Raw genomic sequence first — 56,284 nt, 5'->3', positions numbered from 1 at the left:
TCCTGCCGGCGGACGCTGTCCAGCTCGTACATCATCACCTGGGCCAGCTGGAGGTCGGCCACGAACGCGTCCACGAGCGACACGCCGGGCTGGTACGCCCCGTCGACGCCCCCGTTGACCACGACCGGGTCGAGCCGCAGGTCGGCTCGTGCGCGCAGGCGGGCGAGGTCGACCTGGACGTCGGTGATGCGGTGGGTTCGGGTGGCCAGGCCGGCGCCGTAGTAGCGGGTGTCGGCCGGGCCGAGCGCGTCGTCGAGCGAGTCGAACCGCGAACCGCGGTGGGCACCGGTCCCGGCCGGGTGCTGGAGCTCGCAGCGGGCCCGCATCGCGCCGACGGCGCAGTCGTAGGTGGTGACGGACTCGGTGTCGGACACCGCCCGCGTCCCGCGCGGCATCGCGGTGCCGCCCAATCCGGTGAGGTCCTCCTGCGGGGTGGTGCCCGCCCGCAGCGTCACCGTGCGCACCCAGCTCCGGGCGCGCTGCGCGGGGCTGAGCCCCAGGCCGTGAGCCAGGTGGGCCTCGCTCAGCTGCACGCCCAGCACCAGCATGTCCACGGTGCTCAGGTGTGGCCGCAGGTCGGCCTCGTCGCCCTTGCGCGACCAGTTCGCGGGGTAGTGGACGTCCACAGTGGAACGCGTGCCGGAGTCGGCTCCCACCACGACCTCGCCGACCTCGTGCCTGGCCCGCCGGTACCCGGAGCCGAAGAACCGGCCCTCGGCGGGCCCGAGGTAGTCGTCGATCGACTCGCACCTCAGCTCGGTCACGGTCGGTCCCCTTCCGGCATCGCGGCGTTCTCGTACGCGGCGACCAGGTCGCCCACCGAGCGCAGGTCCGAGATCGCCCCGCTCCCGTCGGTGAACGGGTCCACCCCGACCGCCGCCTCGAGCTGGATGACCAGCCGGGCGAGCGAGAGCGAGTTGAGCGCCAGCTCCGACATGGACTCCCGCCCGCTCAGCGACACGGGCTCCTCGCCCTCCTCGAGCAGCAGGCCCTCGATCTCCTCGAACACGATGGACCGGATCTCCGTACTGGTCAGCATGTGATTCCTCCGTCGACGACGACTGTCTGGCCGGTGATGAACGACGCGGACGGCGAGCACAGGAACAGCGTCGCGTCCGCGACCTCGTTGATGTCCGCGAGCCGACCGAGCGGCGTGCGGCGTTGGATGCGTTCCCGGTTCTCCTCGGTGACCCCGTCGGTCATGTCGGTGGCGAAGAACCCGGGCACGACCGAGTTGACGCGGATGTTGAGCGTGCCGAGCTCGCGGGCGAGGCTGCGGCTGAAGCCGTCCAGGCCCGCCTTCGCCGCCGAGTACACCGACACGCCGCGGTGCCCGCGCAGCGCGTTGATCGACGAGACGTTGACGATCGTGCCGCCGCCGCCGTGGCGGCTCATGGCCCTGGCGCAGGCCTGGGCGAGCGTGATCGGCGCGACAAGGTTCGCCGACACCAGGGAGTCGATCCGCTCGGCCGAGGTCGTCAGCAGCAGCTCGGTGTGCAGGACGCCGGCGTTGTTGACGAGCAGGTCGACCCGCCCGAACCGGCGGGTGACCGCGGTGACGAACGCGCGCAGGCTCCGCGGCTCGCACAGGTCGGCCGCCTGCCACAGGAAGGCGTCCCCGGCACGGGCCGCGACCCGCTCCAGGAACGAGTTCGAGGTGCGGCTGAACGTCGCGACCCGCCAGCCGTCGGCGAGCAGGCGTTCCACCAGCACCCGGCCGAGGCCGCGGCTGCCCCCGCTCACGACCGCGACCCGCTCGACGTTCTCGACGACGCTGGTCGCGGTCATGCCGCGCCCCGGATCTTCTTGAACCGGTCGGAGTGCTGGTCCGCGGCCGACACCTCGACCAGCGCGGGGATCTTGAACGCCTCCAGCCGCCGCCGGCAGTGCGCGCGGACGCGTCGGGAGACCGCCCGACCGTCCTCCGGCTCCACCAGCCGCAGCGTCGCCATGACCACCATCCCGGTCACCGGGCTCCGCCGGCCGGACACCGTCGCCTCGGCCACGTTCGGGATCTCCAGCAGGACGTTCTCGACCTCCGCGGGGTAGACCTTCTCACCGCCGACGTTGATGATCTCGCTGCGCCGCCCGAGGATCCGCACGTACTCACCGTCGGTCTCCACGACGTCCTGGGTGTTGAAGAACCCGTCCTCGTCGAACGGCGCCGGCGCGTTGAGGTAGCCGAGCATCGCCATGTCCGAGCGGATCCAGAGCACGTTGTCCACGATCTTGTGCTCGAACCCGGCGCCGCCCAGCTTGACCCACAGCTCGCCGTCGCTGCGCGACCGGGTTGGCAGGATGCCCAGTTCGGACAGCCCGTAGGTCTGCTTGAACCGGACGCCGGGCAGGACCGCGACCAGCCGCTGGAGAGTCAGCGGCGGCATGGGCTCGGTGCCGTAGGTGACCAGCCGCAGCGAGTCGGTCGCGTGCCGGTCGAGCGCGCCGGAGATCAACACCATGTTGAGGAACGTCGGCGTGGTGGGCAGCACCTCGACCCGGTGCTCGGCGACCGCGGCGAGCACCCCGTCGGGCGTGCGGCTGTCCACGGTGACCACCGCACCGCCCTGGCTGAGCGTGTGAAGAAGGGTGTTGATCCCGCCGATGTGGTCGAGGTTGAGAAAGGACAGGATGCGCTGCGGCCGCGTGGGCGGTCCGTATCTGGCGAGAACCCTGGCGAAGTCGAGCACGGCGGCCTTGCTCCGCCCCGAGGTTCCCGAGCTGAACAGGACCAGGCCCGGCCGGCCGGCCTCCCGCAGCGAGCGGTACAGCTCGTGCCCGGCGCGGCGTCCGGTGTGCTCGAACCGCCGGTTCCCGTGCCCGTCGACCGTGACGACGACCTCGACCTCGGCGACCTCGTGGAACTCGGCGCGTTTGGCCGGTGGCAGGTCGGTCAGCGGCACGACGATCGCCCCGAGGTCGACCAGCGCGAGTAGCCCCGCGCAGGTGTACGGCGACGACGGTCCCGCGAGCACGACCACCCGACCCGGTCGCACGCCGTTGGCGGCGAAGTGGTGCCGCCAGACGTCGACCTCGACGAGGAGCTCGGCATAGCTGTGCGACAGTCCGTTGAACACGACGGCCTCCGCATCACCGAAGCCGCGCAGACGGTCCAAAAACACATGACTCACGAGAAACATCCCCCTGGTTGATTTCGGGCAGTCGGAATCGTCCCCGCCCCCGGGACAGAAACGTAGGCCCCCGGACAAGGGCGGACAATGCCCTTTCAGGGTGCCGTTCCTGGTATAGCCGTCCGGCCACTCCGTCTGTCTACAGTGGATTACAAGGGAAGCACGTCCAGGCCCCACGCCGGCGGGCGTGGGGCCTGTTCTCGTGCGGCGCTCAGCCGTTGAGGAGGGCCATCATGGGTGGCGGGTAGCGCTCGCCCTGCGCCGCCCCGGGCGGGAACGCCTCATCGAGGCCGCGGAGGTCGTCCTCGGTGAGCTCGATCTCCAACGCGGCCACGTTCTCCGCGACCCGCTCCGGCTTGGTCGTTCCCGGGATCGCCACCGCACCGGGGACCGACGCCGCGACCCAGGCGAGCGCCACCTGTGCCGCGGTGATGCCCCGGCTCGCCGCGACGAGCTTGACCCGCTCCACCAGCGCGGCGTTGCGGGCGAAGTTCTCCTGGGCGAACCGAGGTGCGACGCGCCGGAAGTCCTGCGGCGCGAGGTCCTCGGGCGAGGCGATGGCTCCGGTCAGGAACCCGCGCCCGAGCGGGCTGTAGGGCACGAACCCGATGCCCAGCTCGGCCAGGACCGGGAGCACCTCGGCCTCGACGTCCCGGCTCCAGAGCGAGTACTCGCTCTGCACGGCGGAGATGGGGTGGACCGCGTTGGCCCGGCGGATCGTCCTCGCCGACGCCTCGCTGAGCCCGAGGTACCGGACCTTGCCCGCCGTCACCAGCTCGGCCATCGCGCCCACGGTGTCCTCGATCGGCACCTGCGGGTCGACCCGGTGCTGGTAGTACAGGTCGACGTGGTCGACGCCGAGCCGCCAGAGCGAGGCGTCGATCGCCCGCCGAACGTGTTCTGGCCGCCCGTCGGGCACCCGTGGCGGCGCGTCGGGGGAGTAGGAGCCGAACTTCGTGGCCAGCTGGACCTCGTCGCGCCGGCCGGCCAGTGCCCGGCCAAGCAGCTCCTCGTTCGTCCTTGGTCCATAGTGGTCGGAGGTGTCGAGGAAGGTGACGCCGAGCTCCAGCGCGCGGTCGATCGTCGCCACCGCCTGTCGTTCGTCGACCTTCCCGTACCCGAACGACATCCCCATGCAGCCCAGGCCCATCGACGAGACCATCAGCCCCTGCCTGCCCAGGGGGCGTCGCCCCGGTGTCGGTCGTGGCATCGGTACTCCTCAGATCGTGACGGTGGTGCCGTCGAACCGGGTCAGGGTGAAGCCGCCGTCCTCGAGAAAGGTCGGCTTCTGCTGGCGCAGCATCCGGATCGCGATGGTCTCGCCGAGCTCGTAGGCCTCGGTGTTGTCGGTCCGGTAGTGCACGCCGGCCGTGGCGCGACCGGCGCCGATGTTCGCGGCCAGCTTGTTCAGCTCGCCGCCGACGGTCATCCGGTCGGCGTCCGAGCCGGTGTAGGGGACGAGCCTGGTGCCGTCGGCGCTCGGCACGACCGGGTCGAGGATCGCCGCCCGCTCGTCGAACCAGGCCTTGAGCACGGTGACGCAGGCGCCGGCGACAGTGGAGTGTCCACTCTGGTACGCCGGGCTCATCGGGGAACCCTCGGGAAAGCCCTGGGGCAGCAGCGCCGTGCCGTAGCGGGTCCTGGTCCGGTCCACCGCCTCCGACTCGAGGATGTCGCGGTGGATGATCTCGTCATAGCGGTGCGGATCCCGGGCAAGCTGGACCTCGACGCGACCGCCGAACGCCTCCGGGCGCAGCCTGCGGTGCACGAAGAACTGCTGGAACTCGGTGTGCTTGATCGCCCGCAGCGACACCTCCGCCAGCGCGGTGATCAGGTGCGGCGTGCCGAAGGTGGGGAAGCCGACCTGGTTGGCCGACCGGAGGTAGGGATTGCCGGGGTCCTGCACGCCCACCGGGTGGTCGGGCCTGCCGAGCAGGATGAGCGCGGCGTACAGGTACGGCTGGTACAGCACGTCGAAGTGGGTGTAGTGGCCGAGGTCGCGCGGGGTCTGAATGTACCTGGTGTTGACGAAGTCCCGCCGCGTCTGGCGGGGGGCGCCGCGCTGGATGGCCAGCCACTCGTCGAAGGTTGTCCCGTAGTCCACGCCCGGCTCGACGGTGTCGATCCGCTGCTCGATCCTCGAGCACCCGTACTGCACGGGCTGTAGCAGGAACTGGGAGACGAACGGGCCGACCCGGTCAGCGGGGGTGTCCCCGCGGAACAGGGTGCGCGGGGTGACCGTCCCGCCCTCCTTCGGCCCCTGGTAGCCGGAGTAGGTGGACAGGTCGGCGGCGGCCGCGGCGGCCAGCGGCGAGGTCTCGAACTCGGTGAACCTCACCTCGCGGAGTAACGCCATCCAGTACAGCTCGGCCATCTCGGCCGCCGCTTGGGGGCCGTCCATGCGTGGCGCCGGCGGCACGACCAACGTGTGCGAGTCCGGGCCCATGAGGTCGAGGGCGAGGCCGCCCTGCGGGCCGAGCAGCTTGCGCGCGTCCGGACGCGCGAGCGGGATCTCCTCGAAGTCGCGCGGTCGGCCGGTGCGCACGGCACGCAGCAGCGCGTGGTAGGCGGCGCGGTCGACCTCGCCGAGGTCGTTGTGCGGCAGGCCCTTGGAGTAGCTCGCCAGGTACGGGTAGTCCCGCTCCTCGCCGTTGGTCGGGTGGGCGGGCGGGGTCTCCGGGTAGTCCCGGTGGGCCGCCTCGCGCCGCACCGCCCGTCCCGCGCGCATCCGCCGGTCGACGTCCTGCTCGGTGGGCCGGACGCTCGTTGCCAGGTCCGTCATCGTTGTCCCCCTTGGTGTGCTGTGTGTGAACCCTTGCTGTCGCGGGCGAACCAGGTGAGCGCGGCGAGCGCCGGCAGGGCGAAGCCGAGGACGCCGACCCCCGTCCAGCCGAACACCGGGTAGACCACGGCCGACAGTCCACTGCCGACCGAGCCCGCGACGAAGTACGAGGTCATGTACGCCGTGTTGATCCGGCTGCGGGCCTGCGGTCGCAGCGCGTAGACGACGTTCTGGTTGCTGATGTGCACGGCCTGGCTGGCCAGGTCCATGACCACGACGCCGACGACCAGCGCGGCGAGCCAGTGCTGCCCGAGCGCGATCAGGCCGAAGGACAACGCGGTGGCCAGCAGGAAGACCGGCATGGCCCGGGACGCGTGGCCCCGGTCCACCAGGCGCCCGGCGAGGCGTGCGCCGAGCGCTCCGGCCACGCCGACCAGGGCGAAGAGCCCGATCGCGGTGGTGGTCCACCGGTAGGGCGCGCCGGCCAGCATGAACGCCGACGCGGTCCAGAACGCGTTGAAGGAGGCGAAGCACAGGCCGCCGTAGAGCATCCGGCGCCGCAGGACCGGTTCCTCCCGCACCAGCGCGAGGACCGAGCCGAGCAGGGCGGGGTAGCGCATGCGCACGCGGGGCTGCACGACCGGCAGGCGCCACCACAGCAGAACGGTCACCAGGGCGGTCAGCGCCGCGGCGAACCAGAACACCGCCCGCCAGCCGGCCGCACCGGAGACCAGCCCGGCCACGGTGCGGGAGAGCAGCACGCCGACGAGCAACCCGCTCATCACCGTCCCGATGACGCGGCCCCGCCGCTCCGGCGGCGCCAGCTCGGCCGCGAACGGCACCATGACCTGGACCGCGACGGCGGTCACGCCGACCAGGGCCGCGGCGACGACGAACACGGCGTACCCGGTCGCGGTGGCCATCGCGACCAGCCCGGCGACGTTGACCGCCAGCATCGGCACCATCAACCGACGCCGTTCGAGCAGGTCCCCGAGCGGGACCAGGGTGGCCAGGCCGACGGCGTAGCCGACGAGGATGAGCGTCATGGCGAGGCCGAGGGCGCGGTCGGAGACCTCGAACGCGCGGGCGAGCGTGTGCTCGAGCGGTTGGGCGTAGTAGAGGTTCGCGATCACCGAGCCGACCGCCGCGGCGAGGAGGACGACGGTGGTCCTGGGCAGCGTCGGCGTTGCCGTGGGCGTGGCGGCGGAGGTCGTGTGGGTCATCCGTGGGCTTCCTGTCCTGGTCGAGGGCTCGGCTCCCACCGCGGTCCCGCGCCACCGGGCCGTCCCCGCCACGAGCGGGGCGAGGCGTAGGGCACGGCCCGGGTCGTCCAGCCTGGGCGCGGGGCGGGCTCGGGTGCCCGAGCGGTCGGGGTGAGCGCGAGCAGGGCGATGAGCAGAGCGGCGAGATCGTGGTCGTCGGGTGCTCCCCGCACGATGCGGATGTCCATCAGAACGGCGGGTTCCCGTGTTTGCGGTGCTCGGCCGGCACGTGCTTGTCCCGCAGCACGTCGAGGGCCTCGACCAGGACCCGGCGGGTGTCCCGCGGGTCGATGACGTCGTCGACGAGGCCCCGTTCGGCCGCGTGGTACGGGCTCATCAACGTGTCCCGGTACTCGGCGACCCGCGCGCGGAACACCGCGTCGGGGTCGTCCGCCGCGGCGATCTCCTTGCGGAAGATGACGTTCGCCGCGCCCTCGGCGCCCATCACGGCGATCTCGTTGCTGGGCCAGGCGAAGGACAGGTCGGCGCCGATGGACCGGGAGTCCATGACGATGTAGGCCCCGCCGTAGGCCTTGCGCAGGATCACCTGCACCCTCGGCACGGTCGCCGCGCAGTAGGCGTAGAGCAACTTCGCCCCGTGCCGGATGATGCCGCCGTGCTCCTGCGCGGTACCCGGCAGGAACCCGGGCACGTCGACCAGCGTGACCAGCGGGATGTTGAACGCGTCGCAGGTGTGCACGAACCGCGCCGCCTTCTGCGAGGCGTCGACGTCCAGCACGCCGGCGAGCACCATGGGGTTGTTCGCCACCAGCCCGACGACCTGACCGCCCAGTCGGGCGAAGGCACAGACCACGTTGGTCGCCCAGTGCTGGTGGTAGTCGAACAGGTCGCCGTCGTCGACCAGCTCGGCCAACACCGCGCGCATGTCGTAGGGCCGGGACTGCTCGGCCGGGACCAGGTCGAGCAGGACGGGGCAGGGCCGGTCGGCCGGGTCCGCGGTGGGTAGCCGCGGCGGCAGCTCCCGGTTGTTGGCCGGCAGCAGGGAGAGCAGGTGGCGCACCTCCCGTAGGCAGGTGACCTCGTCGTCGTAGGCGAAGGCGGCGACACCCGACTGTCGCGCGTGGACGTCGGCGCCGCCGAGGCTCTCGTGGGTGACGTCCTCGGCTGTGACCGCCTTGACCACGTCCGGCCCGGTCACGAACATCTGCCCGGTCCGGCGGACGATGAACACGAAGTCGCCGAGCGCCGGCGAGTAGGCGGCGCCCCCCGCGCAGGGGCCGAGGATCACGCTGATCTGCGGGATGACGCCGGAGGAGCGCACGATGCGCCGGAAGATGCCGCCGAAGCCGGCGAGACCGGTGACGCCCTCCTGGATGCGTGCGCCGGCGCCGTCGTTCAGCCCGACCAGCGGCACGCCGGCCGCCTCGGCGAGGTCCATCACCCGGTGGATCTTCTGGGCGTGCGCCTCCCCGAGGGAGCCGCCGAACACCCGGAAGTCGTGGGCGTAGACGAAGACCTTCCGACCGTCCACAGTGCCCCAACCGGTGACGACGCCGTCGCCGGGCGGTCGGCGGTGCTCGATGCCGAACCCCGTCGCCCGGTGCCGGCGCAGGCCCTCCAGCTCCACGAACGAGCCGGGGTCGAGCAGCTCGTCGAGTCGCTCCCAGACCGTGAGCTTGCCGCGGGCGTGCTGCGCCTCGGTCGCCGCCCGGCTCGGGCCCGACCTGACCCGCTCCCGCAGCGCCGCGAGCTCGCCGGTGCGGCCGCGCATGTCGTCGGTGACCAGGAACGGGTCGTCGGGCAGGTCGGTGTCGCCGTCGCCTGCCAGCGCTCCGCGCGCGGGTGATCCGCCGTTGCCAACCATCTGCTTCCCCCCGTTGTGCCTGTTCGGCTAGTGCTGCTTGTGGTGCAGCCCCTCGCGCAGAGCCCTGGCCACGGCAAGCGTCCGGTTGCCGCAGTCGAGCTTGGCGAGGATGTTGGCGACGAGCCGCTTGGCCCCGTGCTCGGAGATACCGAGCCGACGCGCCATCTGCTTGTTGCTCAGCCCTTCCACCATGAGGGCGAGGGCCTCGGTCTCGCGCGGGGTCAGCCGGGGCCGCGGCGGCGCGGCTTCCCGTCGCCCGGCCAGCGAGAGCAGGCCGCTGGCCAGCTCGCCCGGGATGGCCACCTCGTCCTGCTCCATCCGTGCGACGGTGTCGAGGAGCGCGTGCTCGTCGAGGTTGTCGATCGCCAGGAAGCCGGTGCCCGGCGTGCCCAGCCGCCCGACCCGGGAGAGCTCGGCGACGTCGCCGTCCCCGGAGAGCAGGAACAACACCTTCGCTCCAGCCTCCTGCGCGGCGCGTACCCGCACCGCCCGGTCCTCGTCGACCTCACTCAGCAGGACGATGAGCACCCGGTCCCGGTCGTCCCCTCGACCGGGGTCGGTCAGACAGCGGATTCTCGGGATGATTCCCATTCCCCCGAGAATCCGCTCGATCCCGCTGCGCAGCAGAGCATTCTTGATCTCGACTCCCACCGTCGGCGAGCGATGTCGCCCCGTGGCGAAGTCGGCACCAGTGACCATGAGGACGTTTCCCCCCTGTCCGCCCCAACACTGAACAGAGCGGCGACCAGCACGGCCACGTACCGAATCGCCCGGGAAATGTGTGTGATCTGAATCACGATGCATTCACGGCCCGTGGTCGGCGCGGCGTTTGGGGGAGCCTGCCCGGGCAGGCCTGCATTCGGGCGCTGGTGTGCCCGAGCATGACGTCGACCTGCTCCGAGCAGTCCACGGGCCGAACCGAGGTGCCGCGCGGTGCCTCCTAAGAGGACTGTCGGCGTCGATCGGGCTCGTGCTGGTCGCACCGTCGTAGTGTTCCGCGAGCGGTCGGGATCAGGTGTAGCGGAGGAGGGCGCCGACGCCGCCGGCCAGGTCGAGACGCGGCTCGTCCCCGGTCGCCGCGACCACCCGCGCGCCCACCGCGAGCGCGGCCGCGGGCAGCGCCTCGTCGGCGCGGGCGGCGATCCGCTCGGAGACACCGACCCGGTGCAGGTCCTCGCGGTCGACGGCGACCATGTTCGGTTCGCTTCCCACCAGCACTGTCGCGTCGCCGATCGTGCGGGCGTCGACCAGCAGGACGTCCACCTTGCCCTCGCGCAGTGCCGCGGTGGTGTCCCGCAGCCCCTGCACGGCGAGCCCGTGCCCGCCGGCCTCGCCGAACCGATCGAGGACCTCGTCGCGCTCGGCGCGCCGACGCTGCGCGATCAGGTTCGCCACGTCCTGGTCCACGGTGTCGTGGTCGGGGTCGCTGGTCCGGTTGTGCTCGATCTCGGCGACGGTGACGGTACGCCGGAGCTTGTCCGGCAGCGCCTCGCGCAGCTGGCTGCGCGACTCGGGGTCGCCGACCAGCACGAGCAGCTCGGCTTCGATGCGCTGGACGAGGCGGGTGGCCTCCTCGGCCGCCTCGACGATGTTCCGTCGAGCGTTCTCCTCGGCGTTGCTCTGGATGTTGTGGTGTGCCATCCCGCCGCCCCTGACCTTGTGGACCGGGAACTCCTGGCCGGCGACGTCCTCGGCGTGCTCGGTCCCGTCGCGGTCCACGGCCAGCAGGTCGGCGCCGGTCCGGTCCGCGGAGACCACGACATGCGGCACGCCGCGGTGGCCCCAGTCGGCGAGCGGCAGCAGGTAGGGAAGCTCGGAGACGCGCACCATCGGCGTCGGCGGCGGGCTGGGCAGGTACTCGTCGACCAGGACCGTGTCGCCGGCAGCGACGAGCAGGCGTCCGGCCCGGCCAACCGGTGGCGGCCGGTCGAGAGCACCCTCGAGGGCGCCGAGCGTCGACTCCGGGGTGTGCCGCCCGGCGAGCTCCTCGCGAACGGCCCGCCAGCGCAGCTCGGCCTGCTTGGCGGCGTCCTCGGTGTCGTGGCTCGCGTCCAGGTGGACCGACGCGAACGGTCCCTGGTGGTCGAGCGTCTCCCGCAGTGCGGTCAGGTTCACGGTTTCCTCCTCGGGTCAGTGCCGCGGCCGGGCCGTGGCCGGTGCGGCTCAGCGCCGCTTCTCCTCGGCGATCGGGTGCGGCGGCACGTCCCGCTCCGCCTCGGCGAGGCCCGGTGGGACGTTGGCGCGCTGGCGCGCGGCCCGTTCGGCCGGGGACTGGTCGCCCTCGAACGTGACGGACTGCGTGACCTCGGCGAGGTTCGCGTAGGACACCGGCGGGATCGCGCGAATGGCGCGGATCGTGTCCTCGTCGGCGCCGGCCTGCTCGGCGTACCGCACGAGCGTGTCCTTGTCGGCCGGGAAGTCGGCCGAGGACAGGGCTTCCCGGAGTAGTTCGGGCCGGGTGGCGACCATCTGTCTCACCTCCGCGGCAGGCGACCGCGCTCAGCGGCCGAAGGTGCCGACCAGGGTGCCGGTGGCGAGGGTGTGCCCCTCGAGCGCGGCACGCACCTGTTCGGCCGTGGGCTGGTCACCGACGGACACCGGCTGGTCCACGGCATGCAGCCGGAAGAAGTACCGGTGCGGTTCGTCGCCGACCGGTGGGCGGGGGCCGCCCCAGCCGGGCTTGCCGAACCCGTTGCGGGCCGCGCTGGCGCCGGCCGGGAGTGAGCCTTCCTCGGCGCCGGTCGTGTCCGGCCGGATGCCGGTGACCACCCAGTGCACGAACGTGCCGGTGGGGGCGTCCCGGTCCTCGCAGAGCAGGACGAGCTCGGCCGTGCCGTCCGGCGGTTCGCTCCACTCCAGCGGCGGCGAGACGTTCTCGCCCTCGTAGGAGTACCGGTCCGGGATCAGCGTGTGGTCGCTGAACGCGGCGCTGCGCACGATGAGCTCGCTCCCGGCCGGCTCGTCGGTCGGAATGTCGTCGCGGCTCGTGGCCCTGGTGCCCAGCGGGCCGGCGGCGCGGTCCGGGTCGGGTTGGGGCATGGCGTCCTCCTGTGGTGCTCGGATTCCTCCTCCGACACCGCCTACCCGGTCCGGTTCCGGCTAACCCGCGGCGGGGTAGATCTCCGCCCGTCGGGGGACGGTCGAGGCCCCGCGCGGGTAGCGTCGGGGACACGTCGGTCGGCGATGGGGGTTGTCGGTGGATACCGGATATGTGCGTATTGGCCGTCGGGTGCGGGAGGTTCGTACCTGGCGGGGGATGAGCGTGACCGCGACCGCCGGGTTGGCTGGCGTGTCGGTGTCGTACCTGTCGATGATCGAACGCGGGGAACGGGCGGTGACGAAGCGTTCGGTGCTGGAGTCGCTCGCCCGGGCGTTGCGCGTTCATCCGGCGGAGTTGATTGGTCGGCCCTATGACCCGTTCGACGAGATCTTCGCCGGGTCGCGGGACGCGGTGGTCACTCTTTCGGATGTGTTGAGCGGCTGGTGGATTGGTGAGGTTCCGGACGCGCCCGTGCGTCCGTGGGCCGAGGTGCTCGACGACGTGCGTACGTTGACGGCTCTTCGTGCGGTGTCCGACTTCGCGGCGCAGGTCGATTTGCTGCCGGGGTTGATCCGCGAGCTGCTGGTGGCGGCCGCGGATCCCCGCACGGAGCGGGAAGCGCTGGTGCCCTTGATCAGTGCCTACTTCGGCGCGGGGAACATCGCCACCCGATTGGGTTTCCCCGGCCTCCCGGCGTTGGCGGCCGATCGGATCCGGCGCGTGGCCGAGCGGTTGGACGATCCGGTGTGGACCGCGGTCGCGGCATGGGGCCGGGCGAAACTTCTCTCCGACACCAGCCGCTCGCGTCAGTACGAGTTGGCTGTGGCGGCTGCCGAGCAGGCGCCCCTCGAGCGCCCCGAGACTCGCGGCATGTGCCATCTGACGGCGGCGCTCGCGTCGGCGGCCCAGGGAGATGCCGATCTGGCTCAGACTCACCTCGGCGAGGCGGAGGCGATGGCGGACCAGCTCAGCGTCATGACCTCGCTCTGGCCGGCGGGGTTGATGAACTTCGGGCGGACGAACGTCGGGATCTGGCGGGTGTGCATCGGCGTCGAACTCGGGTGGGGGGCGCAGGTGGCGGAGGTGGCGGAGCAGGTGCGTCCCGAGACGATCACTCCGTCCCGGCAGGCGGCATTCTGGATGGACTACGGCCGTGGCCTGCTGACCGAACGCCGTACGCGGGACGAGGGTGTGCGTGCGTTGTTGCGTGCCGAGGAGCTGGCGCCGCAACAGGTTCGGTGCAACGTCTGGGTGCGGGAGGCGGTCGTGGACCTGCTCACCTCCGGCCGCACCGCCGGCGGAGACCTCCGGCGGTTCGCGCTGCGGTTGGGAATCGCCCCGAACGGGTGATTTGGCCGCTGCTGTACCGGCTGTGAAAGTGCGGCCCCCACCCGCGTCCATGATCCAGCGCCGTGAGCACCGAAGCCGTCCTCGTCATCGTCCTGGGTGTGACGGTCGGGGGAACTGTCGGCCCGGTGCTGGGCTACTGGACGGTGCGCTGGCAGGACGCGGTGGACGGACACCGCACCTACTGCGTGTTCTGCCGCGCCCGGGAGACCCGACGGGAAGCCCGCCGCCAGGCACGTCGTGCCTGCTCGTGTGGAGGAAGGGGAGCAGCACGTGGTCAGAACGCTCGCGGAGGCGCACGCCATGCTCGAAGCGCGCCGCCCGGGAAGCGACGAGGGGATACTGGCGTGGGTGGCCCACCACCGGTGGTGCGCCCGCGTCTACGCCGCCGTCGCCGACACCGACCCGGACTGTAACGCCCAGGCCGCGGCCTGGGCCCGGATCGAACGGCGCGAGGCCCGGACCCTCGAGGACAACCTCATCGACCTCGTCCAGGCCTACCTGTGCTGAACACCTCGCCAACGCCTCAGAACCCGGTCGTCGCGGGAGCGGGCTCGATGACCACGTCCTCGCCGTCGAAGCGGTAGCCGACGCCGCGGACCGTGGCGATCCAGGTTCCGCCGACGCCCAGCTTGTCGCGCAGCCGTTTGACGTGGACGTCCACCGTCCTGCTGTTGACCGGCTGGTCGAAGCCCCACACGTCGGCCAGCAGGGTGTCCCGCGGGAGCACCTGCGCGGGGCGCTCGCTCAGGTACAGCAGCAGATCGAACTCCAGGCGGGTCAACGGAACCGCCAGCCCTCGGTGCAGCACCGTGCGCGAGTGCGGCACGATCCGCAGCCCGTCCTCCGCCGGCTCGGCGACCGCGGGCCGGTCGACCTCGACGCCGGGCAGCTCGGCGAGCGAGTGCAGCAGGTCGGACAGGGCGGCGAAGATGGCGGGATCCCTCGGGATCTCGATCTTCAGCTGGACGACGACGGACGGTGTCGGCGACACGGGCGCACCTCGATGGGATCGGCGACGGGCTGGCGGGACGAACCGGCACAGCTCTGGGCGGCCACGAGGGCGAAATCCACGTGTCGGCGCCGGATGAGTGCGACCTGGGGCACGCCTCCATCCGACCGGTCTGACCACGCTCTGTCAACGTGTCCGCCCGCGCTCCCAGGATCTGGGCGGCACGCTGTGCGCGTTGCAGCGTCCTCCTCACTCGATCGGTGAGGACTTCAGCGAGCTGGCGCGGCACGAACGGATCGACCCGTCCGAACACCCGCAAGCGACTGAGTTTCGCCTGGAAAGGACGGGGTAGCCCATTACTTGCCCAGTTTGGAGGCCCGATGAGCTCCCGCTCAGACAACCATTCCAACTCCGCGGCCCTCGCGGCCGGCGGGCGCGGGAGAGACGTCATCGTGGTGGGTGCCTCCGCGGGTGGGGTGGAAGCCCTGCAGGGGTTCGTCGCGGGGCTGCCCCACGAGCTCGCGGCGAGCGTGCTGGTCGTGCTGCACCTCCCGCCCGGGGGGTCCAGTGCGCTGCCGGCAATCCTCCAGCGTGCGGGGGAGTTGCCCGTCGCGGCGGCCAGGCACGGCGAGGCCCTCGTCCACGGCCGGGTTTACGTGGCGCCGCCCAACCACCACCTGCTGCTGCTGGACGGCACCGTGGCGTTGTCGCACGGCCCCACCGAGAACGGCCGGCGTCCGGCGATCAACGCGTTGTTCCGCTCCGCGGCGATCGCCGCCGGCCCGGCGACCACCGGCGTCCTGCTCTCCGGGGTTCTGGACGACGGGGTCGCCGGACTGCTCTCGATCGTGAGCCGAGGCGGGACCGTCGTCGTACAGGACCCGGAGGAGGCGCTCTTCCCGACCATGCCGCGGCACGCGCTCGCCAGCCTGCGCGTCGACCACGTCCTTCCGGTCCGCGCGATTGGTTCGCTCCTGGACAAGCTCAGCCGGGAGGAAGTGGAGATCGGCAGCGCGCCGGCGCCTTCCAGGCTCATGCGATTGGAGAACGACATCGCCACCACCGACTCTCCGGCCCACGCCCGTCACGACCCGGCCCAGCTCGGTCCCGTGTCGGGCTTCACCTGCCCCGACTGCGACGGGGCGCTGGTCGAGATGTCGCCGGCCACCCGCTACCGCTGCCGAGTCGGACACGCGTGGACCGCCGAGGCCCTGCTGAACGCCCTGGGCGGATCCTGGGAACGTGCACTGTCGATCGCGATCCGCACCCTGGACGAGAAGGCGGCATTGAGCAAGCGCATGGCTGACCAGGCTCGTGAGCGCGGCAGCACCGAACTCGCCGGTCGCTACAATCACAACGCGGCCGAGGCCATGGACGCGGCCGCGCTGCTCCGCGGTCCGCTGGAAGTGGCCGCGCGGCAGGGCGGGGAGACGAGGTGAGATGGACCGGTCGCCGCTGTACGTGGAGTTCGAGGAGCACCAGGGTGCCCTCGTGCTGGTGCCGCGGGGCGTCCTGGACTCCCTCACCTACGGGGACCTGCGGTCGCTGGTGCTGAAGGCCGCCGTCGACGAGCCGCGAGCGGTCATCGTGGACGTCGACCGGCTGGTCGTACCCGACCCGTCCGCGTACTCGCTGTTCTCGTCGTTGTGCACCCAGCTCGCCCAGTGGCCCGGGGTGCCGCTGCTGGTCGCCGCAGGCGACGAGCGGCGGCGCGCCGGGATCACCGACTACCGCCTGGCCCGCTACCTTCCGGTCCACGAGTCGGTGGAGACGGCCCTGGCCTCCGCGCACCGCCCGCCGGTACGCCGGCTGGCCCGCCGTGTGCTGCCGAACTCGATGGTCAGCGCATCGTTGTCCCGCCAGTACGTACGGGACCTCTGTCTGGACTGGGAGGTCGTCTCGTGCGTCGAGTCGGCGGTCCTGATCACGAACGAGTTGGTGGAGAACACCCTCCTGCACACCTACTGCGCCCCGTCGCTGCGCCTCGAGCTGCGCCGGGGGCTGCTCACCGTCGCGGTCTACGACGACGACCCGGCGCTGGCCGAGCCGGTCCGGCCCGACACCGGTCACGCCGGTCGGGGTGGCCTCGCGCTGGTCGCCGACCTGTCCGTCACGTGGGGCTGCTCGCGCACCCTGGCCGGTGGCAAGGTCGTCTGGGCGGTGCTGCGGGCGTGACGGGCGGTAACGTGCCAGCGTGACCTCTTCCACCGACGCTCCCGGCGACTTCGAGGCGTTGTTGTCCTACCTCAAGGAGGCCCGCGGCTTCGACTTCACCGGCTACAAGCGCACCAGTCTTTCCCGGCGGGTGAGGCGGCGGATGAGCCAGGTGACCCTCGAGGGCTACGGCGATTACATCGACCTGCTGCAGGTCGACGCCGAGGAGTTCAACGCGCTGTTCAACACGATCCTGATCAATGTCACGGGCTTCTTCCGCGACCCCGAGGCGTGGGAGTACCTGCGTACCGACGTGGTGCCGACCATGCTCGCCGAGCGGTCGCCGGAGGATCCGGTGCGGATCTGGAGCGCGGGCTGCGCGTCCGGGGAGGAGGCGTACTCGCTGGCGATGCTGTTCGCCGAGGCGTTGGGCGTGGAGCGGTTCCGCCAGCGGGTGAAGATCTACGCCACCGACGTCGACGAGGAGGCGCTCGCCCAGGCTCGGCAGGCCACCTATCCCACGGCCGCGGTGGAGCACCTGCCACCGGACCTGGTGGAAAAGTACTTCGATCGGGCGGCCAACCAGCACGTATTCCGCAAGGACGTGCGCCGCTCGGTCATCTTCGGCCGCAACGACCTCGTCCAGGACGCTCCGATCTCCCGCATCGACCTGCTCGTCTGCCGGAACACGTTGATGTACTTCAACGCCGAGACCCAGGCGAGGATCCTGTCCCGGCTGCACTTCGCGCTCGCACCGCGGGGACTCCTGTTCCTCGGCAAGGCCGAGATGCTGCTGTCCCACGCCCGCATCTTCGATCCCGTCGACCTCAAGCGGCGGGTGTTCCGCAAGACCGCCACGACGCCCGCCGGCCTGGGCCAGTTCCCCGCCCAGGGGCTGACCTACGAGCGCCACGGCGAGATCGGGAGCCTCGACCAGCTGCGGGAGTACGCGTTCTCGGCGAGCCCGGTGGCGCAGGTCGTCATCACCGCGGAGGACACCGTCGCGCTGGTCAACCAGCAGGCGGAGATCGTGTTCGGGCTGTCCTCCCGCGACGTCGGACGCCTGCTGCGCGATCTCGAGGTCTCCTACCGGCCGGTGGAGCTGCGTGGCTACGTCGAGCAGGCGAAGGTGGAGCGCCGGGCGATCCGGATCGAGGACGTGGAGTGGCAGCGCGTCTCCGGCGAGGTGGCGTGGCTGGAGATCCACGTGAACCCGCTGGTCGAGGCGGACGGCGGCCTGATCGGGGTGTCGATCGTGTTCCACGACGTCACCGCGGCGCGGGCGCTGCTCGACGAGCTCGCGCACGCCAACCGGCAGCTGGAGTCGGCCTACGAGGAGCTCCAGTCCACCAACGAGGAGCTCGAGACCACGAACGAGGAGCTCCAGTCGACTGTGGAGGAGCTGGAGACCACGAACGAGGAGCTCCAGTCCACCAACGAGGAGCTCGAGACGATGAACGAGGAGCTCCAGTCCACCAACGAGGAGCTCCAGGCCACCAACGACACGCTGCGGGACCGCTCGCTCGAGCTGGACGAGGTCAACGACTTCCTGGAGTCGGTCCTCACCTCGGTGGGGTCGGGCCTGGCCGTGGTGGACCGGGAGATGCGGGTACTGGCCTGGAACCGCGGTGCCGAGGACCTGTGGGGCCTGCGCGGCGACGAGGCGATCGACCAGCACCTGCTCAACCTCGACATCGGACTGCCGGTGACCGAGCTGCAGCCCGCTGTGCGCCAGGCGCTGGCCGACGCGAGCTTCGAGACGGTCGTCAAGGTGGACGCGGTGAACCGGCGAGGCCGGCTGGTCACCCTCGCCGTGCGCTGTAGCTCGCTGCGCAACCCGAGCGGCTCCGTCCAGGGGTGCATCCTGCTGATGGACATCGTCGGCGAGGCTGGGGCGCCGGGCTGATCCCGGGCGTTCACCCAGGTCATCCACGGCTTCCGGTCGGTCGGCGGCGGATAATGTCGACACCGGACGGGAGGCGGTGAGGACCGTGGGTCACATGCTCGAGCTGGGGCTGCTGCGGGCACTGCAGGCGGTGTCGGCGGGAGGATCCATCAACGCGGCGGCCGAGGCGCTGCACATCACGAACTCGGCGGTGTCCCAGCGGATCGCGAAGCTGGAACGCGACGTCGGCCAGGCCATGCTGGAGCGCCACGGCCGCAGCGTGCGGCTCACCGACGCCGCGCGGCTGCTCGTCGACCACGCCGAGCAGATCCTCTCGCTGGTCGACGCGGCCGAGGCGGCGCTGGAGGGCCATCGGGGGGCTGTCGTCGGCCGAGTGTCGATCGCGGCGTTCCCCAGCGTGGCCCGCGGGCTCGTCGCCAGGACGATGCGGGCGTTGCGGGCCGACTTCCCGCAGCTGCACCCCGTGCTGCACGAACACGACCCGGCCGTGTCGGTGCCGCTGGTGGTGCGCGGCGACGTGGACATCGCCGTCGTCCAGGACTGGTTCGACGTGCCGCTGGAGCTGGCGGGCGACCTCGAACGGGTGAACTTGTTATACGACCCCATGGACGTGGCGTTGCCGGCGACGCACCCGCTCGCCGACCGCGAGCGGGTGGACATCGCCGAGGTCGCCCGGGAACCGTGGGTGAGCTGGCCGCGCGGCACGGTGTGCGGCGACTGGCTGCGCCACACGCTGCGCGGGCAGGGCGTGGAACCACGGATCGAGCACGCCGTCGGCGAGTACCCCACCCAGCTCGCGATGGTCGCCGCCGGTTTCGGGGTGGCACTGATCCCGCGGCTGGGGCGCGACCGGGTTCCGCCGGAGGTGCGGCTGGTGGAGCTGACCCCGGCCCTGACCCGGCAGGTCTACGCGATCTGGCGGGTGGAGACCGCTCACCGCCCCGCGCTGCGGGCGACGGTCAGGGCCCTCGTGGCGGCGGCCGCCCGCCTTCGTCCCCCGCCCGAGCGACTCCCGGCCCGCCCGGTGGTGTCCTCCGCGAGCCTCTCCAGCTGAGCTTCACAGCCCGCCGGGGTCAGCTCGCCGGGGTCAGCTCGGCGAGCTGGTCGGCGGACAGCTCGAGCGAGCCGGCCGCGACGTTCTCCTCCAGGTGCGCGATCGAGCTGGTTCCCGGGATCGGGAGCATGACCGGCGAGCGGTGCAGCAGCCAGGCCAGCGCGACCTGTGCCGGGGTGGCGTCGAGCTGTTTCGCGACGCGCTCGAGCGGGCCGCCGGGTGCGGCCAGGTCGCCGCTGGCCATCGGCTCCCAGGGGATGAACACGATGTTCTCGCGCTCGCAGTAGTCGACCACGTCCTCGTGCCGGCGCTGGCCGAGGTTGTACATGTTCTGCACGCTCACCACCTCGAGCTGGCGGCGGGCCTGCTCGAGCTGGTCCACCGTCACCTCGGACAGTCCGATGTGGCGGATCTTGCCCTCGTCCTGGAGCTGCCGCAGCGCGCCGAACTGCTCGTCCGCCGGCACCTTCGGGTCGATGCGGTGCAGCTGGTACAGGTCGATGCGCTCCAGCCGCAGCCGGCGCAGGCTCAGCTCGGCCTGCTGGCGCAGGTACTCCGGGCGTCCCACCGGGCGCCACTCCCGACGCGAGGGGCGGGTCTGGCCGGCCTTCGTGCCGATGACCAGGCCCGGCGGGTACGGATGCAACGCCTCCGCCAGCACCTCCTCGCTCGTGCCTGGCCCGTAGGAGTCCGCCGTGTCGATGAAGTTCACGCCGAGCTCCACCGCGCGGCGGGCCACCGCGACGGCGGCCGCCGGGTTCTCCGGCGGACCCCACACCCCCGGACCGGTGAGGTGCATGGCACCGAAGCCGATGCGGTTGAGCGGCAGGTCGCCGCCGAGCACGACGGTGGACATCCGGGGACCCCCTGGGTTGACGAGCGGAACCGTGTTCATCCTGCCGGAACCGGCCGACCGGACCGCTGAAAACTTCTGCACACTACTGTTCAGGATCGCTGGAACGACACCTCGGTCAGCCACTCGGGGTGGCGGTCGGAGCGGCAGCGCACCAGCGCCGCGTACTCCCGCTCCAGCGCCGCGGCCACCGGGCCGATCCCACCGCCACCGACCGGCAGGCCGTCGATCGCGACGACCGGCAGCACCTCCCAGGCGGTGCCCATGAAGAAGATCTCCTCGGCCAGGTGCAGCTCGCCGCGGTCCACCGCGCGCTCCTCGACCGGCACCCCCAGTTCGGCGGCGACGGTCAGCAGCGAGTCCCGGGTGATCCCGGCGAGCACCCCGCTCGCCAGCGAGGGGGTGACCAGCACGCCGTCGCGCACCAGCGCGACACACGCCGCGGCGCCCCTCGGCGACCTGGTGCCGGTCGTTGAGCATGATCGGCCAGTCGTGCCCGTTCTGCCGCGCCTCGATGAGCGCGAGGCGTCCGTTGTGGTAGTTGGCGAACGCCTTGGCCCGCGGGGGCATGGCCGTGGCCGGCACCCGCAGCCAGGAGCTGACCGCGGCCCGGCAGGTCGCGCCGCCGCCCAGCCGGCTGGTGAACGGCCAGCTGTCGACCACCGCGGTGCACTCGACACCGGCCGGCACCAGCTGCTCCCGGATCACCCCGCGCGGGAAGACCCACGGCCGCAGGTAGGTGTCGCCACGGGAGCCGTTGGCGGCCAACAGCTCCAGGCAGGCCAGGCGCAGCTCCGCCCGGGAGTACGGCACCGTGAGGCGGCACAGGCGGGCCGAGTCGAGCAGCCGGTCGAGGTGGTCGTCGAGGCGGAAGACCAGCAGCCGGTCACCGCCGTCGGCCAGGTAGGCCTTGATCCCCTCGAACACCGCCGCGACCGACGCGTGGCCGACCGCGTTGACGTGCACCAGCGCCTCCGACCACGGCTCGAGTCCGCCGTCGCGCCAGATCCAGGCCGGGGGCGGTGCCTCGTCGGCGAGCGGGCTGTTCATGCCGGCAGCGCCTCGATGCCAACTCCCGCCAGCGTCGGCAGGACCAGGGTCGCCCGGCCCAGCTCCGCCGCCGGGGGAGCCGCACCGTTGGGGACGGCGACGCAGCGCAGGCCGGCGGCGAGCGCGGCGGCCACCCCGGACGGCGAGTCCTCGAACGCCACGACCTCGGCGGCGGCGAGACCGGTCGCGGTCAGGGCGTGCCGGTACAGGTCCGGCGCCGGCTTGTGCCGCGGCTCGTCGTCGCCGGTGACGACGACGGCGAACCGGTCACCGACGCCCAGCCGGGCCAGGTGCCCCAGCACCCACGACCTCGCCGAGCTCGACACGACCGCGAGCCCCAGCCCGCGCTCGCGGGCGCTGTCGAGCAGGTCCGCCACCCCGGGACGCAGCGGCTCGGCGTCGGCGAGCTCGCGCTTGCGGCCGGCGCGCCAGGTCAGCTCGGCGTCGGTGACCGGGCGGCCCAGCCGCGCGGCCAGGTCGGCCGCGGCCAGCTCGTGCCCGGACGACCGGCCCGCCATCCTGGCCCACAGCCGCGCGGGCAGCTCGTGACCGAGCCGGGCGTACAGCTCGGCCCACGACCGCCGGGCAGCGGACTCGGTGTCGCACACCAGCCCGTCGAAGTCCAGGAACAACCCCTTCACTCGTCCACGCTCCCCAGCAACCGGGCCAGGTGGTCGTTGGTGAACAGACCGGCCGGGTCCAGCTTGCCGCGCATCCTGGCGAAGGTGTCCCACTCCGGGTAGCGCGGTCGCAGGACCTCGGCCGTCGCGGTGTGCGCCTTGCCCCAGTGCGGCCGGCCGTCGTGCTCGCGCAGCACGTGCTCGACGGTGCGCAGCAGCTCCACGTGACGGGTGCCGCGGGGCACGGTGAGGTTGACGTAGCCGGTCCGGCGGCCGTAGGCCGGCGAGAGCGGCGCGTCGTCCGCGGCGCCGACCCGGACCAGCACCGAGTACGGCGAGTACAGGCCGAACCGCCGCAGCGCCCCGCGCAGCGCGCGCAGCGCCGCCGGCACACCCGCGACCGGCAACGCGTGCTCCAGTGCCAGGAACCGCACCGGCTGCGGGAAGCTGAACACCCGGTAGCTTTCGTCTACATAGGACGCCTGCGGTCGCCGCGGGGGCAGCCCCTCCACCAGCCGGGGCGCCGCGGCGGGGTTTACCCGGCCCGCCAGGCCGGCCAGCCCGCACCGGACCTCCTCGACGGTCGAGCGCCAGGGGCGCAGCCGGGCGCCGGGGGTGACCGGCTCCTCCGTGCGGTGCAGCGCGCGGGTCGAGACCGTGTCCCGCCAGGGCAGCCACGCACACGAGACGTGCTCCGCGCTGCCCGCCCACTCGTCGAACCCGTCGAGCACGTCGTCGAGGGGCCGGCTGCCGCCCACCACGCGCAGCCGGAACGCCGGTTCGCAGCGCAGGGTCACCCGGGTGACCACGCCGAGCGCGCCGAGCGAGGTGCGGGCACACCGGAACAGCTCCGGGTCGCGCCGCTCGTCGCAGTCGCGCACCGCACCGTCCGCCGTGACCAGGCGCAGACCCACCGCCAGGCTCGCGAACGGACCGTGCGCCAGGCCCGTGCCGTGGTTGCCGGTGGCCAGTGCCCCGGCCACGGTCTGCCCGGTGATCGTGCCGACGTTGGCCAGCGCCAGGCCGGCCCGGTGCAGTGCCGCGTTCAGCGCGGCCAGCGAGGTGCCGCCGCGCACGGTGACCAGGCCGGCGTCCCGGTCGAGGTGGCCGACCCCGGTGTAGGCCGACATGTCGAGCAGGGTGCCGTCGGTGCACGCGAGCCGGTTGAACGCGTGCCCGGCGCCCACCGCACGCACGGTCTCACCCGCCGCGGCGGCGCGTGCCAACGCGGCCACGACCTCCTCCTCGACGAGGGGCCGAACGATCCGAGCCGGCCGACACAGGGTGGTTCCCGCCCAGTTCCTGTACTCGGGGTGCCTCATGTCCGCACCGTCCCGAGCTCGCGGCAGAAGCGGGTCACCGCGTCGGTCCAGTGGGGCATGGGATGTCCCAGGGAGGCCAGCAGGTCGGTGTTCAGGGCGGAGTCGCGGGGGCGGGTGCCGAGGAAGGGGCGGTCGGCGAGAGGGACCGGCAGTAGCGTCGGCGTGTCGTGGCGGGTGGCCAGGGCGACCTGGGCCACCTGGTACCAGCTCGCGCTGCCCGTGTTGGCGGCGTGCACGGTGCCGGTGGTGCCGCGGGCGAGCAGGAACACCAGTGCCGCGGCCAGGTCCACGGTGTAGGTCGGGCAGCTGAACTGGTCGTCGATCAGCTCGACAGCGGCGCCCCGCGCCGCCCCGCGCACGGTGGCGAGCACCGTGTCCGTCCGCTCGTCGGAGCCGCCGAACAGCCACGACGTCCGCACCAGGAGGTGGGCGGGCACCGTCTGGCTGATCCGCTCGCCGGCGAGCTTGGTGAGCCCGTAGACCGACAGCGGGCTCGGCGTGTCGGTCTCCCGGTAGCCGCCCTCGGGCGGCGTCGCGCCGTCGAAGACATAGTCGCTGGACAGGTAGACCAGGCGGGCGCCGCTGCGGCGGCAGGCGTGCGCGACGTTGTGCGTGCCGGCGACGTTGACCCGCATCGCCAGCCGCGGGTCGGTCTCGCAGTCGTCCACGATCGCGTGTGCGGCGGCGTGTACGACCACGTCCGGGGCGAAGGCGGCCACCGAGTCGAGCACCGCGCGGCGGTCGGCGATGTCGAAGTCGGCCCGGGAGACCCCGTGCAGTAACCAGTCCTGAGTGGACGGTCCGGTGCGGACCGCGTCGGTGAGCGCCGTGCCCAGCATGCCGTCGGCGCCGGTGAGGTATACGCGCATCACAGGTGTCCGAACTCGGCCAGCAGCTCGGCGACCGACGCCCCCGAGCTGATCTTGTCGCGGATCACCTTCTCCTTGGTGATGTTCATCCTGGTGCCGGCGAGCACGTCCTCGGCGAGGTCCGGCGGTACGACGGCGATGCCGTTCTCGTCGGCCACGACGATGTCGCCCGGGTTGACCACCTCGCCGGCGATCACCACCGGCACGTTCACCTGGACCGGTTCGGTGCGGTCGTGCACCGCGGTCGGCGAGGGACGGGGCACGGTTCCCCGGTACCAGACGGGGAAGTCGAGGTCGCGGATCTCGTCGACGTCGCGGATCGCGCCGTCCACCACGCCCGCCGCGATCCCGGCCTTCGCCGAGAGCGTGGACATCAGCCCGCCCCACATCGCCGTGCGGGTGCAGCCGTGCGCCGCGAGCACGATCACGTCGCCGGGCTCGGCGCGGGCGAGCACCGGCATGCAGTCGACGAGGTCGTCGACCGACAGGTTCACCGTGAGCGCCGGGCCGGCGACCTTGTGGTGGGGGAGCACGGGGAGCAGGCCGCCGATGGCGCCGACGCGGCGGCGTGCGTCGGCGACCAGGCAGCTCGGGCTGTACTCGGCGAGCACGGCCCGGAAGCCGTCCACCAGCTCTCGCGGCGGTCGGATCAGGTCGTTGTAGACGGTCTCCATGGGAGGTGTCCTTTCAGGTCGTGACGTGCTGGGGCACGTCTGGTGGATCTCCGGCCGCGCGGTCCGCGCCCGGATGGCCCCTGGCGGCGTTGTCGCATCGGCCGAGTACGACCCGGTACGAGGCCGACGCTCCGCCTTGCCAGGAACCACCCGGATCACGAACCGCATCGACCAAGATCCACCAAACGCGCCCCAGGGAGGCGGGCGAGCAGGGTGTCGGTGAGCCGGTCGGACCGCAGCCCGTGGTGCTCGAGCGCCTCGTTCGCGGTGCCGCACACGGGCAGCTCGGTGAGCCCGATGCCGAGGAAGCGCGGCGGCCGGGGCAGGTCGGCCTCCAGCAGCGCGCGGGCCACCAGGTCGGCCTGGCCGCCGCGGGTGAGGTGGTTGTCGACCACGACGACCGCGTCGGCGCCCTCGGCGAGGTCGGCCAGCCAGCGCGGGTCGACCCGGTTGAGCCACGGCAGGTTCACCACGGTCAGGTCGAGCGCGGGGGCGGCCGCCAGCAGCTCGGCCAGCACCACCGGTCCCGCGCCGATCGCGACGACCCGACCGCCGGCCCGCACCACCTGCCCCCGACCGGTGACCAGCGGACCGGCCGGCAGGTCCAGCAGCTCCGCCGCGCAGGGCACGCTGACCAGCCGCAGGTAGACGCTCTGCGGCGCGGCGGCGCAGTAGTCGACCGCGGCACGGGTCTGCGCCGGGTTCGCCGGCTCCAGCACCACCAGCCCCGGTACCGCGCCGACCGCGCTGACGTCGCGCACGGCCTGGTGTGAGTGCCCCGGCGCCGCCGGCAGCACCCCGGCCAGCGAACCGACGTAGACGACCTTCCGGTCCTCGCTGGCGTTGTTGTAGATCTGCTCGTTCGGCCGGGCGTGCAGGAAGCAGGAGAACGAGTGGACGAACGGAAGGAACCCGCGCGCGGCAAGGCCGCCGGCCATCGACACCATGTCCTGCTCGGCGATGCCGCACTCGACGAAGCGGCCGGGGTGGGCGTCGCGGAACGGGACCAACCCGGTGTCCAGGACGAGATCCGCGTCGAGCGCGACGACCCGCTCGTCGCGTGCCGCGAGCGCGGTCAGCGCCTCGCCGTAGACCCGAGGCAGCGAGACGGTGCCGGCGCCCGCGGCACCGGGCGGATCGGGCACCGAGGCGGTCCGTCCGGTCAGCGGTGCCAGGCCGGCCTCGGCCAGCACCGCGTTCGCGGCCGCGGTCAGCTCCTCGTGCGCGGCCGCGTGGTCGGCCGGCGAGGGCGCGCCGCTGTGGAAGCGGTAGCGCCACTCGCCCGGCGCCATCGAGGTCGCCGCGAACCGGGCGCAGCCGGCACCCTTCACGGTGTCGGCGATCACCACCACCGGGCGGTCGGGGTGGGCCCGCTCCCGCTCGCGGAACGTCCGGTCGAGCGCGGCCACGTCGTTGCCGTCGCAGCGCAGCACCCCCCAGCCGAACCCGGCGAACCGCGCGGCCAGATCGCCGAGGTCGCTCACGTCCGCCACCCACGTGTCGGACTGGAGCTTGTTGTGGTCGACGACGACGGTGAGCTCGCCCATTCGGGCGTGCACTGCCCCGGCGAGCGCCTCGTAGTTCTGGCCCTCCTGCAGCTCGCCGTCACCGGTGAGCACGAACACCCGCTGCCGCCGGCCGGCCAGCCGGTTGCCCAGCACCAGCCCCTTCGCCTTGGAGATGCCCATGCCGAGCGAACCGGTGTTGAACGGCATGTGCGGGGTGCGCACGTCGGGGTGGCCGGGCAGGCCGCCGAGCCGGCGCAGCCGGTGCAGCAGGTCCTCCTCGAGCCGGCCCAGGCCGATCAGCGCGGCGTAGAGCCCGGGCGCGTCGTGGCCCTTGGAGGAGAAGTAGACGTCCTCCTCCCGCAGCTCCTCCAGCAGCAGCCAGGACACCACGTCCGCGGCGCTGAAGCTCGAGCCGAGGTGGCCCGAGCCGGCGCGCGACACCATGTACAGCGTGTTGATCCTCGTCATCGCCGCGACGGCGCGGCAGCGCAGGTGTGGATCGGCGATGCCCGCCCGGACCCGCTCGAACTCGGTCACGGGCAGCCAGGTCAGCGTCCGCATGTCAGCTCCAGATGGTCACCAGCAGCCGTAGCCGCCGTCGACGAGCAGTTCGGTTCCGGTCACGTAGCCGCTCTGCGGCGAGGCCAGGAACAGCAGCGGGCCGCGCAGGTCCGCGGCGACCGCCATCCGCCGCAGCGGCACCCGGTCGCTGAACTTCGCGACGAACTCCGCGTCCTGGTCGCCGAGCACCCCGCCCGGCGAGAGCGTGTTCACCCGCACGCCCGCCCCGCCCCAGAGCGCGGCGAGGTAGCGGGTGAGCGCTCCGACGGCGGCCTTGGACATCCCGTAGGCGGGCGGCTTCAGGAACGGCGGGTCGAGCGGGAGGTGGGCGTAGAGCCGCTGGTCGGGTGCGAGGCCCGCGTAGAGCGAGCCGATGTTCACGATCGACCCGCCGCCGCGGGCGGCCATGGCCGAGCCGAACACCTGGCAGGCCAGCAGCGTGCCCAGCGCGTTGACGTCCAGCACCGTGCCGGACAGCTCCACGGGCACGTCGCGGAACTCCCAGCCCCGGGCGGCGGCCGAGGGCGGCGAGTCGACACCGGCGTTGTTCACCAGCACGTCCGGTGGGCGGGAGCACGCGCCGAGCACCCGCTCCAGCCCGGCCCGGTCGGTGACGTCCGCGGTGTGGAAGCGGAACGCCTTGTCTCCGTGCACCTCCAGCACCTCGCGCAGCCGGGCGTCCGGCGCCCCGGCCCGGTCCAGACCGACGACGGCGGCGCCCGCGGCGAGCAGCGCGTCGGTCCACACCGGACCGAGGCGCCCGCACACGCCGGTGACCACCGCGAGCCGGTCGGACAGGTCCGCGTCCGGCGCGGCCGCGGTCATGCCAGGACGTCGAGGGTGATGTCGGCCTCCGCGGCGAGCGGAGCGCCGAGGGGCCGACCGATGACCTGGTCGAGCAGGTACGGCGGGGTGCCGTCGCCCGGAGACTTGATCAGGATGTCGACCTCGCCGAGCACGTGCCCCTCGGGCAGCGGCCGCGCGGCGACGAGCTTCTTGCCCATCTTGCGCAGCGCCGGCAGCTCCCGGGGGTCCCGCGCCTTGACCGGCGAGCCGAGTGCCTCCCGGGTGCGGCGCAGCCCCGAGACCAGCTCGCCGAGCTGTGCCGGCTCGAGCGAGAAGTGGTGGTCGCTGCCGGGGCGGCCGCGGTCCAGCGTGACGTGCTTCTCGATCACCCTGGCCCCGAGCGCGTAGGCGAGGTAGCTGGGGCTCAGGTCGAGGTCGTGCCCGGAGAAGCCGACCACGACCTCCGGCAGCTCCCTGCGGTAGGTCCGGATGACCGACAGGTTGAGGTCGACCGGCGCCGCGGGGTAGATCGCCGTGCACTGCAACACGGCCAGCTGCGGGTTGATCGGCAGGATCGCGTCCACCGCGCGGCGCACGTCGGCCATGTCGGCGGCACCGGTGCTGATGACCAGCGGGATGCCGGCTTTGGCCGCGTAGGTGAGCAGCGGGACGTTGGTCAGGTCGCCGGAGGCCATCTTGATCGCTGGGACCCCCAGCTCCACCAGGAAGTCCACGCTGGGGAAGTCGAAGGCGGTGGAGATGAAGTGGATGCCGGCGTCGGCGGCGACCGCGGCGAGGTGCCGGTACTCGGCGGCGCCGAACTCGAGCGCCTCGCGGTGCGCGCCGTAGGTCGGACCGTAGCTGTTGCGCCCGGTGTAGGGCTCGTCGTACATGGCCCGGGTGTAGAGCGAGCGGTTGTCACGCTTCTGGAGCTTGGCCGCGCTCGCACCGGCCGCGGCCGCCGCGCGGACGAGCTCCTCGGCCTTGCCGAGATCTCCCTCGTGGTTGTGCCCGATCTCGGCGATCACGTACGCGTCGGTGGAGTCGTCGATGAACCGGCCGGCGATGGAAAGCTTTCTCACGGGTTTTCCTTGTCAGGTCGGAAGTAAGTTCCCCGGGCAATAGGGATCGGTTTCCCCCGACGGAAAACGAGCCACGCCCATCGATTCTTTGCGGCAAGTGTTCTAACAGGTCACTTCGACCCCTGTCAACGCTCTTACCAGCGGTAAGGCGGCGAGGAAGCTCCCCTTCCCCAGATACATCGAACCCTCGAATTGAGTAGTGATTAGGCCGGTCCGGTCATTGGAGCAACGCTTAACTGTACTGGGAAGAATTTTTCAGCGCAGAATGCGCGACAGTGCGGCAAACTGTCCGCTGCGCGAGGGGAACGCGACCCGACCACTGCCGCGAGGAATGCGGAACAAGGACGCGCGTCCGACGGAGGAGATCACGTGGACAATCCAGGGACCGACCATGTGGTCGACGCGGCCCTCGTCCGTGCCCGGGCTGCCCAGGAGCAGGCCGCCACCTGGCCGCAGCACCGGGTCGACGACGTCGTCGCCGCGGTCGGCTGGTGGTGCTACCGGGCGGACAACGTGCGTGCGATGTCCGCGACAGCGCATCGCGGCACCGGGCTGGGCGACCCGGAGGACCTGTTCGCCCTGCACCGCAGGCGGGTGCTCGGCACGCTGCGGGACATGCACGGCGCGCGGACCGTCGGCGTGCTCGAGGCCGACCCGGCGCTCGGCCTGCGCGTCCTGGCCAAACCGGTCGGGGTGGTGGCGCTGGTCAGCCCGGCGACCGCGCCCTGCTCGGCCGTGGTGTGCACGACGCTGCAGCTGCTCAAGACCCGCAACGCGGTCGTGTGCTGTCCCAACCCCGCCGCGCAGGACGCCGTCGCCCACGCCGTCGCCCTCATCCGGGCCGCGCTGGTGGAGGTGGGGGCCCCGCCGGACCTGGTGCAGCGCGTCGGGCCGAGCGGCCGCCCCCTGGCCGAGGCGCTGATGAGCGCCGCCGACCTCGTCGTGGTCTCCGGCGGGGCGGCGACCGTGCGCCGCGCCTACGCCAGCGGCACACCCGCCATCGGGGCCGGCGTCGGCAACCCCACGGTCGTGGTGGACGAGACGGCCGACCTGGCCGCCGCCGCCGAGCGGATCGTCACCGGGTCGACGTTCAACAACGGGACCTCCTGCTCCTCGGAGAGCAACGTGCTCGTCGCGGCGGCGGTCGCCGCGGAGTTCCGCGCCGAGCTGCGCGAGCGCGGCGTGCACCTGTGCGACCCGGACGAGACCGCACGACTGCGGCGCGTGCTCTGGCCCGACGGGACCCGGCTGGACCGTTCGGCGATCGGCCGCCCCGCCGCCGCCCTGGCCGAGCGCGCCGGCATCGAGCCGGCCGACCCGGACAAGACCACGTCGCTGGTCGCCGTGCTCGACCAGGTGGACCCGGCCGACCCGCTGCTGGGCGAGAAGCTCTCACCGGTGTTCACCCTGGTGACCTACCAGGACTTCGACCAGGCCGTGGCCGCGGTGGACGCGATCACCCGGGCCTGCGGCAGCGGGCACAGCTGCGGCATCCACACCACCCGCGCGGACCGGGTGGCCGCGCTCGCCGAACGGGTCGGGGTGGCCAGGGTGATGGTGAACCAGTCCACCGGCTCGGGGAACAGCGGCAGCTTCGACAACGGCCTGCCGTTCACCTCGATCGTGGCGAGCGGCAGCTGGGGCGGCTGCGCCCAGTCGGAGAACGTGACCTGGCGGCACTTCATGAACCGCACCACGGTCTCCCACCCCATCCCCGAGCGGCGGCCGGACGAGGAGACCGTCTTCGGCGTGCACTGGGACCGTCATGGCGTCTGATCCGGTCTTCCACCCCTGGGTGGCGCAGGCCAAGGCCGCTCCGGTGGTGGTGGCCGGCGGTGCGGGTGCCTGGTTCTGGACCCGGGAGGGCGAGCGCTTCCTGGACCTGCACGCCCAGCTGGGCAACCTGCACCTCGGCCACCAGCACCCGGCCGTGGTCGCCGCGGTCACGCACCAGGCCGGCCGCATGTGCACGCTCGCCCCGTCGTTCGGCGCGGAGGTGCGCGAGCGGGCGGCCCGCATGATTCTGGAGCTCGCCCCGCCCGGGGCCAGGTCGGTGCTGTTCACCACGGGTGGCGCCGACGCCGTCGAACACGCCCTGCGGATGGCGCGTTGCGTCACCGGGCGGCCCAAGGTCCTGGCCGCGCACCGGTCCTACCACGGCGCGACCGAGGGGGCCATCGGTGTCACCGGCGACCCGCGGCGCTGGGCGGTGCCCGGCGCCGGCGCCGGGACGGTGCGGTTCTTCGGGCCGTACCTGTACCGGTCGGAGTTCCACGCCACCAGCGAGGAGCAGGAGGGTGAGCGCGCGCTGGCGCACCTGCGCCGGCTGCTCGAGCTGGAGGGCCCGCACACGGTCGCGGCGGTGATCGTCGAGCCGGTGGTGGGGAGCAACGGCGTGCTGGTGCCGCCGGAGGGCTACCTCGCCGGGGTCCGCGCCCTCTGCGACGAACACGGCATCCTGCTGGTCGCCGACGAGGTGATGACCGGCTTCGGCCGCTGCGGCGCCTGGTTCGCCTGCGACCTGTGGGGCGTTCGGCCGGACCTGCTGACCTTCGCCAAGGGCGTCAACTCCGGCTACGTGCCGGTCGGCGGCGTTGTGGTGGGGGAGCGGGTGGCCGAGCACTTCGCCGAGCGGCCCTACCCGGGCGGCCTGACCTACTCCGGCCATCCGCTGGCCTGCGCCTCGATCGTCGCCTCGCTGACCGTGCTCGAGGAGGACGGCCTGGTGGACCGCGCCGCGGACCTCGGGGAGCGCGTGGTGCGGCCGCTGCTCACCGAGCTGGCCGGGCACCTGCCGGTGGTGGGCGAGGTTCGGGGCAGAGGGCTGGCGTGGGCGCTCGAGCTGGTGGCCGACCGGGCGACCCGCGCGCCGCTCGCCCCGTACGCGGCACCCGGGCGGGTGCACCCCCGGATGGCCGAGGTGCTGTCCGCCTGCCGCGCCCGAGGCGTCTGGCCCTTCGTCGCCGCGAACCGCGTGCACCTGTTCCCACCCCTGGTCATCACCGAGGACGACCTGTGTACCGGCATCGCCGCCGTCGGCGCCGCGCTGACCCTGGAGGACTCATGAGCATTCTGGTCGTACACAAGGGCAACCCGAGCCGGCGGCGGCATCTGGCGCGTGCCGCCCGCTATGCCGCCGACCACGGCGAGGAGCTGGTGCTGCTGATGGCCGGCGCCACGTGGGAGGCCGAGCTGGCCGACCGGGTAGTGCCGGTGGACACCGCGAACGCCGAGGACGTGCTGGCCGCGGTCAAGGCGGAGACCGCCCCGGTGTCCGGCGTCGTCACGTTCGCCGAGGCGCTCGTGCCGGCCGTGGCGCGGGTGGCCGCCGAGCTCGGCCTGCCCTGGGTGAGTGAGCGCACCGCCCAGCTGGCCAGGGACAAGTACCGGATGCGCCTGGCGGCACAGGCCCACGACGTGCGCCAGCCCCGGTTCGGGCTCGCCCGCGACCTCGACGAGGCGTTCGACGTGGCCGAGGGCGTCGGGTTCCCGCTGGTGCTCAAGCCGGTGCTCGGCACCGGGAGCATGTTCGTCCGCAGCGTCGCCGACCGCGACGAGCTCGCCGCGCACTTCGAGTTCTTCCGCCACGGCGCCTGGGCCGGCTTCTCCCGGGACCCGTTGCACCGCGCCGCGGTCGCCGAGTACGGCGGCGGGCTGCTGCTCGAGGAGTTCGTGCCCGGCCCGGAGATCAGCGTCGAGTCGCTCGTGGTCGGCGGGGTCACCCACTCGGTCGCCATCCACGACAAACCGCTGCCGACCGGACCGACGTTCGAGGAGGTCTACGCCTGCACGCCGACGCGGCTGCCGGCCGAGGTGGCGGCGACCGCGGCCGCCGCGGCGGCGGACGTGCACGCCGCGCTGGGCATCGACGTCGGCGGTACCCACGTCGAGTTCCGCCTGCGGAACGGGACAGAGCCGGTCCTGCTGGAGGCCGCGGCCCGGCTCGGCGGCGGACCCATCTACCGATCGGTCCTGCTGTCCACCGGCGTCGACCTGGTCGAGGGCGCGCTCGACGTCGCGACCGGCCGAGCGCCCGGGATCGAGCCGAGGGAGCGGCCCGCGGCCGTCGGGTTCTGGAACATCTTCCCCGAGCGGGCGGGCCGGTTCGTCGCCGCCCGGGGCGTCGAGGAGGCCCGCGCCGACCCGCGGGTCGTCGAGCTCGACATCTACCGCGAGCCGGGCGAGCCGCTCGCCGTGCCCCCGCAGACCTTCCAGGGCCACGGCCACCTGATGTTCGTCGCGCCGGCGCTCGACGCGCTCGACAGCACGTTCCGCGAGCTGACCGCCCTGGTCCGGCTGGAGACCGAACCCACCTGAGAAGGGGAGTACCCACATGCCACGGGTAGCCGTGATCGGCGGGCGCCTGCACGCCGTCAAGTACGCCCGCGCGCTCGACGTCGACGTCGTCCTGGTGCACGAGCCCGGCCGGTACGAGCCCGACTTCGCCGAGCACTGCGAGCGGATCGTGCACGCCCCGGTCACCGACCCCGCGGCCGTGCTCGAGGTGCTGGCGCCGCTGCACCGGGCCCGGCCGTTGGACCGCGTGCTGTGCACGACCGACCTGGGCACGGTCCCGGCCGCCGAGGTGGCCGAGGCGCTCGGCGTGCCACACACACCGGCCGCGGCGGCCCGCACGATCAAGAACAAGGCGGCCGTACGGGAGACGCTGGCGCGGCACGGCATCGACCGCGTCGCGCACCGGCTGGTCCGCGACCGCCGGGAGGCCGCCGGGTTCGTGGAGTCGGTCGGCCGCGCCGTCCTCAAGCCGGTGGACGGCTCCGGCAGCGCCGACGTCCACATCGTCACCGGGACGCTGGAGGCCGAGCTCGCCTGGAAGGCGATGGACGCCGCCGGCTACCGCGAGGCGGTCGCCGAGGAGTACCTCGACGGTCCACTCGCGACGGTCGAGGCGTTCTCCGTGGACGGTCAGCACGCCACGCTCGGCCTGACCGACGAGACCATCAACGACCACTTGGTGGAGATCGGCATCACCGCGCCGCCGAGGGTGGTCGGCCCGCACGAGGCCACCATGCGCGAGCTGACCGTCCGGCTGCTCGACGCGATCGGGGTGACCGACGGCCCCTCGCACACCGAGTTCGTCGTCACCCGCGACGGGCCCCGGCTGATGGAGACCCACAACCGGATGGCCGGGCTGGGCATCCCCGAGGTGGTCCGCCGAGCCTACGGCGTCGACGCGAACCTGCTGTTCCTCGGCGCCCCGCTCGGCCTCGTCGACCTGCCGGCCGGTCCTCCCGCCCCGCGGGGCGGGGCCGCCCTGCGGGTGTTCACCCCGACCCCGGGCAGGGTCACCGCGATCGAGGGGCTCGACGAGCTGGCCGCCGAGGGCGTCGCAGTGCGCCGGGTGGCGCCGGGGAGCCCCGTGTTCGGGTTCCCCGGGCTGTTCGAGGAGCTGGCCGAGGCCGAGGTTGGCGTGGTGTTCCCGATGCACGTCGGCGACACCGCGGTGCCGGTGCGCACCGGCTGGGACATTCGGATGGGCCTGGTCGTCGCCTCCGGAGCCGACGCCGCCCAGGCGGTGCAGCGGTGCGAACGGGTGCTGGACACCGTGCGGTGGCGGACCGCATGACCGCCACCGCCGACCGCACCGACGAGGCACCCGGGTCGCTCTGGCGCAACCAGGGGTTCCGCCGGCTGTTCACCGCAGCCACCGCCAGCACGATGGGTTCGGAGATCACCTTCGTGGCCCTCCCGCTGGTCGCGGTGATCGTGCTCGAGGCGAGCCCGGCCGAGGTCGGGGCGCTGTGGATGCTGCGGTTCGTCGCGTTCCTGACCGTCGGGCTGCCCGCGGGCGCGCTGCTGGACCGCACCAGGAAGCGCTGGGTGATGGTCACCTCGGACCTGGGCAGGGCGCTGCTGCTCGGGTCGGTGCCGGCCGCCTGGGCACTGGGCGTGCTGACGATCGAGCAGCTCTACGTCGTGTCGCTGCTGACCGGCGTCGGGAACGTGTTCTTCGACGTCGCCGCGCGCAGCTACCTGCCCGCGGTGGTCGGCCGCGACCAGCTGCTGCCGGCCAACTCCCGGCTGGGCAGCGTGGAGGCGGTCAGCTCGCTGGCCGGGCCCAGCGTGGCCGGGTACGTGGTGCAGTTCTTCGCCGCGCCGATCGCGATCCTGATCGACGCGGTCAGCTTCCTCTGGTCCGCGCTGTTCATCTCCGGGGTGCGCCAGCGCGAGCCGGAGCCGGAACGGCGGGAGCACCCGCGGCTGCTCACCGAGATCGGCGAGGGGACGCGGTTCGTCTGGCACCACCCGCTGCTGCGGCCGATCGTCGTCGCCGGGGCGCTGACCAACCTGTTCCTCACCTTCGCCATCGTCGCCGCACCGCTGGTGCTGGTCCGCGAGCTCGGGCTCGGCGGCGGCGCGGTCGGGGTGTTCTTCACCTTCGGAGGTCTCGGTGTGCTCCTGGGGGTGTCCACCGCGACCTGGGTGTGCCGGCGGCTGGGAGCCGGGCAGTCGCTGTGGATCCTGGGCATCGTCGGGATCCCGTTCGGCTTCCTGGTGCCGATGATGGACGTCGGCGGCTGGCAGTGGGTGGCCTCGGCGGCCTGGACGGTGATCATCTTCCGGGTCGGGCACAACAACGTCGTGCTGGTCAGCTTCCGCCAGCGGGTCACCCCCGACCGCCTGCTGAGCAGGATGAACGCGACCATGCGGTTCGTGATGAACGGCATGGAGGCGGTCGCCGCCCTCCTCGCCGGCGTGATCGCCACCTTCCTCGGGGTGCGCACGGTCATGTGGATCGCCGCCGTGGGGCTCGCCGTGGCCTGGCTGCCCGTCCTGTTCTCGCCCCTGCGCTCCATGACCTCACTCGACAGCGACTACCCGGGCGCGGAAGCGCCGGAGAGGACCGAGCCGGCATGACCGACACCGCCATCACCGACAGCGCTGGGACTGACAGCGCCGTGACGACCGACCGGGTGACCGACGCCTACCTGCGGCGCTGCCTGGCCGGCGACCGCGGGCTGCTGGACGCCGTCGCCCGGGCGCCGTTCGGCCAGGCCTTCCTCGCGGCCAACGGCGACCAGCTCCTGCCGCGGCCGCTGTTCCTCGCCGAGGAGACGGTCGGCAGGTTCAGCGCCGACCTGGCCGTGTTCTTCGACCTGCTGACCTCGCTGCCCGAGCGCCTGTTCGACGGGGACACCGCCGGTTACTGCGCGGCCCTGGGCATGGAACGCCGGCGCGCGGCGATCCTGTCCCGCCACCCTGGCCGACCGGAGCGGTACGGCCGGGTCGACGCCTACCACGACGGGGAGTCGTTGCGGCTGCTGGAGTTCAACATCGGCAGTGCCCAGGGCGGCATCGACCGCTCGGAGATCGGGCGGATGCTGCTGCGGGTCGACGCGTTCGCCGAGTTCGCCGCGGAGCACGGGCTGGTCCACGTGCACACGGGGGAGAAGGTCGCGCGGTTGTACCGGGAGGCCGCGCGCGAGCTGACCGGCGGCGCCGACCCGGTCGTGGGCTTCGTCGAGTCCGACTCCGGGTTCGGCCCCTACGAGGCGGTCGCGGAGTCCTATGTGGAGATGATGGCGGCCCAGGGGCTGGAGGTGGTGCTGGGCACGGTTGGCGAGCTCACCGAGCGCGACGGTCGGCTCTTCCTGCACGGCAGGCGGATCGACCTGATCCAACGCCACTTCACCGAGAACGAGATGGTCACCGAGCCGGGCGTGGCACGGGCCGCCGAGCGGGTCTTCCGCGCCCACGACGCGGGCCGGGTCGTGCTGTGGACGTCGTTGCGGAGCTCGCTCTACCACAACAAGGCCGCGCTGGCACTGATGTCCGACAGCCGTCTGCGGGACGCGTTCACCGCCGAGGAGGCCGAGCTGGTCGACCGGGTGCTGCCCTGGACGCGGTTGCTCACGCCCGGGGAGACCGAGGCCGGCGGGGAGACGGTCGACCTGCTCGGGTACTGCCGCGAGCACCGGGAGTCGCTGATTCTCAAGCCCCAGCGCAGTTTCCGGGGACAGGGCATCGTCGCCGGCTGGGCCACCGGCGACCAGAACTGGGCCGACGCGCTCGCCGACGGTGTCGAGCAGGGGGCGCTGGTCCAGCGCCGCGTCGTCCGCCGGGCCGAACAGGTGGTGCTCCCCGAGACCGGCGAGGTCGAGGAGTACGCCGCGACCTGGGGGGTCTACCTCGTCCCGGACGGCTACGCGGGGTGCAGCCTGCGGACGATGCCGATCGACGACGAGGTCGCCCGGCACGCGCCGACCCGCCGCGCGGGCGCGGTCTTCCAGTTCCCGGCCGGTGCGTCGTGACCGGGCAGCTCGACCCGGTGACCGCCGAGTACAACCGCCGCTGCGCGGCCGGTGACCGCGCGCTCGCCGAGTCGATGAGCCGCGCGCGCCTGCCACCCGCCCTGGTCGCCTCCATGCGCGACCGGTTCCTGCCCCGTCCGTTCTTCATCCCGCGGCCGGAGATACTCGGCCTGGCCGACCGGGTGGTGGCGTTGCTCGACCTGCTGCTCTCGGTGCCGGACCGGTTCTTCGGCGGGGACCGGGAGCGGTACGCCCGCGCGGTGGGGATGGACCCGCGCCGGGCGGGCTACCTCGCCCCGTTCACCGGCCGGCCCGAGCTGTACGGCCGGGCCGACCTGTACCACGACGGCGAGTCCCTGCGGCTGCTGGAGCTGAACGTCGGCAGCGCGCTCGGCGGGCTGGACCGGGCACAGATCTCCGCGGCGCTGCTGGAGGTGCCGGCCTTCCACGCGTTCGCCGCCGAGCACGGCCTCGGCTTCGTGGACACGGGCGTCCGGGTGGACCGGGCACTGCGCGCCGCCGCTGCGCCCCTGTGCGGCGGACGCTCGCCGCTGGTGGCCTTCGTGGACGGCAACGGGGCGATGGCGCCCTACCTGCACCTGGCGACGTCGTTCCAGGAGATGCTGGCCGGCTTCGGTGTCGAGGTCCTGCTGGCCGAGCTGGGCGACGTCGGCTTCGCGGGCGGGCGGGCGACGGTGCACGGCCGGCCGGTGGACGTGGTGCTGCGTTACTTCGGCGTCGGCGACGTTCTCGACGACCCGGCCGGGCTGCGCGTGGTGGACTCGCTGGTGCGGGCGGACGCCGAGGGCGCGGTGGTGCTGTTCAGCTCGCTGGCGGGGGAGCTGTACAACAACAAGCGGTCGCTGGCGCTGCTCGCGGAGCTGCGGGGGGAGCTGACCGAGGACGAGGTGGCGCTGGCCGACGAACTGCTGCCGTGGACCCGCACGATGACGCCCGACCTGCTCGAGCACTGCCTGGCCCACGGCGCGGAGCTGATTCTCAAGCCCGGCGCGGACTTCGGCGGCCAGGGCATCGTCGCGGGCTGGCAGACCGATGAGCTGGACTGGAAACGAGCCCTGACAGCGGCCGTCGACCAGGGCGCGATCGTGCAGCGCCGCGTGGTTCCGCGCGCCGAGCCGGTCCTCGACCCGGCCACCGGACGGAGCCGGGACTGGCACGCCGTCTGGGACTGCTTCCTCACGCCCGAGGGCTATGCGGGATCCCACATCCGCGCCCTGCCAGCCGGCGCCGACGCGGTGATCGGCATGGGCGTCACCGAGGCCGCCCGCACCACCGGCATCTTCTACTACGACGGGGTGTGAGGCCGCCGTTGTTCACCATCGACAGTGGTTTGCGTGAACAACAAAACCCGGAAGAATGGCCGCCGGGGGTGTTTGGGGGATGCCACGACGTGAACGCCCACTGGACGTGGGCGACAGCGCCCTGCTGCGCTTCGCGCGGGATCTGAGATCGCTGCGGGAGCGGGCGGGGCGGTTGACCTACCGGGAGCTGAGCGCCCGGGCGCACTACTCGGAGGCGGCGCTCTCGCAGGCCGCCGGGGGGCGCAGGCTGCCGAGCCTGCCGGTGACGCTGGCCTACGTGCGGGCGTGCGGCGGCGACGAGGAGGAATGGGAACGGCGCTGGCACGAGGTGGCTGTCGCCGCCATCCCACCGTCCACACCGGACGACGCGGCCGACTCACCCTACGTGGGACTGGCCGCGTTCCAGGCCGAGGACGCCGAGCGGTTCTTCGGCCGGGAACGCGTGGTCGACCAGCTCGTCGACCGGGTCTCCCGGCAGCGCGTCGTGGTGGTCGTCGGCGCGTCGGGGGCCGGGAAGTCCTCGCTGCTGCGCGCGGGCCTGGTGCCCCGGGTGCCACACGCCGTGGTGTTCACGCCGGGCGCCCACCCGCTCGAGGAGTGCGCGGTCCAGCTGACCCGCTATCTCGGCGCCGAGATTCCCGCGCCGGCCAACGGCGACCGGCGCGCTCTGCACCGCGCCGTACGCCTGGCGGCTCCGGAGCAGGAGCTGGTCGTGGTCGTCGACCAGTTCGAGGAGGTCTTCACGCTCTGCCAGGACCCGGACGAGCGGCGCCGGTTCGTCGACCAGCTGGTCACCGCCGCCAGCACCTGGGGCAGCGCCTGCCGGGTGGTGTTCGGGGTGCGGTCGGACTTCCACGGGCACTGCACGGCCTACCCCGCCCTGGTGGAGGCGATGAACCAGGGCCAGGTCACGGTCGGCCCGATGACCAGCGAGGAGCTGCGCGCCGCTGTGGTCCAGCCGGCCGTGCGTGCCGGCCACTCGGTGGAGACCGCGCTGCTGACCGAGCTCGTCACCCGCGCCGACGGCCAGGCGGGCGCGCTGCCGCTGCTGTCCCACGCGCTGCTGGAGACCTGGCGACGCCGACGCGGGAACACCCTGACAATGAAGGGCTTCCAGGCCGCCGGCGGGTTCGAGGGGGCGCTGGCGCGCACCGCCGAGTCGGTGTTCGACCGGCTCAGCGAGCCGCAGCGCGAGGTCGCGCGGTCGCTGTTCACCCGGCTCACCGCGCTCGGCGAGGGAACCGAGGACACCAAGCGGCGCATCCCGCGCGACGAGCTGGACGAGGACCGGGACACCGCACGCGTCCTCGAGGAGCTGACCGAGCACCGGCTGGTGACGCTCGACCGGGACCGGGTGGAGATCTCGCACGAGGCCCTGATCCGCTGCTGGCCCCGGCTGCGTGCCTGGCTCGCGGAGGACCGGGACGGCTTGCGCGCCCACCGCGACCTGTCCGATGCGGCCGCCGTCTGGCACGCACTGGACCGCGACCGCGGCGCGCTGCTGCGGGGTGCCCGCCTCCAGCCGGTGCGTGAGTGGCTGGACCGCCCGCCGCACCCACTCACCGCCCGGGAGTCGGACTTCCTCGCCGCGAGCCTCGCCGCCGAGGCCACCGAGCTCGCGGCGGCCCGGCGGAGCAGCCGGCGGCTGCGGCAGCTGGTCGCGCTGCTCACGGTGCTGCTGGTGGTCACCGCCGGGGTCGGCGCCGTGGCCGTGCGCTCCGGGGCGGAGTCCACGCGGCAGCGCAACACCGTGGTCTCGCAGAAGGTCGCCGGGGAGGCGCGGGAGCTGCGCGGCTCGGACCCGGCGCTGGCAGCACAGCTTGCCTTGGCCGCCTACCGGCTCGCCCCCACCGCCGAGGCCCGCGGCGCCATGCTCGGCTCGTTCACCCCCGCCTACGCCACGCGCCTCGCCGCCCACCAGGACAACGTCAACGCCGTGGCCTTCACCCCGGCCGAACGCCTGCTCGCCACCGCCAGCCGGGACCGGACGGCACGGCTCGTCGACGTGGCCGACCCCCACCACCCGCGCGAACGGGCCACGCTCAGCGGGCACACCGGCAACGTCGTCGGCGTCGCGTTCAGCCCGGACGGCGCGGTGGTGGCCACGGCCAGCTGGGACCGCACCGCCCGCCTGTGGGACACCGCCACCGGCGCGCTGGTCGCGACCGTGCCCGGCCATGCCGACGGCGTCAACGCCGTCGCCTTCGCCCCGGACGGGCGGTTGCTGGCCACGGCGAGCACCGACCGCACCGTTCGCCTCTGGGACCTCAGCGACCTCCACCGGCCCCGGCCGCTGCCCGCCCTGGCCCGGCACGGCGACGCGGTGACCGCCCTGGCCTTCGCCCCGTCCGGGAAGGTGCTGGCCACCGCCGGCTGGGACGGGGTCACCAGCCTCTGGCCCCTCACCGAGCGCGGCGCCGGCCCCGGGCGTCGGCTGCTCGGACACGTCGGACCCGTACACGCGGTCGCTGTCAGCCCCGACGGCCGCGAGGTGGCGACCGGCGGCGAGGACCACACCGTCCGGCTGTGGCCGGTGGGCGAACCGGGCGGCGCCCGGGTGCTGGTGGGGCACAGCGACGCGGTCCGCGCGGTGGCGTTCGACCCCACCGGGCGTCGGCTGGTGAGCGGGGGAGCCGACCACGCGGTGCGGCTGTGGGACCGCGCCGACCCGGCCGAGCCCCTGGTGCTCGGCGGCCACACCGCCGCCGCGGTGGGCGCGGTCTTCCTCGGCGGCACGGGCCTGGCCACCGCCGGGGACGACCACACCGTGCGGTTGTGGGACCTGCCCGGCTCGATGCTCGCCGGGCATCGCGACTCGGTCTACGCCGTCGCCGTCGCCCCGTCCGGCCGCCTGGTCGCTACCGCCGGCTACGACCGCACCGTGCGGTTGTGGGACAGGACCACCGGCGAGGCGCTCGCCGTCCTGCGTGGACCGGCCGGGGCGGTGAACGCGTTGGCGTTCAGCCCCGACGCGCGGACGCTGACCGGCGCCGGCGCGGACCACCTGGCGCACCGCTGGGAGGTTCGCGACCCGCGGCGGCCGCGCCGGCTGCCGCCACTGGCCGGGCACACCGACGCGGTGAACGCGGTCGCCGTCAGCCCGGACGGACGGCTGCTGGCGACCGGCGGTACCGACCGCGTCATCAGGTTGTGGGACGCCGCGCGCGGAGTACTCCGCGGCGTCCTGAAAGGACATACGGACTCGGTGCAGTCGCTCGCGTTTGGACCGGACGGCCGGGTGCTCGCCAGCGGGTCGGCCGACTTCTCGGTCCGCCTGTGGGATCCGGTGGAGCGTCGGGCCACGGCGGCGCTGGTGGGCCACACCCACGCGGTGAAGTCCGTCGCGTTCCGGCCGGACGGCCGGGAGCTGGCGAGCGGGGGCGCCGACCACACCGTGCGCCTGTGGAACGTCGCCACCGCGACCGCGTCCGCCCGGCTGACCGGTCACGCCGACACCGTGCACGCCGTCGCCTACGCGCCCGACGGCCGCTCGCTGGCCAGCGCCAGCGCCGACCGTGGCGTGCGCCTCTGGCGGCTCGGCGACCGAACCGAGGCGGCGACGCTCACCGGCCACGGCGACCGGGTCTACGCGCTGACGTTCGTCCCAACCGGACAGACGTTGCTCACCGCGAGCGGCGACCGCACCGTCCGCCTGTGGGAGGTCGACGAGCACCACGCGGCCCGGCGGATCTGCGACACGGTCTCCCCGCCGCTGGACGAGCGGAGCTGGAACCAGTACTTCGCCGGGGTGGAGTACCAGCCGGTCTGCCCGGCCCGGCCCTGACGCGCGGCCATCGAGCACGTCAGGAGATCCGGGTGGGCCGCCGGCGCGGATAGCCTGCTGGTGTGCCAGTCACCCAGGAGAGTTGGAAGGCGACCCGGGTCGCGATCGCGGACACCACGGACCGGTTCGCCGAGCTCGTGGTCCGCAGCGATCCCGCGGCGATGGCGACACCGGACTGGTCGGTGGCCGTGACCGCGGCCCACGTGGCCTCCCTCGCGTGGATGAACACCGGGCTGGTCGGCCCCGACGCGCGGCCGTCGGTGGCGGCGGTCGAGGACGCGTTGCTCGGCTGCACCGTCGACACGGTGGCCGAGTTCAACCGGCGTGCCCTCGAGGTGTTCACCGAGCGGGACCCCCGCGTGCTCGTCACCCGGCTGCGCGCCGACGTCGACCACGTCCTGGCCGCGACCGAGGACACCGACCCGACCAGAACCGTGACCTGGCTCGGCGGCTCGCAGCTGCCGATCATCGGCATGCTCGCCCACCTGGTGAACGAGCTGCTGATCCACGGCCACGACATCGCCAGGGCGACCGGAGCCGACTGGGAGATCCCGGCGGCCGACGCCGCGCTGTTCTTCGAGGCGTTCTTCGTCGAGCTCCTGCGGCGCGACATCGGCGACCTGCTGGCCAACGACGAGCCGCCCCGCGAGCGGCGGATCGCCGTGGAGTTCCGCTCCGACCACACCACGCCGGTCACCCTGGTCCTGCACCGGGGAGAGGTGTCGGTCGAGGAACCGGGCGGCCCGACCGACGTCCGGATCCGCTTCGACCCGGCGACGGTCAACCTGATGCTGTTCCACCGGATCAGCAAGGCACGGGCCGTGCTCAGCGGCAGGGTGCTCGCCTGGGGCCGCCGGCCGTGGCTGCTGCCCGCGTTCCTCAGGACCGTCCGCTGTCCGTGAGCGCCCGTTTGGCCGGCGCCACCGGGGGTACCTCGCGGCAGGAGACCAACGGACGAAGCAGGTGAGGGGCTTGACCCAGGCGTACCCCGAGCAGTTCCCACTCAGTGCCGACCAGGAGTCCGACCAGGACCCGGAGAAGTTCGCCCAGGAGGCGGGGGTGGACCCCACCGCCCAGGAGGTGGACGAGTACCGGGAGATGCTCGGCGACTCGCCCACGGAGGACTGAGTCGTGGCCGCCATCGACCGGGCCGACGTGCGCCGGCTGCTCGAGTCCGAGGACGACACGGTGCTGGTGTACGTCCGCGGCGAGGCCCGCGTCGTGCCAGCCGGAAGCGAGGACGACGAGCTGCGCGGCGCCCTGCACCTCACGTCGCGCCGCGAGGTCCTCGACCAGCTCGGCGGCCGGGTCCCCAACTCGGACGCGGAGCTCGACCGCGTCGCCGCCGGCCTGAGCACGGCGCTGGGCCAGCTCGGCGGCTGAGCCGCCGGCCAGGACAGGAGGGGTGACCGGCGTGGGCGCACCGGAGGTCCGGGACGGCACGATCGTCGTCTACAGCGACATCGCCTGCCCGTGGGCGACGGTGGCGATCGCCCGCCTGCTGCGGGCGAGGACCGAGTTCGCGCTGGACGAGGACGTGCACCTGGACCACCGGTCGTTCCTGCTCGAGGACGTCAACAGTGCCCCGGTCGCCAAACGCGTCGTGGACGCCGAGCTGCCCGTCGTCCAGGCGCTCGAGCCCGAGCTGGGCTGGACGAGCTGGCAGGGCGACCCGTCGACCTGGCCGGTCACCGCGGCGCCGGCGAACGAGGCGGTGCACGCGGCGAAGCGGCAGTCGCTGCGGGCGGCCGAGGAGCTGGACCTGGCGCTGCGGCTGGCCTTGTTCCGGGACAGCCGCTGCATCGCGCTGCGCCACGAGATCCTGGACGTCGCCTCGTCGTGTCCGAGCGTGGACGTCGAGGCCCTCGGCGCCGCGCTCGACGACGGCAGCGCCCGCGCGACGATGATGCGGGACTACCGCGAGCACCGCGACGCCGTGCGGGGCAGCCCTCACCTGTTCTTCGCCGACGGCTACGAGGTGCACAACCCGGGCGTCGAGCTGCGCTGGCCGGACGGGCCGGGCACCGGCTCCCCGGTGGTCGAGCGCGACGACCCCGAGGTGTACGGCGACCTGGTACGCCGTGCGGTGATGGGCAGCAAGGCCTGACGCGGCCGGCGCGCGCTCTACGTGGCGGCCGGGACGTCCTCGCGGGGTGGGAGGGGCGCCGGCTCGGTGGCCGCCGCGTCACGGGCGCGGGCGAGCTGGGACACGCCGAACGCGGCGAGCACCGCGCAGACGACGGCGAGGACGATCTCGACCGGGGTCGTCGCCAGGTGCTCGCCCAGCAGGCCGACGCCGATCGCGGTAGCGGCGGCGGGGTTGGCCAGGTTGGTCACGGCCAGCGGCGCGCCGAGCCCGTGCCGGTACGAGCGCTGGGTCAACACGGTCGCGACGACCGCGAAGACCGCGATGCCGATCACCGCGACGACCGTGCCGGGGCGCAGCAGCACCCCCGCTCCCTCGTCACCGACGGTCACCACCACGGTCTGGCACAGCGTCGAGCAGACGGCGTAGGCCAGGCCGCCGGCCACCGCCTCCCACAGGGACGACGCGCCCGCGCGTCGTCCCTGCAGGCCGAGCAGCGTGACGACCGCCGTCGTGGCCACGAGCAGTGCGGTGAGCTCGGTGGAGGTGAGCGTCTCGGTGTCGCCGGCCGTCGTGATGATCAGCGCCAGGCCGGCGAGGCCGATCACCGTGTTCACCATCCCGCCGAGCTCCAGGCGGGTCAGCTGGCGCTGGGCGGTCATGGCGGCCAGGGGGACCGCGATGACCAGGGTGAGCACCCCGAGGGGCTGGATGAGCGAGAGCGGACCGAAGGCCAGCGACGTGACGTGCAGCGCCGCGCCGAGCGCGTTGAGCCCGAGCGCCACCCACAGCTGCGGGACGCGGGCCAGCTCCAGGACCGTGAGATGGGTGTAGCGGGCCTGGATGAGGGCCGCGGTCGCGTACGCGATGGCGCACGCGACGCACAGGGCGACGGCGATGATCAGGTCGGTCATGACAAGCGGTGGTCCATCTCTCGGTTCGCCCGACGGAACGGGGGTGGTGAAGCGTCCTCGTTGGACGTGCCGAGGCCCGTGCCGGTGGGCCGGGACGCTCGCCGCAGCCTAACCGTCCGGCCCGCCCGACGTGGGCGGTTCGCAACGAGCGTCACGCCGAGTTTCTGATCACCCTTGACCGGCGTTGTAGGCGTCCGCCTGGGCGCGGAGCTCGGAGGGTGCCGGGTCCTCACGCGGCGTCGCGACCGACCACCGGTGGCCGGCGGGGTCGCGCAGGATGCCGTAGCGGTCCCCCCAGAACGCGTCCTGGACGGGGAGCTCGACGGTGGCCCCGGCCTCGACCGCACGCTCGAACACCGCGTCCGCATCGGCCACGTACAGGTGCATCGTGACCGAGGTGCCGCCAAGCGAGGTCGGTGCGAGGTGGCCTTGCTCGGGGAACTCGTCGTGGAGCAGCAGCCGGGTGCCGTGCACCAGCAGCTCGCAGTGCAGGACCCGCTTGCCGTCGGCCGCGGGGTTGCGCACCAGCTCGTCCGCGCCGAACGCCTCGCGGTAGAAGCGCACGGCCGCGTCGGCGTCCGCGACGATCAGCTGGACGGTGATCGGGGGGAAGTCGGTCAGCGTCATGGGGTGTGCTCGTCCTCTCTCGGGGTCGGGGCGTCCTCGAGCAGGCCGGCCTCGGTGGCCAGCGCCACCAGGTCGGCCAGCCGCCGGGTCTCGGCACGGGCGGCGGACCGACCGGCCGGCGTCAGCGAGTAGACGCGCCGCCGTTCGTCGTCGGTGTCGGAGCCGGACTCCTCGACCCAGCCGGCGACCCGCATCCGCTGCAGCGAGCGGTAGAGCGTGCCCGCGCCCAACCGCACGCGGCCGTCGGTCATCCGCTGGACCTCCTGCCCCAGCCCGTAGCCGTGCCGCGGTACCCGGCTCAGGGCGACCAGCAGCACGAACACCGCCGGTGTCGGTGGTTCCGGGCTCGTCATGCGGTTCGGCTCCAACTCGTACCAGGAGTACTGTATCCGGGGTGGATATAGTTGGGCAGCGTAGCCCGAAGCTCAGCCGGCGCGCCAGTAGCCGCAGAAGTAGATCCGCTCCTTGGCCAGGCCGCGGTCCTTCACCAGGTGCCGCCGCACGCCGGTGGCCAGGGCGGACTCCCCGGCAACCCAGACGTAGGGGACGCCCTCGGGCAGCTCGAGCGCCCGCACGGCGGCCACCGCCGGCTCGCCGCGGACCGCGTCGCGGCGGTGCAGCCAGCTGACCGACGTGCCCGGCGGGATGGCCAGCGGCAGCTCGTCGAGCGCGTCGGCGACCTCGATCAGCACCACGGCCGGGCAGGTCAGCTGTTCGAGGATGGCGGCGATCGCGGGCACCGCCGCCTCGTCGCCGACCAGCAACTGCCAGGTCGTGTCGGCCGGCGGCGCGTAGTCCGCGCCGTCGCTGAGCACGCCGATCCGGTCGCCGGGGGCGGCGCCGGCCGCCCAGGTCGAGCCGGGTCCGGACTCGAGGCCGTGCCCGTGCAGCACGAAGTCGATGTCCAGCTCCCGGCGCACCGGGTCGTGGCGCCGGACGGTGTAGTTGCGCAGGACCGGGCGGGTCGCCTCGGGCATGGCGCACAGCTCGGGCCACCAGTCGGAGGTGGCCGGGAGGGGCGGCGCGCCCGGGCCGGTGGGCAGGAACAGCCGCACCAGCTGGTCGGGCCCCACGTGGGCGAAGGAGTGCAGCTCCTCGCCTGCCAGCGTGATCCGGACCATGCGCTCGGTCAGCGACCTGGTGGCGGTCACCGTGGCCATCATCGGACGCTGGGCAGTGGTCATCGCGAGCCTCCTCAGTTCTTTGCTGAGGCTACCCTTAGTTCGATTGGCGCCATGATCGGGTGCGCTGGCCGGCGCGACCCACGGGCGTGACAGGGTTCGGCCTCATGGCGACCGGTTTCCTGCGCGACGCGTTGTCACCGCGGCCGTGCTGGCTTTCTAGCGGGGTTGCCCGCGGGGCGGCTCAGCGGCGGGAACGTCGGGCGGTGCGCGTTCCCGCCGAGAACGCCGCGATTCCGGCGGTCTTCGGTGTGGCGGTCGGCTCGGCGCCGGTCGCCGTGGGTCGTTTCCGCGGGGTCTTCCTCGGCTGGGCTGTGGTGCCGTGGGGTCGCGCGCGCCGGCGCGAGGGCTCGGTCGGCGCAGCTGCCGGGCTGGGCGCGACATAGCTGCGCTCCCCGGGCGCGAGTTGGGTGAGCAGCGGATGGCCCGGGCGAAGGCGGGTGACGGTGGCGGTGATGCCGGCCTTGCGGGTGAGGTCGCGGACATCGGCGACCTGCGGGTCGGTCATCAGGGTGACGACGGTGCCGGACGCTCCAGCTCGTGCGGTGCGCCCCGAGCGGTGCAGGTATGCCTTGTGCTCCGTCGGCGGGTCGGCGTGGATCACCAGCGCGACGTTGTCCACGTGGATACCGCGGGCGGCGATGTCGGTGGCGACCAGAGTGGCGGCGCTGCCCTCGGCGAAGGCGAGCAGGTTGCGCGCGCGGGCCGACTGGCCGAGGTTGCCGTGCAGTTCGACGGCGGGAACTCCCTCGGCGACGAGTTGACGGGTGAGCTTCGTGGCACCCCGCTTCGTGCGGGTGAACACCAGCGTGCGCCCGGGGGCGGCGGTCAGGTCGACCAGTACCGGGAGCCGGGCCGCCGGTGGTACATGCAGCACGTGGTGGGTCATGGTCGCGACCGGTGAGGCGACCGAGTCGACGCTGTGGGTCACCGGTTGCCGCAGGAAGCGCCGAACCAGCACGTCGACCCCGGCGTCGAGGGTGGCGGAGAAGAGCAGACGCTGACCGTCGCGGGGTGTCTGGCCGAGCAGCCGGGTGACCTCCGGCAGGAAGCCGAGGTCGGCCATGTGGTCGGCCTCGTCCAGCACGGAGATCTCCACGGCGTCGAGCCGGGCGTGGCCGGACGCGACGTGGTCGGCGAGCCGACCGGGGCAGGCGATGAGCACATCGACGCCGGCGCGAAGCCCCGCGATCTGCGGGCCGGGACGTACCCCGCCGTAGACGGTCATGGCGCGCAGGGACAGCGCGTCGGCCAGCGGGGCGATCGACGCCGCGATCTGGTCGACCAGCTCCCGGGTGGGCGCGAGAACCAGCGCCCTGGGCCGGCCGGGACGCCGCGTGGCGGTGCTGGTGGCGAGCCGTGCGAGCACGGGTAGCGCGAACGCGTAGGTCTTGCCCGAGCCGGTCCGGCCACGGCCCAGCACGTCACGGCCGGCCAGGGAGTCGGGCAGCGTCGCCGCCTGGATGGGGAACGGACTGAGGATGCCCTGGGCCGTCAGGGCCGTGACCAGCCTCGCCGGGACACCCAGCTGCGCGAAGGTGACATCGCCGGTCGCCGAGCTGTCGGAAGGGGAAGGGGAAACGCGATGAGGGCGGCGTGCCGCCATGAGTACTCCGAAACGTCGATGGGTCGTCCTGCCCGGCGCGGATCCACCTGGACCGCGGCGCGTGGTGGTCGACTGAGAAAAGGGGCCCGAGGCAGAACTGGGCGGGCCGCCGTGGTCACCGTACACCCTCCCGCGCCCGGTCAGCCGCTCGCGGGTCGGCTGGTGGGTGTCGGGATACGGGCCGGGCGGTGGGCGGCGCCGACGACGCCGAGAGTGGCTCGGTCAGCGGAGGTAGGAGGCCCCGTTGACGTCGAGGACCGCGCCGGTGGACCAGCGGGCGGCCGGCGAGGCGAGGTAGACGACGGCGGCGGCGACCTCCTCCGGGGTGGCCACCCGGCCGTACGGGCTCTGCGCGCGGATCGCGGCTCCGCTTTCCCCGGCGAGCCGGTCGGCGACCCGGTCGGTCTCGACGAAACCGGGTGCGACCGAGGCCACCGCGATGCCGTACGGGGCGAGGGACACGGCGAGCGACTGACCGAGGGCGTGCAGGCCGGCCTTGCTCGCGCCGTACGCGGGGGCGTCCGGCTCGCCGCGGTAGGCGCCGCGGGAGCCGACGTTCACGATCACGCCCTCGGCACCCCGCTCGATGAGCCGGCGCGCGACGCGGTAGCTGAGGTTGGCCGCGCCGAGCAGGTTCACCGCGAGCGTGTCGCGCCAGGCTTGCTGCCAGGCCTCGTAGTCGACGTCGGGCACCGCGTAGCCGGCCGTCACGACCGCGGCGTTGTTCACCAGCACCCCCACGCCGCCGAGTGCGGTGTCCGCGTCCCCGGCCAGGTCCGCTACCTGGTTCGGATCGGCCAGGTCGCCCGAGACCAGCGCGTGTCCCTCGCCGGGCAGCTCGGCGAGGGTCCGCTCGGCCTCGGCGCGCCGCGCCGAGTAGTGCACCGCCACCCGGTCGCCCGCACCGGCGAACGCGCGCGCGATGGCCCGCCCGATCCCGCCGGACGCCCCGGTGACGAGGACTCCCCGGCTCACCGGCGGCGTTGGCGGGCCATCCACGACCAGAGGTCGGTCCCGCCGATGCTCGGGTGGTTGCGGGCCACGTAGATCCAGGACCAGTGGCCGGGGAACCGGTAGCCGTTCCAGACGACCTGGTCGTAGAGCGTCATCAGGGAGCCGGGGATGAGCTCGTGCGCGTGGACGGTGTTGGCCTGCGGGTCCACCGTGGTGTCGTCGCGGGAGGTGACCAGCCAGGTGGGAGTGCTGATCGCGGCCAGCTCGCTGTCGGGGACCAGCGGCGGGGTGCCGGGCTGGCGGGGGGCGACCACGCCGCACACCGGTACCGACGCCGCGAACAGGGTGGGGTAGACCGTGGTCAGCTTCAGGCTCATGTAGCCGCCGTTGCTGGCACCGGCCACGCAGACGCGTCCGCGATCGACGGGGCGGCTGCGGACGACCTCGTTGATGATCTCGGCGATGAGCGGGGCGAAGCCGGGCCCGTCCTGCATCCAGGCGGAGGTGCTCTGCGGGACGACGACGTGGGCGCCGCCGAAGATCCGTTGTGCCGCCCGGGTGGCGAAGCCGAGCGCGCCGCGGTTGGCGCGCAGCGTGGTCTCGTTGTCGTAGTAGCCGTCCGGCAGCGAGGCACCCTCACCTCCGCCGTGCAGCCAGACGACCAGCGGACGCCGGCCGTGCCGGGGCGAGCGGGTGGGGGAGTAGAGCCGGTACTTCATGCCCGAGGCGGAGACGTGGTAACCGAAGGCGTCGACCTCGGGGTTGACCAGCCGGCCCTGGACGAAGCGCGAGATCGTGACCGGCCGCCCGCCGCGCAGGAGGATCGGGGAGTTCTGCGTGATCGTGTAGACGAGGTCGAGCCGGACGTTGCGGCCCCTGCTCACCAGGTACCCGAGGGTGCCGCCACCGACCTGGCCCTCGCCGTGGCTCAGCGTGAGGACGACGTCCCCGCGGCGGTCGAGCCGGATGTCGGTCACCGGGCGGTCGAGGTCGTAGCCCACGGCCTGACCGCCGGTGGGGATCGGGCTGGTGGCCGTGGCGTGGACGCTGAACGTGCTGGTCGTCAGGCTCGCCGGATCGATCCGCCCGAGCCGGGAGGTGTCCAGGGTGACCGAGGTGACCTGCTCACCCCCGTCGAGGGTCGTCGCGTCGAGGACGAAGCCCACGCTGGTCGCCTGGCCGCCTTCCGCGTGGGCGGGGGCGGCGGGCAACGCCAGCCCCGCGGCCCCACCCGCACCGGCGACCAGAACACTTCGACGACTGATCACGTTGGCCATGCGGACTCCTTTGTCGGATGGACCGGGTTTCGTCGGGTGCCGCGTGGTTACCGCGCCTTCTCCGGGGAGACCTCGGCGATCAGCCACTGGGCGGCGTCGACCAGCTTCAGGTTGGCGTGCTGGGAGGCCTGGACGAGCCGGGCGAAGGCCTGGTGCTCGTCCAGGCCGTCACGCAGCATGAGGATTCCCTTGGCCTGACCGATGAGGTCCCGGGTGCGCAGTGCCTCGCCCAGGCGCATCTCCTGGGTCGCGCCGGCCAGGGCCACCGCGGCGTGCTGGGCGAACAGGTCGCCGATCACGACCGAGTCCTCGACGAACGCGTGCGGCTCCGGGCCGTACAGGTTCAGCGCGCCCAGCGTCTCCCGCTGGACGAACAGCTGGAAGCTGAGCAGGCTGCGCACGCCGAGCCGCACGGCCTCGGCCGCGAACCGCGGCCAGTCCACGTCCGGGGCGGCGAGGTCGGGGACGTTGACGCTCCGGTGCTCCCGGATCGCGCTCAGGCACGGTCCCTCGTTCAGCTCGCTCTGGCATTCGTCGAGCAGCCGCACGATCTCGTCGGTGGGGACCTCGGCGGTGACCTTCCGTCCCCGGACGAGGGACACGCCGGCCCACTCCGCTCCGGGGACGGTGTTGACCACGGCCTTGACGATCGCCTGCAGTGTCGTCTCGCGGTCGGGTTGTCGTTGGAGCTCCTGAGCGAGGTGGAGCATCCGGTTGGCCAGGTCCCCGTCGTTCTCGGCAGGCACGCGTCCCCTCTTCGCACGGTGTGTCAGGACTCCAGTCCGTAGGTCGCGAACGCGCTGCGTATCACCGGCTGGGCGACGTTGCGGACACGGGTCCCCCCTGGCGTCACGCCCTGTTCGCAGCCGAAGTGCGCGTGGCCGTGGAGCGCCAGGTCGACGCCGCAGTCGTCGATCACCTCACCGAGCTGGTAGCAGCCCAGGAAAGGATAGATCTCCGGGGGCTCGCCCCGCAGCGTCTCCGGGATCGGCGAGTAGTGGGTGAGCGCGATGCGGAGATCGGTGTCCAGGCTCTCCAGGGCGGAGCGCAGCCGCTCGGCGATCTCGATCGTGTGTCCGACGAACGCCTTCATCTCGGGTTCGCCGAAGTTGCTCGCGCACTTGCCGGCGAAGCCCCCGCCGAAGCCCTTCACCCCGGCGACGCCGACGCGCCGGCCGCCGATCTCCAGCGTCACGCCCTCGCCCTCGAGGACGCGGATGCCGTGGTCCTCCAACACCTTGGTGACGTCGTCGGCCTGGTCACTGTGGTGGTCGTGGTTGCCGAGGACGGCCACCACCGGCACCGGCAGCTCGGCGAACTCGTCGGCGACGACGTGGGCCTCCTCGACGGTGCCGTGCCGGGTCAGGTCACCCGCGAGCAGCAGCACGTCCGCGTGGTCGGCCAGGTGGTCCAGGGCCGGGCGCAGCCGCCCCCGCGCGTCCTCGCCGAGGTGAACGTCGCCGACGGCAGCGATCCTGATCACCGCAGCTCCTCCAGTCGTGCTGGTTCCCGGGTGTCGGCCACCCGGACGTCGTTGTGCACCTCCACGTCGGGCAGCAGCTCGACGATGACCTGCTCCAGCTCGTCGCGCCGCTGCTCGGTCGCGACCTCGCCGGAGAGGTGGAGGTGCTCACCCCGGACGTTGACCCGCACGCCCATCTCCGCGGTGCGCGGATCCTCCGCCAGCGCCCGGCGCACGTGTGCGACGCGGTACTGCGGGCTCTCCTCGTTCATGCCCCGCTCCTTTCGACCTCTGCCACGGACAGCGCCTCCACCAGGCCGAGGAACGACCGGGCGTAGGGCGACTCCTCGGTCTCCGCCATCACCCGGCCCCAGTCGATCTGCTCGCGCAGGTCGCGGGCGATCGGCAGCAGCGGGGTGAAGTCGCACCGGTGGGGGCCGAGTACGAGCAGCTTGTCGACCATCAGGTCGGTCGCGGTCACGACGGGCGCGAGCGCCGGTCCGATCCGCATCTCCTCGGCCCGGGCCAGCAGCTCGGGCATGTTCGAGCGGTAGTTCGGGCGGAAGATCAGGTCGACCAGCACGTCGTCGTCGTAGACCTTGGTGAGCCAGTCCTCCGGCGGCTCCACCGGGCGCATGCCGGCGTCGACGAGCGCCTGCTGGGCGGCCCGCACCTGGTCCTCACGGACGAACACGTCGACGTCGTGGTCGGACGGTGGACCGCCGCGGGCGTACACCGCGCACCCACCCGCCACGGCGAAGTCGATACCGGAGGCGGCGAGGGTGTTCACCACCTTGGTCAGCGTGTGCAGCAGGCTCTTCTCGTCCACCAGTGCCGGTTACCCAGCGGCCGGTCGCGAAAAACGCCTCTACTGTGGAGCGCCCGAGCAGAGGGTGCCGCCCAGGGCGAACAGTACCGGCGGGACGTTCGGGCCCTGGTAGGAACCGACGAAGCCGATGGTGGTCGTGGCCCCGGGGGCGAGGGCGTCCCCCTCGGCGTCGACCGCCCGCACGGTCCTGCCCTCCTGGGACCAGGTCGCGTTCCACCCGCTGTCGAGCCGCTGCCAGGTGGTGGGCCAGGTGAAGGTCAGCGTCCAGGCGTCGACCGGGGCGGTGCCGGTGTTGGTGACAGCGATGTCGGCGACGAAGCCGTTGCCCCAGTTGGTGGTCTCGGTGAACCGGACCGCGCAGCTCGACGCGCTGGGAGCGGTGGTCTGGAAGGTCAGCGGCGGTGAGGCCGGGGAGACCCGCCCGGCGTTGTCGCGGGCGAGGACGTTGACCGTGTACCGCGTGCCGGGGGCGAGGTTGGTGACGGTGAACGAGGTGCCGGTGGTCTCACCCCACTGCTGGCTGTCCTCGCCCACCTGGCCGCGGATCTCGTACTTGACCCCGGCCGCGGCCGGCGGCCAGCTGAGGGTGGCGGCGCGGTCGGTGACCGTGCCCGCGCGCGGCCGCCCCGGCGCCGCGGGAAGGGTCTCCTGGGTCGCGGGTCGCAGCAGCAGCGTGGTCAGCGAGTACGGCGGGAGGGTCGCCCGCCCGGACGTGCCGGAGGTGGCCGTGATTCCGGTGTCGCCGTTGCCGAACGTCAGCACCACCGCGGCCCCGCCCGGGCGGTATCCCGCGTACTCCAGCGCCACCTCCCTCGCGGCGTCGGGATCCTGGTTGACCAGCATGACCGCGAGGCTGCCGTCGCCGCGCCGCGCGGCGTGCGCGCGCACCAGCGGGTCGGAGGTGCTCGCCGCGACCAGCTGGTCGCCCGGGCGCGCGAAGCGGGAGAGCATCGCGAGCGCGTGGTAGGGCGCGAACGGGGTGTTGAGCGCGGGCTCGCAGGCCGAGCCGTCCTCGGTACAGGTGCCGCTGGAGAGCAGGCCGTAGTCGTGGTAGTCGGTCTGCCCGGCGATCGTCGACACCCGGTCGATTCCGTTGTGGACGTTCCACCAGTCGGTGGTGAACACCCCGTTGGCGGTCAGCGTCGCGTAGGCGTCGGCGGCGAACAGCGCGCCCGGCTGGGTGTTGCGGCCGTAGGAGGTGTTCAGCTCGGTCATCGCGACGCCGATGTCCTTGCCCGCGTACCGGCGCGCCTGTTCACGCACCATCCGCACGGCGTCGGAGAGCCGGTCGGTCTTCGGCAGCACCTCCGGCCCGGACTCGCCGGTCGGGTACCAGTGGACGATCCCGAAGTCGACCTCCGGCCCGGCGGTCGACAGCACGACCTGGTTCCAGCTGCCGGCGTCCCCGGTCGCGGTGATGCCGTCCGGCCACTCGCCGGGCGTGGTCAGCACGGCGCCGACCCTGATCGTCGGGTCGACGGCCTTCATCGCCCTGGCGTAGTCCCGGACCAGCGTCGCGTACTGGGCCGGGCTCTTGTCCGGATGGTCGTCGGCCTCCCACTGCGAGCCGTAGTGGCCGTTGCCGTAGATCTCGTTGCCGATCTCCCAGTAGCGGACCCCGTAGCCCTTCTCAATGTTGGCGTAACGGACCCAGTCGGCCGCCTCCTCCGGCGTGCCGGTGCCGTAGTTCGCCGTCACGATCGGCGCCGCCCCGGCCCGCCGAACGCCGGCCATGAAGTGGTCGAAGTCGGTGTTGGGCGCGACGTAGCCGCCGGGGGCGGTGTGGGTGCGCCAGTGGTAGATGTCCGAGTACGAGCCGCCCGGGTAGCGCATGGCCCCGACGCCGGCGTCCCGCATGAGGTCGGCGACCTCGGGCGTGCCGAGCTGCGCGTCCCAGATGGCGTGGTTGACCCCGATCGCCAGCTCGTCGACCTTCTCCAACCCCGCCCGCACGTCGACCACGACCTCCACCGGAGCGGCCCGCTCCTCGGCGACCGCCAGGGGTGCGGCCGCCGGCACCGCCAACGCCAGCGCGGACACCGACAACAACACGGCAGCGTGCGCACGCCTCATGGTCACCTCACCGACGACAGTGTCTGGGAGCGCTCCCAGACTGGCGGCCAGGGCCGGCGCTTGTCAACGTCCCCACCACCTTTCGCATGGCCACCGGCCGCGGGGAATGATCGGTCCATGCGGTCGGAACGGCTGGTGGCGCTGTTGTTCACCTTGCAGAGCAGGCGGAGTGCGACGATCGCCGAGCTGGCCGCGGCGCTCGGCGTCTCCGAGCGGACCATGCACCGCGACATCGCCGCGTTGCAGGCCACCGGCGTGCCGATCTGGACCGAGCCCGGGCGGGGTGGCGGTGTCCGCCTGGTCGACGGGTGGCGGACCCGGTTGGACGGCCTCACCTCCCGGGAGGCCGTCGCGATCTTCGCGATGGGGGTGCCTCGGGCGCTGACCGAGCTGGGGCTGGGCACCGCGGTCAGCGCGGCACACGCGAAGGTGTCGGCCACGCTCCCGCCCGAGCTGCGGGAGCAGGCCCAGCACGTCGCCCAGCGGTTCCACCTCGACGCCCCCGCCTGGTTCAAGCGTGCCGACGAGGTCGAGCACCTGGCCGAGATCGCCGCGGCGGTCTGGGAGCAGCGCCGGTCCCGGGTGCGCTACCGCCGCTCGAGCGACGTGGTCGACCGCGTGCTGGACCCGCTGGGGCTCGTGCTCAAGGCGGGCGTCTGGTACCTCGTCGCCCGTGCCGAGGACACGGTCCGCACCTACCGCGTGGGGCGGGTGGTCGAGGTCGAGGACCTCGGGACGCGCTTCGAGCGCCCCGTGGACTTCGACCTCGCGAGCTGGTGGGACCGGTCCTCGGCGCAGTTCGAGCGGTCGCTGCTCCAGGTGCGGGTCCGCGTCCGGCTCAGCCCGGTCGGGTTGCGTGCGCTACCGGCGGTCCTGGACGCCGACCTCGTGGCCGACGTGCTCGAACGGACCGGCACGCCCGACCCGGACGGGTGGACCGAGGTCGTGCTGCCGCTCGAGCGGCCGGACATCGCCGCCGGGCAGCTGCTCGCGCTCGGCCCCGAGGTCGAGGTCGTCGAGCCGGCCGAGGTGCGCGCCCTGTTCGTCGCGGCCGCCCAGCGGATGGTCGACCGTCACCGGTAGCCGGTGGGGTCGGGGTCCTTGCCCTGTTCCTGCACCTC

55 protein-coding genes and 1 pseudogene (2 of these 56 only partly in view) are annotated in these 56,284 nt (G+C 73.0%); 19 read left to right on the top strand and 37 right to left on the bottom strand.

Going from position 1 to position 56,284, the window contains the following annotated elements; genetic code table 11:
* From BU204_RS12800 to BU204_RS12740, 13 genes are all read right to left on the bottom strand, one after another.
* Positions 1-764, bottom strand: the 5' portion of a protein-coding gene (locus BU204_RS12800) for an AvrD family protein (protein WP_075125857.1). 229 nt of this gene lie to the left of the window's left edge; the window shows 764 of its 993 coding nt (coding positions 1-764); its start codon is at positions 762-764; its stop codon lies beyond the left edge, outside the window.
* Positions 761-1,039 (bottom strand): hypothetical protein, encoded by a 279-nt coding sequence (locus BU204_RS12795; protein ID WP_075125856.1) that lies wholly within the window; start codon positions 1,037-1,039, stop codon positions 761-763. The genes BU204_RS12800 and BU204_RS12795 overlap by 4 nt, the downstream gene beginning before the upstream one ends.
* The gene (locus BU204_RS12790; RefSeq protein WP_075125855.1) at positions 1,033-1,788 is read right to left on the bottom strand and encodes an SDR family NAD(P)-dependent oxidoreductase; all 756 of its coding nucleotides are present in this window, start codon (positions 1,786-1,788) and stop codon (positions 1,033-1,035) included. The genes BU204_RS12795 and BU204_RS12790 overlap by 7 nt, the downstream gene beginning before the upstream one ends.
* Positions 1,785-3,128 (bottom strand): class I adenylate-forming enzyme family protein, encoded by a 1,344-nt coding sequence (locus tag BU204_RS12785; protein WP_083661270.1) that lies wholly within the window; start codon positions 3,126-3,128, stop codon positions 1,785-1,787. Before BU204_RS12785 ends, BU204_RS12790 begins: the two co-directional genes overlap by 4 nt.
* Before the next feature lie 211 nt (positions 3,129-3,339).
* Positions 3,340-4,338: an aldo/keto reductase gene (locus BU204_RS12780; RefSeq protein ID WP_075125853.1), complete on the bottom strand. Its 999-nt coding sequence runs from the start codon at positions 4,336-4,338 to the stop codon at positions 3,340-3,342.
* Positions 4,339-4,347: 9 nt separating this feature from the next.
* Positions 4,348-5,910 carry a vanadium-dependent haloperoxidase gene (locus tag BU204_RS12775; protein ID WP_075125852.1) on the bottom strand — a complete coding sequence of 521 codons (1,563 nt, stop codon included), beginning with the start codon at positions 5,908-5,910 and terminating at the stop codon, positions 4,348-4,350.
* Complete coding sequence (locus BU204_RS12770) at positions 5,907-7,133, bottom strand: MFS transporter (RefSeq protein ID WP_075125851.1); 1,227 nt, start codon at positions 7,131-7,133, stop codon at positions 5,907-5,909. The genes BU204_RS12775 and BU204_RS12770 overlap by 4 nt, the downstream gene beginning before the upstream one ends.
* Positions 7,130-7,360: an acyl-CoA carboxylase epsilon subunit gene (locus BU204_RS12765; RefSeq protein ID WP_075125850.1), complete on the bottom strand. Its 231-nt coding sequence runs from the start codon at positions 7,358-7,360 to the stop codon at positions 7,130-7,132. Before BU204_RS12765 ends, BU204_RS12770 begins: the two co-directional genes overlap by 4 nt.
* Positions 7,360-8,904: an acyl-CoA carboxylase subunit beta gene (locus BU204_RS12760; protein WP_075125877.1), complete on the bottom strand. Its 1,545-nt coding sequence runs from the start codon at positions 8,902-8,904 to the stop codon at positions 7,360-7,362. The genes BU204_RS12765 and BU204_RS12760 overlap by 1 nt, the downstream gene beginning before the upstream one ends.
* Positions 8,905-9,024: 120 nt before the next feature.
* Positions 9,025-9,696, bottom strand: coding sequence for a helix-turn-helix transcriptional regulator (locus tag BU204_RS39100; protein ID WP_075125849.1), 672 nt, complete (start codon positions 9,694-9,696; stop codon positions 9,025-9,027).
* A gap of 312 nt (positions 9,697-10,008) precedes the next feature.
* Entirely contained in the window at positions 10,009-11,112 is a 1,104-nt protein-coding gene (locus BU204_RS12750) for an Rv2629 family ribosome hibernation factor (RefSeq protein WP_075125848.1), read from the bottom strand.
* Between the two features lie 48 nt (positions 11,113-11,160).
* The gene (locus BU204_RS12745; RefSeq protein WP_075125847.1) at positions 11,161-11,466 is read right to left on the bottom strand and encodes a DUF2795 domain-containing protein; all 306 of its coding nucleotides are present in this window, start codon (positions 11,464-11,466) and stop codon (positions 11,161-11,163) included.
* 30 nt (positions 11,467-11,496) lie between these two features.
* A complete protein-coding gene (locus BU204_RS12740; protein ID WP_075125846.1) occupies positions 11,497-12,036 on the bottom strand; it encodes a YbhB/YbcL family Raf kinase inhibitor-like protein in 540 nt (179 codons plus the stop codon).
* A gap of 157 nt (positions 12,037-12,193) precedes the next feature.
* Between BU204_RS12740 and BU204_RS12735 the strand changes: the two genes are divergently transcribed.
* Both BU204_RS12735 and BU204_RS12730 read left to right on the top strand, forming a co-directional pair.
* Entirely contained in the window at positions 12,194-13,387 is a 1,194-nt protein-coding gene (locus tag BU204_RS12735; RefSeq protein WP_075125845.1) for a helix-turn-helix domain-containing protein, read from the top strand.
* Positions 13,388-13,657: 270 nt separating this feature from the next.
* On the top strand, positions 13,658-13,894 hold the full coding sequence (locus BU204_RS12730) for an AMED_5909 family protein (RefSeq protein ID WP_083661261.1): 237 nt from the start codon (positions 13,658-13,660) through the stop codon (positions 13,892-13,894).
* Between the two features lie 16 nt (positions 13,895-13,910).
* On the opposite strand, the gene BU204_RS12725 is transcribed toward BU204_RS12730, so the two are convergent.
* Positions 13,911-14,378 carry a winged helix-turn-helix domain-containing protein gene (locus BU204_RS12725; protein WP_075125844.1) on the bottom strand — a complete coding sequence of 156 codons (468 nt, stop codon included), beginning with the start codon at positions 14,376-14,378 and terminating at the stop codon, positions 13,911-13,913.
* 338 nt (positions 14,379-14,716) lie between these two features.
* On the opposite strand from BU204_RS12725, the gene BU204_RS12720 reads away from it, so the two are divergent.
* The 4 genes from BU204_RS12720 (at position 14,717) to BU204_RS12705 (ending at position 19,450) form a co-directional block, all read left to right on the top strand.
* On the top strand, positions 14,717-15,775 hold the full coding sequence (locus BU204_RS12720) for a chemotaxis protein CheB (RefSeq protein WP_075125843.1): 1,059 nt from the start codon (positions 14,717-14,719) through the stop codon (positions 15,773-15,775).
* Between the two features lies 1 nt (position 15,776).
* On the top strand, positions 15,777-16,511 hold the full coding sequence (locus tag BU204_RS12715; protein ID WP_075125842.1) for an STAS domain-containing protein: 735 nt from the start codon (positions 15,777-15,779) through the stop codon (positions 16,509-16,511).
* Between the two features lie 19 nt (positions 16,512-16,530).
* The gene (locus tag BU204_RS12710) at positions 16,531-18,396 is read left to right on the top strand and encodes a CheR family methyltransferase (protein WP_075125841.1); all 1,866 of its coding nucleotides are present in this window, start codon (positions 16,531-16,533) and stop codon (positions 18,394-18,396) included.
* Between the two features lie 94 nt (positions 18,397-18,490).
* Positions 18,491-19,450, top strand: coding sequence for a LysR family transcriptional regulator (locus BU204_RS12705; protein ID WP_075125840.1), 960 nt, complete (start codon positions 18,491-18,493; stop codon positions 19,448-19,450).
* Between the two features lie 19 nt (positions 19,451-19,469).
* Here the strand turns inward: BU204_RS12705 and BU204_RS12700 are convergent, their stop codons facing one another.
* The 10 genes and pseudogenes from BU204_RS12700 to BU204_RS12660 form a co-directional block, all read right to left on the bottom strand.
* A complete protein-coding gene (locus BU204_RS12700; protein ID WP_198942854.1) occupies positions 19,470-20,306 on the bottom strand; it encodes an aldo/keto reductase in 837 nt (278 codons plus the stop codon).
* A gap of 89 nt (positions 20,307-20,395) precedes the next feature.
* A complete protein-coding gene (locus BU204_RS41920) occupies positions 20,396-20,728 on the bottom strand; it encodes an aminotransferase class IV (RefSeq protein ID WP_269844641.1) in 333 nt (110 codons plus the stop codon).
* Positions 20,729-20,813: 85 nt separating this feature from the next.
* Positions 20,814-21,353 (bottom strand): annotated as a pseudogene (locus tag BU204_RS42255) (aminotransferase class IV); the annotation flags it as partial.
* Positions 21,350-21,994 carry an HAD family hydrolase gene (locus BU204_RS12690; RefSeq protein WP_075125838.1) on the bottom strand — a complete coding sequence of 215 codons (645 nt, stop codon included), beginning with the start codon at positions 21,992-21,994 and terminating at the stop codon, positions 21,350-21,352. The pseudogene BU204_RS42255 and the gene BU204_RS12690, both read right to left, overlap by 4 nt.
* On the bottom strand, positions 21,991-23,295 hold the full coding sequence (locus BU204_RS12685) for a D-arabinono-1,4-lactone oxidase (protein ID WP_075125837.1): 1,305 nt from the start codon (positions 23,293-23,295) through the stop codon (positions 21,991-21,993). The genes BU204_RS12690 and BU204_RS12685 overlap by 4 nt, the downstream gene beginning before the upstream one ends.
* Positions 23,292-24,164 (bottom strand): dTDP-4-dehydrorhamnose reductase, encoded by an 873-nt coding sequence (gene rfbD, locus BU204_RS12680; RefSeq protein WP_075125836.1) that lies wholly within the window; start codon positions 24,162-24,164, stop codon positions 23,292-23,294. Before rfbD ends, BU204_RS12685 begins: the two co-directional genes overlap by 4 nt.
* A complete protein-coding gene (locus tag BU204_RS12675; protein WP_075125835.1) occupies positions 24,164-24,838 on the bottom strand; it encodes an RraA family protein in 675 nt (224 codons plus the stop codon). The genes rfbD and BU204_RS12675 overlap by 1 nt, the downstream gene beginning before the upstream one ends.
* A 155-nt stretch (positions 24,839-24,993) precedes the next feature.
* The gene (locus BU204_RS12670) at positions 24,994-26,907 is read right to left on the bottom strand and encodes a 1-deoxy-D-xylulose-5-phosphate synthase N-terminal domain-containing protein (RefSeq protein ID WP_075125834.1); all 1,914 of its coding nucleotides are present in this window, start codon (positions 26,905-26,907) and stop codon (positions 24,994-24,996) included.
* 15 nt (positions 26,908-26,922) lie between these two features.
* The gene (locus tag BU204_RS12665) at positions 26,923-27,732 is read right to left on the bottom strand and encodes an SDR family oxidoreductase (protein WP_075125833.1); all 810 of its coding nucleotides are present in this window, start codon (positions 27,730-27,732) and stop codon (positions 26,923-26,925) included.
* Entirely contained in the window at positions 27,729-28,775 is a 1,047-nt protein-coding gene (locus BU204_RS12660) for an N-acetylneuraminate synthase family protein (RefSeq protein ID WP_075125832.1), read from the bottom strand. Before BU204_RS12660 ends, BU204_RS12665 begins: the two co-directional genes overlap by 4 nt.
* Before the next feature lie 369 nt (positions 28,776-29,144).
* On the opposite strand from BU204_RS12660, the gene BU204_RS12655 reads away from it, so the two are divergent.
* From BU204_RS12655 to BU204_RS12610, 12 genes are all read left to right on the top strand, one after another.
* Positions 29,145-30,551 (top strand): aldehyde dehydrogenase family protein, encoded by a 1,407-nt coding sequence (locus BU204_RS12655; protein ID WP_075125831.1) that lies wholly within the window; start codon positions 29,145-29,147, stop codon positions 30,549-30,551.
* Positions 30,541-31,842, top strand: coding sequence for an aminotransferase class III-fold pyridoxal phosphate-dependent enzyme (locus tag BU204_RS12650; RefSeq protein ID WP_075125830.1), 1,302 nt, complete (start codon positions 30,541-30,543; stop codon positions 31,840-31,842). The genes BU204_RS12655 and BU204_RS12650 overlap by 11 nt, the downstream gene beginning before the upstream one ends.
* The gene (locus BU204_RS12645; protein ID WP_075125829.1) at positions 31,839-33,092 is read left to right on the top strand and encodes an ATP-grasp domain-containing protein; all 1,254 of its coding nucleotides are present in this window, start codon (positions 31,839-31,841) and stop codon (positions 33,090-33,092) included. Before BU204_RS12650 ends, BU204_RS12645 begins: the two co-directional genes overlap by 4 nt.
* Before the next feature lie 16 nt (positions 33,093-33,108).
* On the top strand, positions 33,109-34,362 hold the full coding sequence (locus tag BU204_RS12640; protein WP_075125828.1) for an ATP-grasp domain-containing protein: 1,254 nt from the start codon (positions 33,109-33,111) through the stop codon (positions 34,360-34,362).
* Entirely contained in the window at positions 34,359-35,654 is a 1,296-nt protein-coding gene (locus BU204_RS12635; RefSeq protein ID WP_075125875.1) for an MFS transporter, read from the top strand. Before BU204_RS12640 ends, BU204_RS12635 begins: the two co-directional genes overlap by 4 nt.
* Positions 35,651-37,048, top strand: coding sequence for a hypothetical protein (locus BU204_RS38265; RefSeq protein ID WP_083661258.1), 1,398 nt, complete (start codon positions 35,651-35,653; stop codon positions 37,046-37,048). The genes BU204_RS12635 and BU204_RS38265 overlap by 4 nt, the downstream gene beginning before the upstream one ends.
* Positions 37,045-38,370, top strand: coding sequence for a hypothetical protein (locus BU204_RS12630; protein ID WP_083661257.1), 1,326 nt, complete (start codon positions 37,045-37,047; stop codon positions 38,368-38,370). Before BU204_RS38265 ends, BU204_RS12630 begins: the two co-directional genes overlap by 4 nt.
* 79 nt (positions 38,371-38,449) lie before the next feature.
* Positions 38,450-42,154 carry an nSTAND1 domain-containing NTPase gene (locus tag BU204_RS12625; protein WP_233160128.1) on the top strand — a complete coding sequence of 1,235 codons (3,705 nt, stop codon included), beginning with the start codon at positions 38,450-38,452 and terminating at the stop codon, positions 42,152-42,154.
* A gap of 62 nt (positions 42,155-42,216) precedes the next feature.
* On the top strand, positions 42,217-43,056 hold the full coding sequence (locus BU204_RS12620) for a maleylpyruvate isomerase N-terminal domain-containing protein (RefSeq protein ID WP_075125827.1): 840 nt from the start codon (positions 42,217-42,219) through the stop codon (positions 43,054-43,056).
* A 70-nt stretch (positions 43,057-43,126) separates the two neighbouring features.
* The gene (locus BU204_RS40730; RefSeq protein ID WP_198942853.1) at positions 43,127-43,282 is read left to right on the top strand and encodes a hypothetical protein; all 156 of its coding nucleotides are present in this window, start codon (positions 43,127-43,129) and stop codon (positions 43,280-43,282) included.
* A gap of 3 nt (positions 43,283-43,285) precedes the next feature.
* Positions 43,286-43,537, top strand: coding sequence for a hypothetical protein (locus tag BU204_RS12615; RefSeq protein ID WP_075125826.1), 252 nt, complete (start codon positions 43,286-43,288; stop codon positions 43,535-43,537).
* 31 nt (positions 43,538-43,568) lie between these two features.
* Positions 43,569-44,261 carry a DsbA family oxidoreductase gene (locus tag BU204_RS12610; RefSeq protein WP_083661267.1) on the top strand — a complete coding sequence of 231 codons (693 nt, stop codon included), beginning with the start codon at positions 43,569-43,571 and terminating at the stop codon, positions 44,259-44,261.
* 17 nt (positions 44,262-44,278) lie between these two features.
* On the opposite strand, the gene BU204_RS12605 is transcribed toward BU204_RS12610, so the two are convergent.
* The 12 genes from BU204_RS12605 to BU204_RS12555 form a co-directional block, all read right to left on the bottom strand.
* Complete coding sequence (locus BU204_RS12605; RefSeq protein WP_075125824.1) at positions 44,279-45,154, bottom strand: DMT family protein; 876 nt, start codon at positions 45,152-45,154, stop codon at positions 44,279-44,281.
* Positions 45,155-45,322: 168 nt separating this feature from the next.
* Complete coding sequence (locus BU204_RS12600; protein ID WP_075125823.1) at positions 45,323-45,781, bottom strand: VOC family protein; 459 nt, start codon at positions 45,779-45,781, stop codon at positions 45,323-45,325.
* Positions 45,778-46,134: a PadR family transcriptional regulator gene (locus BU204_RS12595; RefSeq protein WP_075125822.1), complete on the bottom strand. Its 357-nt coding sequence runs from the start codon at positions 46,132-46,134 to the stop codon at positions 45,778-45,780. The genes BU204_RS12600 and BU204_RS12595 overlap by 4 nt, the downstream gene beginning before the upstream one ends.
* Positions 46,135-46,206: 72 nt before the next feature.
* A complete protein-coding gene (locus BU204_RS12590; RefSeq protein WP_075125821.1) occupies positions 46,207-46,965 on the bottom strand; it encodes a siderophore-interacting protein in 759 nt (252 codons plus the stop codon).
* Between the two features lie 181 nt (positions 46,966-47,146).
* On the bottom strand, positions 47,147-48,568 hold the full coding sequence (locus tag BU204_RS12585) for a DEAD/DEAH box helicase (protein ID WP_075125820.1): 1,422 nt from the start codon (positions 48,566-48,568) through the stop codon (positions 47,147-47,149).
* A gap of 222 nt (positions 48,569-48,790) precedes the next feature.
* Positions 48,791-49,543, bottom strand: a complete 753-nt coding sequence (locus tag BU204_RS12580; protein WP_075125819.1) for an SDR family NAD(P)-dependent oxidoreductase — start codon at positions 49,541-49,543, stop codon at positions 48,791-48,793.
* Positions 49,540-50,799, bottom strand: coding sequence for a prolyl oligopeptidase family serine peptidase (locus BU204_RS12575; protein ID WP_075125818.1), 1,260 nt, complete (start codon positions 50,797-50,799; stop codon positions 49,540-49,542). The genes BU204_RS12580 and BU204_RS12575 overlap by 4 nt, the downstream gene beginning before the upstream one ends.
* Before the next feature lie 47 nt (positions 50,800-50,846).
* Positions 50,847-51,545: a GAF and ANTAR domain-containing protein gene (locus BU204_RS12570; protein WP_233160126.1), complete on the bottom strand. Its 699-nt coding sequence runs from the start codon at positions 51,543-51,545 to the stop codon at positions 50,847-50,849.
* Positions 51,546-51,568: 23 nt separating this feature from the next.
* Complete coding sequence (locus BU204_RS12565) at positions 51,569-52,282, bottom strand: metallophosphoesterase family protein (protein ID WP_075125817.1); 714 nt, start codon at positions 52,280-52,282, stop codon at positions 51,569-51,571.
* Positions 52,279-52,533, bottom strand: coding sequence for a BON domain-containing protein (locus tag BU204_RS40725; RefSeq protein WP_198942852.1), 255 nt, complete (start codon positions 52,531-52,533; stop codon positions 52,279-52,281). The genes BU204_RS12565 and BU204_RS40725 overlap by 4 nt, the downstream gene beginning before the upstream one ends.
* Complete coding sequence (locus tag BU204_RS12560; protein WP_198942851.1) at positions 52,530-53,090, bottom strand: nucleotidyltransferase family protein; 561 nt, start codon at positions 53,088-53,090, stop codon at positions 52,530-52,532. Before BU204_RS12560 ends, BU204_RS40725 begins: the two co-directional genes overlap by 4 nt.
* A gap of 39 nt (positions 53,091-53,129) precedes the next feature.
* Positions 53,130-55,163: a cellulose binding domain-containing protein gene (locus BU204_RS12555; RefSeq protein ID WP_075125816.1), complete on the bottom strand. Its 2,034-nt coding sequence runs from the start codon at positions 55,161-55,163 to the stop codon at positions 53,130-53,132.
* A gap of 117 nt (positions 55,164-55,280) precedes the next feature.
* Between BU204_RS12555 and BU204_RS12550 the strand changes: the two genes are divergently transcribed.
* Positions 55,281-56,246, top strand: a complete 966-nt coding sequence (locus BU204_RS12550; protein ID WP_075125815.1) for a helix-turn-helix transcriptional regulator — start codon at positions 55,281-55,283, stop codon at positions 56,244-56,246.
* Here BU204_RS12550 and BU204_RS12545 read toward each other — a convergent pair.
* Positions 56,237-56,284: the 3' portion of an SDR family oxidoreductase gene (locus tag BU204_RS12545; RefSeq protein WP_075125814.1), read on the bottom strand. It continues 882 nt past the right edge of the window; 48 of the gene's 930 nt are visible here — the last part of the coding sequence; its start codon lies beyond the right edge, outside the window; the stop codon is at positions 56,237-56,239. The genes BU204_RS12550 and BU204_RS12545 overlap by 10 nt on opposite strands.

This window comes from Actinophytocola xanthii (assembly GCF_001921205.1).
Lineage (GTDB): Bacteria > Actinomycetota > Actinomycetes > Mycobacteriales > Pseudonocardiaceae > Actinophytocola > Actinophytocola xanthii.
This window is presented reverse-complemented; position numbering and strand designations above follow the sequence as displayed.

What these genes read in the sequence shown, in the direction of transcription:
- BU204_RS12795 (WP_075125856.1), bottom strand. Translation starts at nt 1,039, where the DNA reads ATGCTGACCAGTACGGAGATCCGGTCCATCGTGTTCGAGGAGATCGAG.
- BU204_RS12790 (WP_075125855.1), bottom strand. Translation starts at nt 1,788, where the DNA reads ATGACCGCGACCAGCGTCGTCGAGAACGTCGAGCGGGTCGCGGTCGTG.
- BU204_RS12780 (WP_075125853.1), bottom strand. Translation starts at nt 4,338, where the DNA reads ATGCCACGACCGACACCGGGGCGACGCCCCCTGGGCAGGCAGGGGCTG.
- BU204_RS12775 (WP_075125852.1), bottom strand. Translation starts at nt 5,910, where the DNA reads ATGACGGACCTGGCAACGAGCGTCCGGCCCACCGAGCAGGACGTCGAC.
- BU204_RS12770 (WP_075125851.1), bottom strand. Translation starts at nt 7,133, where the DNA reads ATGACCCACACGACCTCCGCCGCCACGCCCACGGCAACGCCGACGCTG.
- BU204_RS12765 (WP_075125850.1), bottom strand. Translation starts at nt 7,360, where the DNA reads ATGGACATCCGCATCGTGCGGGGAGCACCCGACGACCACGATCTCGCC.
- BU204_RS12760 (WP_075125877.1), bottom strand. Translation starts at nt 8,904, where the DNA reads ATGCGCGGCCGCACCGGCGAGCTCGCGGCGCTGCGGGAGCGGGTCAGG.
- BU204_RS39100 (WP_075125849.1), bottom strand. Translation starts at nt 9,696, where the DNA reads ATGGTCACTGGTGCCGACTTCGCCACGGGGCGACATCGCTCGCCGACG.
- BU204_RS12745 (WP_075125847.1), bottom strand. Translation starts at nt 11,466, where the DNA reads ATGGTCGCCACCCGGCCCGAACTACTCCGGGAAGCCCTGTCCTCGGCC.
- BU204_RS12740 (WP_075125846.1), bottom strand. Translation starts at nt 12,036, where the DNA reads ATGCCCCAACCCGACCCGGACCGCGCCGCCGGCCCGCTGGGCACCAGG.
- BU204_RS12720 (WP_075125843.1), top strand. Translation starts at nt 14,717, where the DNA reads ATGAGCTCCCGCTCAGACAACCATTCCAACTCCGCGGCCCTCGCGGCC.
- BU204_RS12715 (WP_075125842.1), top strand. Translation starts at nt 15,777, where the DNA reads ATGGACCGGTCGCCGCTGTACGTGGAGTTCGAGGAGCACCAGGGTGCC.
- BU204_RS12705 (WP_075125840.1), top strand. Translation starts at nt 18,491, where the DNA reads ATGCTCGAGCTGGGGCTGCTGCGGGCACTGCAGGCGGTGTCGGCGGGA.
- BU204_RS12700 (WP_198942854.1), bottom strand. Translation starts at nt 20,306, where the DNA reads ATGTCCACCGTCGTGCTCGGCGGCGACCTGCCGCTCAACCGCATCGGC.
- BU204_RS12685 (WP_075125837.1), bottom strand. Translation starts at nt 23,295, where the DNA reads ATGAGGCACCCCGAGTACAGGAACTGGGCGGGAACCACCCTGTGTCGG.
- rfbD (WP_075125836.1), bottom strand. Translation starts at nt 24,164, where the DNA reads ATGCGCGTATACCTCACCGGCGCCGACGGCATGCTGGGCACGGCGCTC.
- BU204_RS12675 (WP_075125835.1), bottom strand. Translation starts at nt 24,838, where the DNA reads ATGGAGACCGTCTACAACGACCTGATCCGACCGCCGCGAGAGCTGGTG.
- BU204_RS12670 (WP_075125834.1), bottom strand. Translation starts at nt 26,907, where the DNA reads ATGCGGACGCTGACCTGGCTGCCCGTGACCGAGTTCGAGCGGGTCCGG.
- BU204_RS12665 (WP_075125833.1), bottom strand. Translation starts at nt 27,732, where the DNA reads ATGACCGCGGCCGCGCCGGACGCGGACCTGTCCGACCGGCTCGCGGTG.
- BU204_RS12650 (WP_075125830.1), top strand. Translation starts at nt 30,541, where the DNA reads ATGGCGTCTGATCCGGTCTTCCACCCCTGGGTGGCGCAGGCCAAGGCC.
- BU204_RS12645 (WP_075125829.1), top strand. Translation starts at nt 31,839, where the DNA reads ATGAGCATTCTGGTCGTACACAAGGGCAACCCGAGCCGGCGGCGGCAT.
- BU204_RS12640 (WP_075125828.1), top strand. Translation starts at nt 33,109, where the DNA reads ATGCCACGGGTAGCCGTGATCGGCGGGCGCCTGCACGCCGTCAAGTAC.
- BU204_RS12635 (WP_075125875.1), top strand. Translation starts at nt 34,359, where the DNA reads ATGACCGCCACCGCCGACCGCACCGACGAGGCACCCGGGTCGCTCTGG.
- BU204_RS38265 (WP_083661258.1), top strand. Translation starts at nt 35,651, where the DNA reads ATGACCGACACCGCCATCACCGACAGCGCTGGGACTGACAGCGCCGTG.
- BU204_RS12625 (WP_233160128.1), top strand. Translation starts at nt 38,450, where the DNA reads ATGCCACGACGTGAACGCCCACTGGACGTGGGCGACAGCGCCCTGCTG.
- BU204_RS12605 (WP_075125824.1), bottom strand. Translation starts at nt 45,154, where the DNA reads ATGACCGACCTGATCATCGCCGTCGCCCTGTGCGTCGCGTGCGCCATC.
- BU204_RS12600 (WP_075125823.1), bottom strand. Translation starts at nt 45,781, where the DNA reads ATGACGCTGACCGACTTCCCCCCGATCACCGTCCAGCTGATCGTCGCG.
- BU204_RS12595 (WP_075125822.1), bottom strand. Translation starts at nt 46,134, where the DNA reads ATGACGAGCCCGGAACCACCGACACCGGCGGTGTTCGTGCTGCTGGTC.
- BU204_RS12590 (WP_075125821.1), bottom strand. Translation starts at nt 46,965, where the DNA reads ATGACCACTGCCCAGCGTCCGATGATGGCCACGGTGACCGCCACCAGG.
- BU204_RS12585 (WP_075125820.1), bottom strand. Translation starts at nt 48,568, where the DNA reads ATGGCGGCACGCCGCCCTCATCGCGTTTCCCCTTCCCCTTCCGACAGC.
- BU204_RS12575 (WP_075125818.1), bottom strand. Translation starts at nt 50,799, where the DNA reads ATGGCCAACGTGATCAGTCGTCGAAGTGTTCTGGTCGCCGGTGCGGGT.
- BU204_RS40725 (WP_198942852.1), bottom strand. Translation starts at nt 52,533, where the DNA reads ATGAACGAGGAGAGCCCGCAGTACCGCGTCGCACACGTGCGCCGGGCG.
- BU204_RS12555 (WP_075125816.1), bottom strand. Translation starts at nt 55,163, where the DNA reads ATGAGGCGTGCGCACGCTGCCGTGTTGTTGTCGGTGTCCGCGCTGGCG.
- BU204_RS12550 (WP_075125815.1), top strand. Translation starts at nt 55,281, where the DNA reads ATGCGGTCGGAACGGCTGGTGGCGCTGTTGTTCACCTTGCAGAGCAGG.